Consider the following 42,692-nt stretch of genomic DNA (forward strand, 5'->3'; position numbering starts at 1 on the left):
GCAGCGCCTCGACGCCGGACAGGAACGTGTCGCCGATCAGGGCCGGGTCGAACAGGCAGCCCGACGCCATCGCGCCGTCGCGCAGCATGACGTAGTGGCGCGCCGCGGGCTCCGGGGGATCGGAGCCGATCCGGGCCAGCAGGCCGGTGATCGTGTCCAGGAACCACCGGCGGTGCTCGAGGACCGCGCGGTGCACGGGGTGGCCGGGGTCCGGGTACTCGGCCACGGCGTTCAGGAAGGCGCAGCCCCGGAACCCAGGGCCCTTGATGCCGTCCGCGATCGCCCGGCTGATCGCCCGCACGGCCTCGGCCGCGGGGCGCCCGTCCGCGAGGGCCTGCTCGGTCTGGTCGCGGATCGCCCGGTCGGCCGCGTGCAGGTAGGCCAGGATCAGGTCGTCCTTGCCCGGAAAGTGCCGATACAGCGTGGCCCGCGTCACCTGCGCCTCGGCGATGATCCGGTCGATGCCGACGGCGTGGATGCCCTCCGCGTAGAAGATCCGGCTCGCCGTGCCGAGCAGCCGCGAGCGCGCCTCGGACGGCCGGGCCCCGGCCTCGCTGCGACTCATGCCCCCATCGTACTAGATAGAACGTTCGGTCTTGACAAACCGTACCCCCAGCGGTCAGGTTAGAGAGACAGAACGTTCTACCCCTCGAAGGACAAGGGAACGCCGATGACGCTGCGCCAGCTCTACTTCACCCGCTTCGGATTCGCCGTCGTCTGGGCCGCCCTCGTGCTCGTCACCGGGGCGGACCGGCTCGGACCGGCGACCGTCGCGCTGCTCGTGCTCTACCCCGCGTTCGACGTGGCGGCCGCGATCGTCGACGCCCGCGGCGCCCTTCCGCAAAACCGCCGGCTCCTCTACGCCAACATCGCCATCAGCACGCTCGCCGCGATCGGCCTCGCCGTGGCCTGCGCGTCCGGCATCCCGGCCGTCCTGCGGGTCTGGGGCGCGTGGGCGATCGTCGCCGGCCTCGTCCAGCTGTTCGTGGCGCTCGGCCGGCGCGCGATGGGCGGCCAGTGGGCGATGATCCTCAGCGGCGGCCTGTCCGTCCTCGCCGGGGCGTCGTTCGTCCTGGCGGCCGGCGCCGACAACCCGGCGCTGACCAACGTCGCCGGCTACGCGACCGTGGGCGGAATCTTCTTCCTCGTCTCGGCCCTGCGGCTGCGAGCCGCGAACCGGCCCACCCAACCGGCCTGAAACCGGCCCCCGCGGGGAGCCGGACGGCGCCTAGGGTCGATAGCATGACGTTCCCGTACGGGTATGCCGTCCCCGTCCTCCTGGTCCTGGCCGGGCTCGCCGTCCTGTTCGCGCGCGGACTGCGCGCACGGGCGGCCGTCGGCCCGATCGTCGGCGACCGCCCGCGCCGACGGTGGCCGTGGGCGCGGATCATGACGGCCCCGTACTACCGCCGCCACCGCGGGATCGAGCACGTCCGGGACATCGCGTACGGGGCCGGCGGGGTGCGGTCATCGACGCGATCGAGGCGTCAGTGGATGCGACGGCCGAGCGCGTCCGGAACGCCTGACTTCCGGAAGAAGTACGTGTTGATCTGATCCCGCCACTCGACGGCCGACCGCTCCTGCTCGGCCAGCAGCTCCCCGACCCGCGCGTGCAGGCCCTCCCCGACGAGGGCGGGCGGCAGCGCATCCCACCGCCGGCGCATCTCGGTCACGGCCGCCGCGCCGGCGAAGTGGATGTCGTAGATGTGCTGGATCACGGTGGTGCCGGAGTGCAGCACGTGGCTGTACGGCACGTGGTGGAAGAACAGCAGCAGCTCGTCCGGGCAGGTCTCCAGCGACTCGTAGCGCGCGGACCACGGCGGCGGATACTGCCCGCAGAACCCGGTCCCGGTCGCGACGGTCCGATCGACGCCGACCCCGTCCCGGTCGGCGAAGTGGTAGGTCCCCCACGGGCTGTACTCGTACCCGTCGACGTCCGGTCCGTAGTGATGCCCCGGCTTGACCATGAACCCGACCCCGAGCGGCGCCGTGTACGACTCGTACACCGCCCATGACGAGTCCATGAGCGCGTGCAGCACGCCGGCCGCCGCGTCCGGGAAAGTGAGCCGAATCCACTCGTCCAGCAGCGCGATGGGGTCCAGCGCCGGATCCCAGGCGAGCCGCCCGGCCGCGTACAGGTTCGCCTGCGCGAGCGGGTGCCCGGTCCAGTAGGGGTCCTCGCCGACGTTGGACACGGTGACGACGGCATCGACGCGATCGGCCACGGCCGACAGCACCGCCGACCACATCGGCGGCAGGTAGCAGACGTGCCGCTGCTGCCCCGTGTACTCCTGGGTCGCCTGGAACTCGACCGCCAGCCGGGTCGCGGCCATCCCGAGCAGCACGGGCGAGACGGGCTCGCGGGGCTGGAAGTCGATCGGCCCGTGCTTGACCTGCAGGATCACGTTGTCGGCGAACTGCCCGTCGAGCGGGCTGAAGTGGTCGAACGCGGCCCGGGCCCGGTCCGTGGAGCGGTCCCGCCAGTCCTGCCGGTGGTTGTAGACGAACGCCCGCCAGTACACGTCCCCGCCGAACGGCGCCAGCGCGGCCGCGAGCGCGTTGGCCCCGTCGGCGTGCGTGCGCCCGTAGGCGAACGGCCCCGGCTGCCCCTCCGAGTCGGCCTTGACGACGAACCCGCCGAAGTCCGGGATGACGGCGTACACCCGCCGGGCCGCCGCCGCCCACCATTCGCGCACCGCAGGGTCGCACGGATCGGCGGTGCCGAGCCCGCCGAGCGTGACCGGCGAGGCGAAGGACACGGAGAGCAGGACCCGGATGTGGTACTGCCGGAAGCGCCCGGCCAGCGCCGCCACCTCCCCGAGCCGGTCGGTGAGCAGCCGCGCCTCCCCCGCGTGGACGTTGACGTTGTTGACCGACACCAGGTTGATCCCGGTCGCGGCCAGCAGCCGGGCGTAGTCCGAGACCCGGTCGAGGTCGGCGGTGAGCGCCCCGTCCTCCCAGAACACGGACCCGCCGGAGTACCCGCGCTCGACCTGCCCCATCACGGGGTGCACGAACACGTTGTCCCAGTGCTGCATCACCCGCCGGGCCTTGGCCGGCCGGTGCGTGGCGGCGGGACAGTCCTCGCGCAGCCGCAGCGCGTGGAACGCCCCGTACATGAGCCCGGGCTCACCGGCGGCGACGACGGTCGTGACCCCGCCGGCCCGCGCGATCGTGTAGCCCTCCTCCCCCAGCCCGCAGTCCGGATCGCGGGTCAGCACGATGCTGTCGTCGACGTCCCGCGGCAGCCACGCCGGGTGCACGCCCGTCACGACAGCTCCACCACGGCCACGGCGAGCGGCGCCAGCACCACGGCGTCGTCCGCTGTGGACCCGGTCAGCAGGTCGACGCCCGGGCCCGGCAGGGCGACCGTCGCGGCCCGGGTGCCGGAGTGGTTGAGCAGGAACAGGAACCGCTCACGCCGCGTCGCCTCCACGTGCGACGGGGCGCCCTCGACCACCGGCGCGACCCCCGCCGCCCGCACCGCACTGAGCACCGTGTCCCGCAGCGCGTCCGCCGGCAGCCGGGTGCCGATGTAGACGACCCGTCCCGCGCCGACGTCGTTGCGCAGCAGCGCCGCGCGCCCGGCCAGGTCGCCGGTCGTGTAGTGCCCCAGCACCGTCGCCGTCTCCGGGTGCAGGCTCTCCTGCCACCAGTCGGCGGTCGCGGTGGTCCCGTCCGCGAACTCGACCTCGAACGACTCCCCCTCCCGAGCCGGCCAGTATTCGTCTATGTAGGCCCCGATGAGCCGCCGGAACGCTCCCGGATAGGCGGGCTGCCGCACCTGGTTGTCCCGGTCGACGACACCGGAGAACAAGGAGATCACGACGGTCCCGCCGGCCGCCGCGAACTCCTCGACGCGCTCGGCGAACCCGTCAGGAACAAGATAGGCGTTGGGTATGACAAGAACCCGGTAGCGATCGAGCGCCGAGTCGAACGAGACGAGGTCGACGGCGTAGTGCGCCTCGAGCAGCGGCCGGTAGTGGTCCACCGCGATCCGCGCATAGTCGAAGTCGTTGCGGGGCAGCCCGTAGGTGTCCTCGAGGCCCCACCAGGCGTCCCAGTCGAACAACATCGCGACGGACGCGGAGGACCAGGAGCCGGCCACCGGACCGACGCGCCGCAGCTCGTTGCCGAGAGCCGAGACCTCCTGCCAGGTGCGGGAGGCGGGGCCGGAGTGCGGCAGCATGGCCGAGTGGAAGCGCTCGTGCCCGCCCCGCGACGCCCGCCACTGGAAGAACAGGACGCTGTCGGCGCCGTGCGCGATCGCCTGGTACGACCCCAGCCGCATCCGCCCCGGGCGCTTCACGTTGTTGACCCGCCACTGCGACACCCCGGACGCGGCCTGCTCCATGAGCAGCCAGGGCTCCCCGCGCAGGGACCGCATGAGGTCGAAGTGCAGTGCGGCCGACACGTGCGCGTCGGGCTGCCCGGGATCGGGGTAGATGTCGAGCGCGGCGCAGTCCTCCTCCCGCGCCCAGCGCCAGTAGTCCGCGTGGCGGTAGAACCGCATGAAGTTCGTGAGGATCGGCAGGTCGTCGCGGTACTGCCGGATCGCGTCCCGTTCGGCGACGAAGCACTCGAGCAGCGCGTCGGAGGTGAAGCGCTTGAAGTCGAGGCGGCGCGCGGGATTCGACCACGAACGCGGGACCTCGGGCGGCGCGACCTGCTCCCAGTCGGTGTACCGCTGCCCCCAGAACCGGGTGTACCAGGCGTCGTTGAGCGCGTCGAGATCCCGGTACCGCCGTTGCAGCCAGGCCCGGAACGCCTCGGCGGCGCTCGGGCCGTAGGAGGTCGGGCCGTACTCGTTGGACACGTGCCACATCGCGAGCGCGGGATGATGCGAGTAGCGCTCGGCGAGCTTCCCGGCGATGCACACGGCGTGCTCGCGGTACCGTGGCGAGGTCGGGTCGAAGTGCAGCCGGTTGCCGAAGCCGAAGGTCTCGCCGTCCTCCATGACCGGCAGCACCTCGGGGTGGCCGTGGGAGAGCCAGACGGGCGGGGCCATCGTCGGGGTGGCGAGGTCGACGCTGATGCCGCCGGCGTGCAGCAGGTCCAGCACCTCGTCGAGCCAGCCGAAGGTGAAGCGGCCCGGCTCCGGCTCGAGCGACGCCCATGCGAAGACGCCGACGGTGACCAGGTTGACGCCGGCCCGGCGCATGAGCTCGACGTCCTCCCGCCACACCGCCCGGTCCCACTGCTCCGGGTTGTAGTCCCCGCCGAACGCGAACCCGCCCAGCCTTTGCCGGAGGCCATCCATCCGCGCGTTCATGCTGCTGCTCATGCCAAGAACCGCTCCTCGATCTCCGCGCACATCGGCCGGCTCACCAGCACCAGGCCGGCGATGAGCAGCGAGGCCGGCAGCAGCGCGACGGCCTCGGAGGCGAGCACGGTGATCGCGCCCGCGGTCAGCAGGATCCCGGCGGTGCCGAGCGCGACACCCGGACGACGAGCCAGGAAGTAGGCCGCGAGCTTCGCGATGTCGGCGGTGCGGAAGACGAACAGGGAGGCGATGACCACCGCGTTGACGCTCCACAGCACCACCGCGGCCCCCAGCGCGACCAGCAGCGCCGACCACCACGCCGGAATGCCCGCGGCGCCGCGATGCGTCAGCGAGACGCCGAGGACCGCGAGAAGCCCGAGCGCGGGCAGCCAGATCCGAAGCACCGCGACGACGTTGAGCCGATAGCCGCGCATGAAGTCCAGCAACGGACGCAGGTCGGCGAGGTCGGACTTGCGGCGCCGGAACGCGTACACGGCGGCGGACGCCGCCGGGGCCAGGGGCACGGCGCACAGGGCGAACAGCGGCACGTTGCTCGCGGAGCGATCCAGCAGGAGCAGCAGCGCCAGCCCGGGGGCGGCCGTGAGCAGGAACAGCAGCTCGACGGCGAGGAGCGTGTAGATCAGGGCGGCGCAGCGGAAGAGGGTGCTCATCCGAACAACCGGGAGTCGTCGAACCAGGGCGGTGTCTCGTCGGTCACCGGGCTCACCTCGACCAGGGTCACCTCGTGGCGGCCGAGGGTCAGGTCGAGCTCGGCCCGGCCGTCGTGCACCGGCACGCGGCGGTGGGTGCGCACCGGCTCGGCGGCCTCGCGCAGCGCGTCGAGCTGGCGCGGCTTCGGCGAGGCCGGGCGGCCCATCGCGGCCCAGGCGGCCCGGGCGTTCCCGGCGTCCTCGCCGGCCGAGGACCGGGCGGCGAACGCGTGCCCGGCCCGCCCGACGGGCACCGACAGCCGCACCCGGTGGCCGTCCACGGTGGACTGTCCGGTGTGGTCGGCGGGCGCCCACGCGAGCACGGTGACGTGCCCGGCCGCGTCCCGGGTGACGAGGTGGTCCTCGCCTCGGGCGAGCACGTCGGGGCCCATGCGGGCGAGGAAGGCGTACAGGTGGAAGGTCGGCTTCTTGATCTGGCGGTGGGTCAGCAGCCCGAAGCCGCCGTGGAACATGGTCGCCGGCACGCCGGCCTCCTCGAACATGTCGCAGAACGTCCAGTACGAGAACGAGTCCACGAGATCGCCGGCCGCGGCCACCACGGGCGCGAGGTAGGCGGCGTGGAACGCGGTGTCGTGGATCGGGTTGTCCGGGCGGTAGGAGGAGCTGAACTCGGTGATGTGCACCGGCAGCCCGGCCAGCGCGGTGCCGGCGAGGGTGCGGCGGGGCGCCGCGAACTGCTCCAGCAGCGCCGCGGCCGGGCGCAGGGTCTGGTACGACCCGAACGGCACCGGCTGCGCGGGCCCCGACGTGTACGCGTGCCGGCTGACGAAGTCGATCGGCACCGAACGCTCGGTGACGAAGGCGGCGAAGCGGGCCAGCCAGTCGTCGTCGGCCCCCGGCGACAGGGCCGGGCCGCCGACCTGCAGCGACGCGTCGACCTCCTTCACCGCGTGCGCGGTCATCTCGTAGAGCCGGTGGTAGGCGTCCTGGTCGGCGCCGGGCCAGAAGACGCTCAGGTCCGGCTCGTTCCACACCTCGATCGGCCAGCCGCGCACCTCGTCGAGGCCGTAGCGGTCGACGAGGTGCGCCACCGTGGAGCGCACGAGCGACGCCCACTCCTTCGGCGACTCCGGCGGCGTCACGTTGCCCTGCCACCAGAACACCGTCTGGTCGCCCGAGGCCAGGGCGGCGGGGGTGAAGCCGAGCTCGACGAACGGGCGCACCCCCAGCGCCAGGTAGGCGTCGACGATCTGGTCGACGTAGGTGTACGTGTGCGCGACCCGCCGCGAGCCGGCGAACTCGTAGGGGCGGTGGACGCCGACGCCGTCGCTGAGCAGGCCGTGCTGGCGGATGTGCCGGAACCCGATCTCCCGTTGCACGAGCGCGAGGGAGTCCTGGTAGTCGCGGCGCAGCGCCAGCTCGAACCGCCCGGCGCCGACACAGTGGCGCCAGGCGTCGGTGAGGCGGCCCGAGGGCCGGTCCGGGACGAGCATCGGGGCGGTCACTCAGCCGTGCGCCTTCTTGTAGCGCTGGTAGGCGCCGTTGACCAGCTCGACGTACTTCTCCATGTTCTTGCCCTTGAGCTCGCCGACGTAGGCGCTCCACTCCGACATCGGCCGGGTGCCGAGGACGAACTTGAGGGTCTGCTGGTAGACGGTGTCCTTCAGCGCGGTCTCCCACAGCGTGGCCTGCTCGCGCTCCTCGGCGTTGAGCGGCCGCGGGGGCGGCTGGGGCCGGTTGGTGCGCTTGTTCATGACCTCCTGGAAGGCCAGCTCCTCCTTGGGGAACTGGGAGTTGAGCAGCTTCGTGGACCCGCCGTAGGCGAAGACGCCGTTGAAGAAGCCGTACTCGACCTGGAGGTTCTTGGTGCCCGACGGGTTGAGCCCGCCCCAGTTGACGTCGCTGGCGAGCTTGAAGGTGCCGTCGTCGACGCTGCCCGTGTAGGTGGTGCCGTCGATGCCCCACTTGGCGAACATCTTGCCCTGCGGGGAGTAGAACAGCCAGTCCATGAACTGCATGAGCGCGACGAAGTTCTTGCTCTGCCGCGCCTTGGCCGAGATCATCACCCCGGACTCGAGGCGGGAGACGAAGATGGTCTCGCCCATCGGGCCGGTCGGCACCGGGATCTTCAGCACCGTGGCGCCGGGGATGTTCTTGATACTGGGCCGGATCTCGTTGACGAGCGTCTGCGCGTTGCAGCTCATCACGAACGACTTGCCGCTGGCGAACTTCTGCTTGGCCTGGTCGTCGGGCTGGGTGAAGCTCTCCGGGTCGATGAGCTTCTCCGCCACCAGGGTGTTCAGATACTGGATCATCGCCTTGTACTGGTCGGTGGCGCCCGAGTACACGAACTTCTTGGCCCCGTCGTCCCAGGTGGTGTGCTGGAAGCCCCAGCCGGCCAGGGCCCCGTAGGACATGCCGACGAGGTTCAGCAGGTTGTTGCCGCCGGGCTGGGGCGGGGTGCTCCAGCGGTCCGACAGCGGGTACGAGTCCGGGTAGGCCTGTTTCATGGCCTTGAGCACGGTGTGCAGGTCGTCCCACGTCTTGGGGCTCTGCAGCCCGAGCTGCTGCAGGATGTCGGTGCGAATGGCCAGCGAATAGTCCTGCCAGGCGTCCTCGTGCAGGCCGGGCAGCAGGTAGAACTTGCCGTCCTCCTGCCGGAAGCCGTCGAGGTCCGGCTCCAGCTTCCACTTCGCGACCTGCTCCTTGAAGTTCGGCATCAGGTCGAGGTGGTCGCTGACGGGCAGGATCGCCCCGCTGGCGATGTACGCCTCCTCGTCGGGGTGGTACGTCTTCGGGATGATCGTGGGCGCGTCCCCGGAGGCGACCACGACGCTGCGCTTCTGGTTGTAGTCGCTGCCCGGCACGACCGTCGACTGCAGCGTCACCCCGGTGCGCTTGGCGAGCTCCTGGAAGAACGTCCAGTTTTCCTTGTACGGGTAGGCGGCATTGCTGAGCATCATGATGGAGAAGGTCAGCGGGGACTTCGCGGTGAACTGGGTGCCGGCGGCGTAGCCGTCCATCGCCCCCTCGCGGTTGGCGCTGTAGTCCTGGGCCTTGCCGTCGCCGGTGTCGTCGCCGTCGTCGCCCGAGCAGCCGGCGAGGGTGGCGAACGCGGCGGCACCGGCGGCACCGAGCACGGCCCGTCTGGAAACCTTCATGTGGACTCCTCGGTCCTTCTCGAACGGGGCGGCGCGTCAGCCCTTGACCGCGCCGAGGGTGACCCCGGTGACGAAGTAGCGCTGGATGAACGGGTAGACCATGACGATCGGCAGCGCGGTGAGGACGATCGTCACGGCCTGGATGTTGGCCGCGATCTGCAGCGTCATCTCGCTGGGCGCGCTGATGTCCGTGCCGCCGGTCGCCCCGGCGATGAGGTTGCGCAGGTAGATCGTGACGGGGAACAGGTCGGCGTCGTCGAGGTACAGGAACGCCGAGAACCACGAGTTCCAGAACGACACCGCGTAGAACAGCGTCATCGTGGCGACCACGGCCTTCGACAGCGGCAGCACGATGTGCCAGAGGGTGCCGTAGGTGCCGAGCCCGTCGACGGCACCGGCCTCCTCCAGCTCGGCCGGCATGCTCTCGAAGAACGCCTTCATCACCAGGAGGTTGAACACGCTGATGGCGTTGGGCAGCACGATCGCCCACAGGGAGTTGCGCAGGCCGAGCGAGCTGACCAGCACGTAGTTGGGGATGAGCCCGCCGTTGAAGAACATCGTGAAGACCGCGACGCCGACGAGCACCGGGCGGCCCTTGAGGTGCCGCTTCGACAGCACGTACGCGTAGGTGGTGGTCAGCACCATCGAGATCGCGGTGGCCACGACGGTGTAGAGCACGGTGTTGCCGTAGCCGGTCCAGAACACCGGGTCGCCGAGGACCCGCCGGTAGGTGGTCGTGTTGAACCCGCGGGGCCACAGGTTGACCTGGCCGGCCTGGATGTACTGCTCGCCGCTGAAGGAGCGGGCGACGACGTTGACGAAGGGGTACAACGTGACCACCACGACCACGGTGAGCACGATCGCGTTGACGACCCCGAAGAGGCGGCTCCTCACCACAGGCTCGCCCCGACCGTGCGCCGGGAGATGAAGTTGGTCGTGAGCACCAGGGCCAGCCCGATCACCGACTCGAAGAGCCCGATGGCGGCGGCGTAGCTGAAGCTGCCCGAGACGACGCCGACGCGGTACAGGTACGTGGAGATGACGTCGGCGGTCGGGAACGTCAGCGGGTTGTAGAGCAGCAGGATCTTCTCGAACCCGACGGCCATGAACGTGCCCACGTTGAGGATGAGCAGCGTCATCATCGTGGGCCGGATGCCGGGCAGGGTCACGTGCCAGGTCTGGCGCCACCGGCCGGCCCCGTCGATGCGGGCGGCCTCGTACAGCTCCTGGTCGATGGTGGTGAGCGCGGCGAGGTACAAAATCGTGCCCCAGCCGACCGTCTGCCAGATCTCCGAGGAGACGTAGATGCCCCGGAACCAGCCCGGCTCCTGCAGGAACGCGATCGGGGACCCGCCGAGCGCCTTGATGCCCGCGTTCACCGCGCCGTTGAGCGCCAGCAGCTGGAAGACGAGGCCGGCCACGACCACGATGGACATGAAGTGCGGCAGGTAGGAGACGGTCTGCACCAGGCGCTTGAGCCAGCGGGTGCGGACCTCGTTGAGCAGCAGCGCGAGCACGATCGGCAGCGGGAACGTGAACGCCAGCGTCAGCGCGCCGATGACGAGCGTGTTCGTGAAGACGTGCCAGAACGTGGGGTCGTCCCAGAACATCTCGAAGTAGTGCAGGCCCACCCACCGCTCGCCGAAGAGGTCGCCGCCGGGCTTGTAGCGGCGGAAGGCGATCACGTTGCCGGCCATGGGCAGGTACCGGAAGATCACGAAGAAGGCGAGCGGGACGACGGCGAGGGAGTACAGCTGCCAGTCCCGGCGCAGGGCTCGGATCACGCTTCCTCCCGAAAGTTTCGGAAACCATCGCCAGGCAACGCGTAATGTAGATTTTTCAATGGATGGTGTCAAGGGACCCGCTGGTGACGCCGTGAGCTGCAAACACTTGCAAACGCCGATCTGTTGCGGAGGGCCTGGTAGCGCTACCATGACGCGCGGCGCCGACCGTCCGGCGATCGGAAACTTTCGGAGGTCCCGTCATGCCAGCGTTCGATCTGCCGCTGCCGGAGCTGGAGCGGTATGCGCCCGACGTCCCCGAGCCGCCCGACTTCGACGGCTTCTGGGCCCTGGACGATGCCCCGGTCGCGGTGGAGGCGCGGCCCGAGCCGACCGGGCTGACCCTCGTCGACACCTGGGACGTCACGTTCGCCGGGTTCGGCGGGGCACCGATCAGGGCCTGGTACACCCGGCCCGCGGGAGCCACCGAAGACCTGCCGGCGGTCGTGGAGTTCCCCGGCTACGGCCGCGGCCGGGGCCTGCCCGGCGAGCGGCTCACCTGGCCCGCGGCCGGCTACGCGCACCTGCTCATGGACGTGCGCGGGCAGGGCGACCAGTGGGGCAACGGCGGCGACACCCCCGACCCGCACCGCGGCGCCGCGGGCGGGCACCGGCCCACCACGCGGGGCATCCTCGACCCGGCGGAGTACTACTACCGCCGGCTCATCGTCGACGCCGTCCGCGCCGTCGGCGCCGTGCGCGCGCTGCCCGGGGTCGACCCCGCCCGGGTCGCGGCGGCCGGCAACAGCCAGGGCGGCGGGCTCGCCATCGCGGTCGCCGGGCTGGTGCCGGACCTGCACGCCGTGCTCGCCTCGGCGCCGTTCCTGTGCCACATCGAGCGGGCCCTGGCGCTCACCGACGCCGCCCCGTACGGCGAGATCACGCAGTACCTCGCCGTCCACCGCGAGGCCCACGAGCGGGTGCGCCGCACACTGTCCTACATGGACGGCGTGCACTTCGCGCGCCGGGCCACCGCCCCGGCCCACTTCGGCGTCGGCCTGCGCGACACCGTGTGCCCGCCCAGCACCGCGTTCGCGGCCTACAACCGCTACGGCGGCGCGGACCGGACCATGCACGTGTACGAGTTCAACGGCCACGAGGGCGGCGAGGCTCTGCACACGGCGCGCCAGGTGCGATGGCTCGCGAAAGTTTCGACGTAGACTCTGCGGGCCGTACACGTGAAGGGACACCGGATGCCGCAGCACCAACGGGCCACGATGGCGGAGATCGCCGCCGAGGCGGGCGTCTCCGTGCCCACGGTCTCGAAGGTCCTGAACGGGCGGCGGGATGTCGCCCCGGCGACCCGGGACCGGGTGGAGGACCTGCTGCGCCGGCACAGCTACAAGCCCCGGCGCGCCCAGCCGCCCACCCCGGCCGGGCTCATCGACGTCGTCTTCGTCGACCTGGGCAACTCGTGGTCGATGCAGATCCTCGCCGGCGTCGAGGAGACCGCGCACCGGGCCGGCACTGGCGTCGTCGTCTCCGCCGTGCACGGGCGGGTGCGCACCGAGCCGGACCGCCGCTGGCTCGACAGCCTCGCCGCGCGCCGCTCCGACGGGGTGCTCCTGGTCCTGTCGGAGCTGTCCGCGCAGCAGCTCGAGCAGCTGTCCGGGCTCGGCATCCCGGTCGTCGTCATCGACCCCGTGGGGCAGCCCGATCCGGCGGTACCGTCCGTCGGCGCCACGAACTGGACCGGCGCCCTGACCGCGACCGAGCACCTGATCGGCCTCGGACACCGCCGCATCGCCGTCATCGGCGGCCCCGAGGACGTGCTGTGCTCCCAGGCCCGCATCGACGGCTACCGGGCCGCGATGCACGCGGCCGGCCTGCAGATCCCGCCCGGCTTCATCCGCATCGGCGACTTCACCAGCCCTACCGGGCACCGCGAGACCCTCGCCCTGCTCGACCTGCCGAACCCGCCGACGGCCCTCTTCGCGTGCTCGGACGAGATGGCCCGCGGCGCCTACGAGGCCCTCTACGAGCGCGGCCGGCGGGTCCCCGACGACCTGTCCGTCGTCGGCTTCGACGACCTCGAGCAGGCCCGCTGGGCGATCCCGCCGCTGACCACCGTCCGGCAGCCGCTGACGGAGATGGCCGCCCTGGCGACCCGGATGCTGCTCACCCTCGCCGCCGGGGAGCGCCTCGACGCGTCCCGGCTGGAGCTCGCCACCCCGCTCGTGATCCGCGGCAGCACGGCCCCGCTCGCATGAGCGCGCGCCGCCGGGGCGAGGTGACGGTCGCCGCCATCGCGCAGCTTGCCGGGGTTTCCGTGCCCACGGTGTCCAAGGTGCTCAACGGGCGGGCCGGCATCGCGCCCGAGACCCGCGACCGGGTCGAGGCGCTGCTGCGCGAGCACGGGTACCGCCGCGCCGACGCCGCCACCACCACCCCGAACATCGAGGTCGCCTTCTTCGGCCTCGAGAGCCACCTGGCGATGGAGATCCTGCGCGGCGTCGAGCAGACCGTCCGCGAGCGCGGCCTGGCCGTCGGCTTCACCGACCTGCAGGGCCCGGCGCCCGGCGGCCGCCGACCCGCCGACCGGCTCCTCGCGCGCCGGCCCACCGGGGTCATCGCCGTGAACTCCGCGTACCGGGCGCGCCAGTACGAGCAGCTCATCGCCAGCGGGGTGCCGATGGTGGTGCTCGACCCGACCGGCGAGCCGACGCACACGATCCCGTCGGTGGGCGCGACGAACTGGAGCGGCGGGGTGGCCGCGACCCGGCACCTGCTCGACCTCGGGCACCGGCGGATCGCGGTCGTCACGGGGCCGATGGAGTACCTGTGCGCGCGGGCCAGGCTCGAGGCGTCCCGCGGCGCGCTCGAGACCGCCGGGAGCCCCCTGGACCCCGAGCTGGTGCGGCACGGGCGGTTCACCTTCGAGGACGGCATCGAGCTGGGCCACGATCTGCTCGCCCGGGCCGACCGGCCGACGGCGATCGTGTGCGGCGACGACCTGCAGGCCCTCGGGGTCTACGAGGCCGCGCGCCGGCTCGGGCTGCGCATCCCCGCGGACCTGAGCGTCGTGGGCTTCGACGACATCGAGGTGACCCGCTGGTGCGGCCCGCCGATGACCACGGTCCGGCAGCCGTTCGCGGAGATGGGCGCCACCGCGGCCCGGATGGTGCTGCGGCTCGCCGTCGGCGAGAGCGTCGAGCCGGCCCGGGTCGAGCTGGCCACGGAGCTCGTCGTGCGCGGCAGCACCGCCCCGCCAACCATCTGACCCGCCCGCGGCGTCTGGTCGATATGCGTCGTAGCCTGCCGCTCCTTCTCGTCCCGCTCCTGCTCGCCCCGGCCGCCTGCGCGAAGGCGACCAACGGGTCGCACCCGGGCGGGCCGGTCACTCCCACGTCGATCCCGATCGACATCGGCCCCAGCGCCAAGGTCGCCGGCAACACGATGCCGACGGGCATCGCCGTCAACGGCAAAGAGCTGGTGCTGTACATCCTGGTGTTCGGCAATCACCCCCAGCTCGACGCGGCCGTGCGCGACACCGCGACCGGCAAGGTCGACCCGAACGGCGAGGGCCTGTGCACGGCCGGCACCGGCTCGGACGACCAGAACCCGTTCTTCGGCCTGCACCAGTGCGTCGCGACCGACGGCTCGCTGATCGAGTACGGCGCCTACAAGGGTGCCGTGTCCCGGATCACCAGCCAGGCCGACGGCACCAGTACCGATGCCACCTTCGCGCGCTGGACGGACACGCCCGTCGGGTCCGCGCCGGCCCAGGGGCCCGTCGTCGTCTTCTGGCTCCAGCGGCGCGGCAAGCCGGCCCCCTCCAGCGTCGTCTTCGAGGGCAAGACCTCGCCGTTGCCCGCGGCGCAGTACCCGCGGATCACCGTCTACAGCCCCAACGGCAAGGCGGTCGCGTCGGCCAACCTCCGGCCCGGCATGACCGAGCAGCAGCCCGTGTGACGTCCGGCAACCCCTCGACTTAATCCTATCGGAGAAGTATGCTTTTGGCATGAGACAACAGGCCATGACGCTCGTGGTGAACCGGGTCGTGCGGCTCGCCCATCAGCTCGTCGGCTTCGGGGTCGACACCCCGCCCGAGGCGCCCGTGTGGGCCGAGCTGTCCCCGGACCGCGCCCTGCACCGCATCACGCATCAGGCGGAGGCGGACTTCCGGTATCGCGGCGCCGCGACCGGCTGAGCGCCCGCTCGACCGCCACCAGCTGCCACCCGATCGCCAGCCCGGCGAGCACCCAGAACCCGAGTTCGTGGTGCAGGCCGAGCGCGACCAGGGCGCCGGCGAAGAGCAGGGCCGCGACCGCCATCACGACCCCGCAATCAGTCGACGTCTCCTATCGAATTTATAGCATATGGGCACGACGAAACCGGCTCTGGACCGCGCCCGAGACCTCCTCGAGCAGCGGACCCGGCAGCCCGCCGCGGTCGAGCGCGCCCAGCGCCAGGTCGACCAGCGGCGCGACGGCCGCGGCGATCCCGGCGTCGGTCAGCCCGTAGCGGGCGGCCTCGACCCAGCGCCCGGCGACCGGCGCGGCCAGCCCGCGGGCGGCGTCGACCGTGGCCGGGTCGCCCAGCAGCGCCGAGAGCACCGCGACCGGCGCGAACCAGTCCCCGCCCGGCTGCGCGTCGAGATAGCGCACCTCGAGGTGCCCGCGCGGGCGCACCGGCGGATAGAGCGTGCCGAGGTGCTCGTCGAGGTCGCCGTAGGTCGGCCGGCGGGGCAGCGCGCCGCCGATCCAGTCCGCGAACGTGATCCCCTCGGGCACGCTCCAGCTGGCGCCGGGGCCGCGCGCGTAGAGCAGCGGGGCCCGCAGCGCGTAGTCGGCCCAGGCCGCGGCCGGGTCGGTTCCGGTCGGGCGGGCGCCGGCGCGGGCGAGGCCCTGCCAGGCGCGCATGCGGGTGGACGCCCAGCCGGTGTCACGGCCGGCGTGGACCGGGGAGTTGGCGAACAGCGCGAGCAGCGCGGGCCCGAGCTCGTGCACGGCGGCCCAGCGCGCCTCGAGCTCGCCGGGTGGTCCGGCCGGGAGCAGGGGGCGCAGGCCGGCGGTGCTGTACATCAGGATGCGCCCGTCGCCGCCGCGCCGGGCGAAGGCGGCGGCCATGGCCCGCTGCCGCCGCGAGGCGAACACCCGCCGGGGTGCCCGGTGCGGATCGATGCCCAGCCCGGCAAGGCGCAGGCCGCCCCGCGTGATGAGCAGATCGAGCCGGTCGACCTCGGCGTGGACGGTCTCGTGCAGCCGCTCGAGGCCGGCCTGCGGCCACGCCGCGAGGGTCACCTGCCCGCCCGGCCCGAGCGACACCCGCCCGCCGTCGCCGGGCTCGTGACCGCCGACGACCGCGGTGAGCGCCGCGGCGGTGAGCGGCCGGTGCGGATGATCGGCGTCGTGCACGAGCTGCTCGATCTCGACGCCGACGGAGAAGGGCGGACCCGTCTTGAAGCAGATCGACGCGATGTAGCCCTCCGCGTCCTCGATCTGCGCAATCTCGCCGGAGTTGTTCATGGCCGAATGCTACGCCCGGCCGAACCTTCTGTATATCGACGACCACGCACAGTGCACGGGCACACGACGGAGCCCGTCTGTAGGCAGCTGACGGGCTCCTGTCGTCGAATGACCGCCGCGGCGCACGACAGCGCCACGCCGATCGCTAGCGAGGCCGGCGTTCCGTGCCCGGACGGTCCGCGTCGGACACGGTGCGATCCACGCCGGGCTGGTCGAAGCCGGGCCGCTGCTCCGTGCCGAGCCGGTCGTAGCCGGGCCGGTCGTTGGTGGCACGGTCGTAGCCGGGCCGGTCGTACCCGGGCCGGTCACTGGTGGGCCGGTCGCTGGTGGGCCGGTCGCTGGTGGGCCGGTCACCGGTGCGGTCGTAGCCGCCGCGCTCGTAGCCGCCACGGTCGTAGCCACGCTCGTAGCCGCCACGCTCCTGGCCGCGCCGTCCCCTGCCCCGGTTGAATCCGGTCTGGCGGTGGGCCGACATCAGCATGCCGACGGCGCCAAGGCCCAGCAACACGGTCACGGCTCCGGCCACCACGTTCGAGATGATGGTGCCGATGGTCGTTCCGGTGACCCCTCGCTGCACGATCCACGGCGAAATGATGACCCACACGCCGATCGCCGTCATAGCCCAGCTCAGCCGATACATCCGGGCCGGCGCCATCGTCAGCCCCAGGGCGATCACGCCGATCGCGATCCCGAGAATCAGGTCGTTGATGGCCAGGCTCGGCGCGCTGGCGCTGAAGCCCACCACCCACGGCGAGATCGCCAGCCAGGCACCGGCCAGCAACACCAGGCCATCGATGACGACCGCCTGCCCGCTGGAGCCGAGCCGCTCATAGCGCTGTTGCATCTCGGCGATGTCCGGGTGTCCGGCGAGGTCCTGATATTGCGAAGTCTGGACCACGACACACCTCCTTGGTTCGTCGCTACCTTCCTCTGTTCGTTCGCCTACCCGCTCCGCCTACCCACTGCCGGCCCGATCGACCACTTTCCCGCGGCCGGATGCCGCGCGGAAACGGCAGGTCTCAGGCGTGCCGGCGACGCATTGCACATCGCCCGCTGCCGGCCCGATCGACCACTTTCCCGCGGCCGGATGCCGGGCGGAAACGGCAGGTCTCAGGCGTGCCGGCGACGCATCGCACATCGCCCGGTGCCGGTCGTCGCCGCGCGCCGTCCCGGATCAGCGCAGGCCGCGGCGGCGCAGCACCCAGTCGAGCGTCACGACGATCAGCAGCAGGCCCGCGCCGGCCGCCAGCCAGATGGTGGCGACGTTGTTCTCCTGGTCGCTGCCGAACACCAAGGCGACCAGGAGCGCCGCGATGACGGCCGCGCCGAGCCGGGCGGCGCGTGGATGTCCCGGCTTGCGCTGGTCCGGCGAGGTCACCGGATCATGGACAGCCATGGCACCTCCTTGTGCCGCGGTGTCGGTACGGTTCAAGTCTGGCACGCGATCCGCGGCGCGGCCCCGCCCGTCGCGGGAGCGCGACCGCCGGCCGGTTCGAGGCGGCCGGAACCCGGTAGGAACGCGTCGAGCGGGTAGTCGGGGGCCTTAGCGGCAGGCAGTCCACTCCCCCGGAGGATGTCATGCGAGCACGATTCGCCATCAGCGTCGTCGCGGCCGCGTGCGTGACGGCGACGTCCTTGCCCGTCGCGGCATCCGGCGCGGCCACCCCGGCGCCGACCGGCACCGCGGTCAGCGCGCAGGACCGGGCGTTCCTGAACCAGGCCGCGCAGGGAGCCCAGTTCGAGGTGGCCACCGGGCGGCTCGCCGCCAACCGGGCCGCGAGCGCGGCGGTGCAGTCGTTCGGCCGCCGGATGGTCACCGACCACGGCAAGGAGCTGCAGCAGCTGCAGTCGCTCGACCAGACACTCGGCGTCACCTTGTCGTCCACGCCCGGCACCGATCAGCGCAATCTCACCGCCATCTGGACGAGCGTGCGCGGGGGCGCGTTCGACTGCTCGTACGCCCCGGCCATCTACGCCGCGCACGGGATGGACGTGCACGTGTTCGAGCAGGAGGCGGAGCACGCCGACAACGCCCAGGTCCGCCAGTTCGCCGCCGCCCAGCTGCCGGTCCTGCGCCAGCATCTGCAGCTGGCGAGCAAGAACCTCGGCAACCTCAACTGCGCGGCACCGGCGCCCGCGGCCACGCCGTCGTGACCCCGCCGACCGGCCGCGCTTCGGCCCGGGCTCATCGCGGCGGGGGCCGGGCGTCACGCTCGCGCCCGGCCGAGACCGCATCGGAATGTTCCGGCGCGCAGGTTTCGGGCCGCCACAGCGCGGTAGCGAAGCGGTATGCCCTGGTGGATCTGGCTGGTGATCGCGGTCATCGTGGTGGTGATCGTCGCGTCGGTGCTGCTGTGGAGCCGGCGACGGCAGCGGCGCGGCGGAGTGATCCGGGGCGGCATGCACACTTCCGGCGGATCTCGGGGCGGTCCGACATGACGCGACTCGTACGAGCCACAGACGTCATCGGCATGCCGGTCGTCACGCTGGACGGCGACGACATCGCCGACATCAAGGACGTGGTCTTCGACGGCGACACCGGCCGCGTGCGGGGCTTCACGCTCAACGGGCGGGGCCTGCTCGCGGGGCCGCTGGACCAGGGCCTGCCGGCCGGCGCGGTCAGCAGCGTGGGCCGCGACGCGGTGATGACCGCCGGCCCCACGACGACCGTGAGCCTGCGGGACATGGCCGCCCGCGCCGGCAACGGCGACGTGCTCGGCAACCATGTGCTCACCGAGGGCGGGACCGACCTCGGCGCCGTGGCCGACGTGATCCTGCAGGTCGCGCCCGGCGGAGTCGTCGACGTGGTCGGCTACGACATCGTCGCCGGCCCGGCCCTGTACGGCGACGGCCGCCGGGTGCTGCTGCCACTGCCGCACACCATCGCGGCGTCGGGCGAGGTGGTCATCGTGCCCACCGAGTCCGTCGAGCTCGTCCGGCCGAACCTGGCCGAGTTCGGCGATGCCGTCGCCACGTTGCGCCACGAGACGGGAGACGGTACCGATGCTGTTCAGTGAGGCGGCCGGACGCCCGGTCGTGGCCATGGACGAGGCCCGCACGGTGGGCTCGGTCGCCGATCTCGTCGTCGATCCGCACGAACAACGGATCGTGGCACTCCGCCTGCGCCACAAGGTCCACGGGGCCGACACCCTGCTGTGGTCGGACCTGACGGCATTCGGCGCGGACGCGGTCACGATCGCGTCGGCGGCCCGGATCGCGCCCCCGCCGGCCTCCCTCGATCGCCTCACCGGCGCCGGCGGGCACCTGCTGCGCAAGCAACTGCTGACGGCGGACGGCGACAGCCTCGGTACCGTCGACAACGCCGAATTCGACATCCAGACCGGCGAGCTCACGTCGCTCATGGTCGGCAACGCCACCGTCGACGGCGAACGGCTACGGGGCTGCGGCAAGTTCGCCGTCGTCGTCGCGGCCTGAGACGGTGATGGGCCGCTCCGGCGGCCAGTCGTACTCGACCAGCTCGAAGCGCCCGTCGTCGCGGAGGTCACGCACCTCGACGGTGAGCTGGCTCTCGTCCGCGAACCGCAGCTCGAACACCGGGTCCATCTCGCACAGGAACGCGAAGCCCTCCCGATCCTCGGCGGTCGTCGTGACCAGCCGCCCGCGCGCGTCCCACCCGTCCCCGGCCGTAACGACGAGGTCGATCTCGGCGACGCCGAGCACGGTGGACGGGTTGGCCCACCATTCCAGCCAGGCACGTCCTTCGAAGCGATCCACGGATACCATCCTCGGCGACGCGTGACGATTCCGCCGCCGAGAATCCGCCGAGGAGCCGCCCGCCCGTGATCGATCTCGACACCCGGGGCGGTCCGCAGGAGGCCGAGCCCGAGCGGCCCTGGCGGTTCCACCGTAGAGGCTGGGCGGCGGCCCTGGCCGCCGCGCTGGCGCTCACGCTCGTCTCCGGCGCCGGGCCGCCCGTGTCGCTCGACCCGGTGCTGACGCTGCCCGGCGGCGAGGTGCTCGACGTCCGCGTCGACGGCGGCACGGTCTTCGTGCTCGCGCGCGACTCGCTCACGGCGTACCGGTGGCCGGACGGCGCCCGCCGCTGGACGACCGCGACCGGCACCACCACCCGGATGGTCGGCGTCGAGGACGGCCGGGTCGTGCTGGCCGAGCAGCAGCCGGCGGCGCTCATCGGCCTCGACGCGGCCACCGGGGCCCGGCTGTGGCGGCGGGCCGGCCTCACCCCGGCGGTCTACGGCGCCGGCGGCGCCCCCGGCGTCGTGGTCGCCACCACGGACGCGGCCACGGTCGAGGCCGACACCGGCGTCGACATCCGCACCGGGGCCGTGCGCTGGTCCCTGCCCCGATCGCCGGACATCGCCCGGTCGCTCGTGCCCACCGGGCGGGGCTCCGGGATCGCGATCGCGGACCTCGACCCCGACGGCACCCTGCTGGTGCACAGCGCCGAGTCGGCGGCGGTGGTCCGCACGGTCCGGCTGGACCACCCCGGCGCGTTCAACTGGTTCGGGGTCCGGGGCGACCGGCTGACGATCGCCCAGACGACCGAGCGCAACGAGATGCTCTCCAGCGCGGTCTACGACCTGACCACGGGCCGGATGCTCTGGCAGCGCAACGACGGGCCCGGCGGCGCGCCGCTGTGGTGGTGCGGCTCGATGATGTGCACCGGCACCCGGGACGAGATCGCCGTGCTCGACCCCGACACCGGCCGCGAGCGCTGGCGCCACAACCGGCTGGGCAGCCTCGGCTCCCCCGACGACCGCTACCTGCTGGCCGCCCCGCTCGTCCACACCGGCCCCGAGATCGAGCCGGGCATCGTCGTCCTCGACCCCGCGACCGGCCACGTGCTGCGGCGCGTCCCCGACTGGTACGTCACCGGCGCCCTCGGCCGCCACGGCGTCCTGGTCGCCACCCGGCTGGCCGACGGCGCCGCGCTGCTCGGCGCCTTCGACCCCGCGACGGGCGCGGTGCGGGTGCTGGCCCGGGCCGAGCACTGGACGACCGTGCCGTGCACCGTCTCCGGCTCCCGGCTCGCCTGCTTCCAGGACCCCGTGGCGATCTGGCCGGTGCCCTCCAACCTGTCGCCGTGATCGACGAGGACCCTGTTGCCGTGATCGACGAGGTGCTGCCGGTCGTGGCGGTCACCCATCCGCAACGTGTGGCAGCGGCCGCCCGTGCCAGGGCCGTGGGACCCGGCCGGCGGGCGCCCCTGATGGGGCCGGTCCGGGTCCCGGCCGTGGACGGACCGTGGCAGACTGCCGGTGTGGATCACGAGCTGACCCCGGCCGCGCGGGCGCTGCTGGAGCATGTGCGCGCCCGGTTCCCCGGCCGCGACGTCGCCGTCCTGCCACCCGCGCCCGGGCCGGTCCACCACCTGGTCCCGGACCTGCACATCCTGAGCGTGGCGCCGGAGGAAGGCGGCCGGCTCTACGTCACCAGCGGCCTCTGGGACGCCACCCAGCACAACGGTCACGGGCTCGAGTTCCTGCTGTACGCCCCCGCCGCCGACGACGAGCTGCACGCCGAGACGCTGACCATGGTCGCGTACTACCACGCGAGCGGCGGCGACTACGCCCTCGACCACGGCCACACCGTCTCGATCGGGCGGCCCTGGGCCGGCGATTCCGCGTGCGACCACCTGCTCGTCAGCCTGCCCTACCCGTGGGGGCCGGCGCTGGAGACGTGCCAACTGCCGGGCGGCCACGCGCGCCTGCTGTGGCTGCTGCCCATCACCGCGGACGAGAAGACGTTCCGGCACTCCCGCGGCCTGGAGGCGCTCGAGCAGCGCCTGGAGTCGGCCGCGATCAACCCGGTCGACCCGCACCGCCCCGCCGTCGTCGACGTCACCATCGACGCGATCGGGCGCACCGACGTGCAGGTCCTGGAGGACGAGCTCACCGAGGTGCCGGCCGGCGGCGCGGGGGCCGTCGAGCGCCGCGCCTCCGGCGAGTTCGTCGGCCCTCAGGGCGAGCTGGCGTCCTACGCGTTCGGCTGGGCCACCGACGCGGACCCGCGCGTGGGCCGCCTGAGCATCGGCATCGGCGCCGGCAACCCGGGCGGCGCCACCTTCCACGCCAACGTGATCGAGCACGACGGCGGCACCGGCTTCTCGCTGACCGACGAGCCGTTCGCGGACGTGCCCCAGGGCGGCCCGGACCTGACCGCCGAGCAGGCGCGCGCCCACGAGGACCTGCCGTTCGTGTGGTGGGTCGCCGACCAGGTGATGGAGCGCGACCGCCGGGCCTGGTGGATGCGGCACTGGCTGCTGGGCACGGCGTGCGTCAAGGCCGGCCCGGACCCGGTGCTCTCCGTCAGCCACGACGCCGACGACACGTGGCAGCTGCACGGCGCCGATGCTTCGAACCCCCGGCTGCTGCACCTGCACCACGTCGTGGACGAGGATCCGACGCTGCTCGACGTGCTGCACCTGGAGGCGGGCCGGTCCGCGCGGCGCGAGGCCCACGGCGCCCCGTGGAGGGCCTGACGATGGACCTCCGGCCCCCGCTCGCGGCGCCCGCCGTGCCCGAGTCCCGCGTCGAGCGGCTGTGCGCGGCCATCTCGCACATCGAGGACCTGCTGGAGGAGGGCGACGCGGCCGAGGCGATCGCCGCCTTCAACGCCGACACCGGCCACGCCTACGAGCCCTACGACTTCCGTAACTACTACGCCTCGCGCGACATCGAGGACCTCGCGCTGGAGGCGGCCCGCCCGGCCCGGCCGAAGGTGCCGGACATCAGCCGGGCGGAGCTGGTCGAGATCGTGCGCCGCATGCGGGTGGTGGGCCGCGACCAGGACTACTACATGCTCGTGCTGGAGACGAACACCGTCCGTCCCGGCGCCGCCGCGCTCGCCCTGGGCGACGAGCCGGCCGAGGCGGTCGTGGACGAGATCCTGCGGTACCGGCCGATCGCGCTCTGACATGACGATCACGCTGCGCGCGGCCGAGGCCGCCGACATCCCCGCCGTCCTCGTGTTCTGGAAGCTCGCCGCCGAGGACACCAACCGCGTCGGCGACGACGGCGCCGCGGTCGCCGCGCTCATCGCCCGCGACCCCGAGGCCCTGCGGCTCGCGGTGGACGGCGACGCGATCGTCGGCTCGCTCATCGCCGGCTTCGACGGCTGGCGCTGCCACCTGTACCGCTTCGCCGTCCACCCCGGCCGGCGCCGCCAGGGCATCGGGCGCCTGCTGCTCGACGCCGCCGAGGAGCGCTTCCGGGCCTTCGGCGGGCACCGGGCCGACGCGATGGTGCTGCAGGACAACGCGCTCGCCCACCACGCCTGGGCGGCCGCGGGCTACGCATCCGAGCCGGAGTGGCGGCGCTGGGTCAAGCGGCTGGATTCCCGGTGAGCGCAACCGTGGTGACAGTGCTGGTGCTGCTGAACACCCCGGCCGCGCGCGAGTACTTCGGCCGCTGCCGGGGTGCGCGTCAGCCGGCGGTCTGGAACGAGCGCTTGGAGAAGCCGAACATGAAGCCGTCGACGGTCGTGGTCACCGGGGCCGCCGGGTCGGCCGCGGCGCCCAGCGTCACGAACAGCGGGATGAAGTGGTCCGGCGTCGGGTGCGCGAACGGCATGCCCGGCGCGCGGCCGAACTGCGCGAGCGTGTCGACGTCGCCGCGGGCGAGTGCGTCGGCGATCCAGGCGTCGAAGTCGGACGACCAGGCGGGCACCTCGCCGCGGAACATCGCCGGGGTGATGAACGGCAGCCCGTGGGTCATGAAGCCGGAGCCGATGACGAGCACGCCCTCGCCGCGCAGCTCCCGCAGCCGGGCGCCGATGGCCAGGAGCCGGGCCGGGTCGTGGCTGGGCAGGCTGACCTGGAGCACCGGGACGTCGGCGAGCGGATACATGGCCATGAGCGGCACCCAGGCGCCGTGGTCGAGGCCGCGGCGCGGGTGGCGGAACACCGGCTCGGAGTCCGGCATGGAAGCCGCGACCCGATCGGCCAGCGCGGCCGCGTCGGGGGTGGGGTAGGTCAGCTCGTAGTACCGCGGATGGAAACCCCCGAAGTCGTAGACGAGCGGCGTGGCGGCCCCGGTCGCGGACAGCGCGAGCGGCGCGGTCTCCCAGTGCGCGGAAACGATCACGATGCCGCGCGGCTTGGGCAGCGCCCGCGCCCAGCCGAACAGCTGCCGCAGCCACTCGGCGTCGTCGAACAGCGGCGGGGCGCCGTGGCTGAGGTAGAGCGCGGGCAGCGGCCCGTCGGCGGGCTCCCATCCGCGATGGGCGCGGGACTGCTCCAGCGCGTCGACGAGGAACTGGTCGTAGGCACCGGCCGGGATCATGACGGGGACCTTTCGCTGAAGATGCTGCCGGGACACGGGGCGCCGGGGTCGGCGGCGCGGGCGATGCGCTCGCCGGCCGCGCGCAGCTGGCGGAGCTGGGCCTTGGTGAGCGGGTCGAAGACGAGCCGGCGGACCTCGGCGACGTGGCCGGGCGCGGTCGCCACGACGATCGCCCAGCCCTCGTCGGTGAGGGTGGCCAGGGTGTACCGCCCGTCGTCCGGGTCGGGCCGGCGGGTGACCAGGCCCCGCTTCTCGAGCCGGGCCACGACCTGCGAGAGCCGCGGCAGCGTGCCCTCGGCGAACTGGGCGAGCACGCTCATGCGCAGCGTCCGCCCGGGCGCCATCGACAGGCCGGCCAGCACCTGCGCCGGAGCCCAGCCCGAGCTCGCCGACCTGCCCACCCCGGCCGTCACCGACGGCCAGGTGCTGATCAAGGTCAAGGCCGCGGGGCTGAACGCGGTCGACAACATCATCGCCGCCGGCTACATGGCCGGGATGTTCCCGCACGAGTACCCGCTGGTGCTCGGCCGCGACGCCGCCGGCGTGGTCGAGGCGGTCGGCGCCGGGGTCGAGCACGTCCAGCCCGGCGACGAGGTCATCGGCCACGTCCTGCTCGCCCCGCCGGTCCGGCACGGCACGCTGGCCGAGTACGCGCTGCTGCCCGCGGCCGCCGTCACCCCGAAGCCGGCCGGCCTCGACTTCGTCACCGCCGCCGCCCTCCCGCTGGCCGGCGCCGCCGCGGTCGCGGCCGTCGACGCGATCGACCCCCAGCCCGGCCAGGTCGTGCTCGTCAGCGGCGCCACCGGCGGCGTCGGCAACTACGCGGTGCAGCTCCTCGCGGCGCGCGGGGCCACCGTGGTGGCGACCGGCACGCCCGCCGACGCCGGCAAGCTCACCGGCCTCGGCGCGGCCACCGTGGTCGACTACTCCGCCGGCTCCGTCGCCGAGCAGGTGCTGGCCGCGTACCCAGACGGCGTCGACGCCCTCGTCGAGCTCGCCGCGCAGACCCCGGATGCGGCCGCATTCGCCGCCGTGCGCAAGGGCGGCAAGGTCGCCGCGCTGACCCAGGCCGCGACCGAGGACGCCCTCGCCGCGGCCGGCCTGACCGGCGGCGGCGTCTTCGCGGGCCCGGTCCGCGAGGTCACCGCCCCGCTGGCCGAGCAGGCCGCGGCCGGCACCCTGGCCGTCGACGTGGCCACCGTGCTGCCGCTGCACCGCGCCGCGGAGGGCCTCGCCACCATCGCGTCGGGCCAGGCCCGCGGCAAGATCGTCGTCACCGTCGAGGACTGACCCCGGCCTCGGCCGGCGGCGGCACGAGCGGGTTGCGGAGCAGGTACAGGCCGTAGACCAGCAACGCCGTGTCGCCGCCGACCATGACGGTCCAGTGTGCCCAGGCCGGCAGCGCGTCGACGCGCAGGAACAGGTCGGTCAGGAAGTGCAGGAGCATCAGCGGCCACAGCGCGCCGGTGCGCAGGCGCAGGGCGGCATAGCCGACGCCGAAGCAGAAGGTGCCCACGGCCTGGGCGAGGGTGATGGCCGGCGCCTGGCCGAAGAGCATGTTCGGCAGGTGGGCGGCGGCGAAGAGCAATGAGGACAGCAGGACCGACGGCCAGACGCCGGTCGGCCGCAGTACACCCGGAATCAGCCCGCGGAAGAGGGCCTCCTCGACGAAGCCGGTCGCGGCGTATCCGGCGACGAGCACCGCCAGCAGCCCGGCGCCCGGGAGACGGACCCCGCCCACGAGCGGGAGCACGGCGAGCAGCGCGGGCAGCCACAGCAGGCGCGGCTCGCGCAGGCCGGTCGTGCGCCAGACCCTGGTCGTCGCGAGCAGGACGGCGACGCCGGCGGCGAGCACCAGGACCACGATCAGGCGGGCGGTCCACGCCGAGGCGGACGGGAACAGGGCGGCCACCGCGAGCGCGCCCAGGGTGGTGACGGCGATGTCGGCCAGGCCGAGGCCGATCGCGGCCGTGCGGGGCGAGGTCATGCCGCCCGCCGGGCCCGCAGCGCCAGCGCGGCCGAGGCGGCGACGCGCACGACGACCATCACGAGGGCCATCAGCACGGACGCGGCCGTCCAGGCCGCGGCGCCGGAGATCTCGTGGGTCATCGAGAAGCGGCCGATCGCGGCCGGGAACCAGTGCTCGGCGCCGTACGCGAACAGCACCCGGCCGCCGATGACCGCGATCCACAGCGCCGCGTACGCGGCCCCGGCCCGCATCACCAGGCGCCCCTCCGCGTCCCGGCCGACCCGGATCAGCGCGGCCGCGGCCAGGCCGAGCACCGCGCCCGCCCCGGCCCCGGCGAGCTCGAGCCGCAGGTCGTTGCCGAGGGTCGGCAGGTCATGCAGGAAGAACCAGGCCGCCACCGCGACCAGCAGCAGCGGCAGCGCGATCCGGGCCCGGGTCACGGCCCGGGTGCCGAGGTTCGACCACAGCACGAACGCCAGCAGGCCGGCGTTGAGCAGATATTGGGTGGTGCTCATCGGGACGCCTCCAAGGGGATCGGATGCCCCGGAACGCTATGAGCGCGGCGGCCGCGAGCCATCGCCGCTGGAGTGGATCCCGGCCCGCGCCGATCTCCACCCGTGGGTTGAGCCTCGGGCCCGAGCCGGATGTTTAGCCTGGTGGGCATGAATCCGACGGCGGCGGCCACGCGACTGCACAGGCTGGTGCTCCTCGGCGGCTGGGCGACGGCCGCCGCGGTCGCGATCGCCACCGTGGCCGCGGGGCTTCCGGACGGTACCGCCGCATCCGCCGCCGTCATCGCGCTCACCGTGACCGGGCTGGCCCTCTGGGGCCTGTGCCTGTCCCGCCGCGTCGCCGCGGTCCCGGTGCTGGTCGCCGCGCTCGTCGGCACCGGGCTGGCCGGGGCGGCCCTCGACGCGCTGCACCCGTCCGGCCCGGGGGTCGTGCTCGCCTACATGGCGATGACCGGCCTCGGCTTCGGCATCCCCCGCCGCCCCTCCCTCGCCGCGGCCGCGATCGTCGTCGCCGCGGCCGGCTGGGCCGAGGCGCGCACCGCCGCCAACGGGGTCGCCGCGGTGCTGAGCCTCGCCGCCGGGGCCGGGTTCCTCTACCTCGCGGCCGCCTTCGCGGGCGTCTCCCGCGAGGCGCACGACCACTCCCGGGCCCTGCTCGAACAGGAGGCGGCCACCCGCGAGGCCCGCGAGGAGGCCGCCGTGCTCGCCGAACGCGGCCGGCTCGCCCGGGAGCTGCACGACGTGCTCGCCCACACCCTGTCCGGGCTCGCGGTGCAGCTGGAAGGGGCGCGGCTGCTGGCCGAGCGCACCGGCGCCGACCCGCGCCTCGCCGACCAGGTCACCAACGCCCAGCGCCTGGCCCGTGACGGCATGGTCAACGCGCGGCGCGCGGTCGCGACCCTGCGCGGGGAGGCGCTGCCCGGCCCGGCCCAGGTGCCGGCGCTGGTCGAGCAGGCGCGGCTGGGCGGGCTGCCGGTGACGCTGCGGGTGCACGGCGAGCCGCGGCCCCTGCCGAGCGAGGCCGGGCTGGCGGTGTACCGCACCGTGCAGGAGGCCCTCACCAACGCGGGCAAGCACGCCGGGGACAACGCGACCGCCATTGTCGCCCTCACCTGGGCCGAGACCGAGGTGACCGCGGAGGTCACCGACGCCGGCGGGGACCGGGTCGCGGCCGGGCTGCCGTCCGGTGGCTACGGCCTCGCCGGCCTCGCCGAACGGGCGGCCCTCGGCGGCGGCCGCCTCGACGCCGGCCCGACCGATGACGGCTGGCGGGTAACCCTCGTGCTGCCCATAGCTCTGGAGGACCGCACATGACCGGCGCCGTCCGCGTGCTCATCGCCGACGACCAGAAGGTGGTCCGCGACGGGCTGGCGATGCTGCTCGGCCTGCTCGACGGGATCGAGGTCGTCGGCACCGCGGTCGACGGGGCCGACGCCGTGCGGCAGGCCCTCGCCGGCGACCCCGACGTGGTGCTGATGGACCTGAGCATGCCGGGCACCGACGGCGTGGAGGCGACGCGGCGGCTGGCCGAGCACGGCTCCCGGGCCCGGGTCGTGGTGCTGACCACGTACTCCGACGACGACTGGGTGTTCCGCGCCCTGCAGGCCGGCGCGCGCGGCTTCCTCACCAAGGACGCCGGGGCCGAGGAGATCCAGCAGGCGATCACCACGGTGGCGGGCGGCCAGGCGCAGCTGGACCCGTCGGTGCAGCTGCGGCTGCTGCAGGCGCTGGCCGCGGGCGCGCCGCTGGGGGTCGCCGAGGAGCCGGCCGCCCCGGACGACCGCCTGACCGCGCGGGAGGCCGAGGTGCTGGTCGAGATCGCCGGCGGGCACTCGAACGCGGAGATCGCGGCGCGGCTGTACGTCTCCGAGGCCACGGTGAAGACGCACGTGAACCACCTGCTGGCCAAGACCGGGTGCCGGGACCGGGCGGCGCTGGTCGGGTACGCCTACCGCACCGGGCGCGTCACGCCGTAGCCCGGGTCAGCTCAGCCAGACCACCATCGCGTCACCGGTGGCCGTGGCGGCGGCGAAGTACCGCACCAGGTCGTCGTAGTACTTGCGCAGGTGGTCGAGGGCGTCCGGCTCGCTCCACGCCTTCGGGTAGACGTCGGCCGCGTCCAGGGCGGCGCCGGTCACGCCGTCGATGAGCCGGTCGTACGGCAGGGCGGACAGGAACGCCGAGGCCTCCGCGACGCGGTCCGGGGTGAGCAGGAAGGCCGGGCCGTAGCCCCAGTCGTCCTCGGTGAACTCGTCCTCGCCATGCACAACGTCGATCGGGCAGGCGGCGCGCTCGAGGAGCCACCGCAGCGCGTCCCACGACTTGTCGGTGCGGTGCAGGCGGTCCTTGGCGAGCTGCCCGGCGGGGCTGTCCGGCTCGTCGATCTCGGCGTCCTCGAGCTCGTCGGCGTACTCCATCGCCCAGTCGGGATCCAGGCGCGCGCGATCGAGCTCCGGCGGCGTGATGCGCAGGTAGTTGCCGATCATGCTCATCCAGTCAGATTATCGGGTCCGTATGATAGGACGCCGTGACCGTCAGGCCCGCGGCCGAGACCGACGCCGAAGCGCTCGGCGCGCTGCACGTGCACGCCTGGCAGGAGGCGTACCGCGGCCAGATCCCCCAGGCCCGCCTCGACGCCCTCGACCCGGCCGAACGCGCCCGGGAATGGCACAACCGGCTGAGCAACCTCCCGCCGGCCGCCGCCGTCTACGTGGTGGACGACGAGGCCGGCGTGCTGGCCGGCTTCGTCTCCACCCTCGTGCACCCCGACCCGGCGACGGGCCGGATCACGGCCATCTACGTGCGCCCGGACGCCTGGGGCCGGGGCACCGGCCGCACCCTGATGGCCGCGGGGCTGGAGCACCTGCGCGCGGCGGGCTGCACCGAGGCGGTGCTGTGGGTCCTGGCCACGAACGAGCGCGCGCGCCGCTTCTACGAGGCCGCCGGCTGGCACCCGGACGGCGCGACCCAGACCGAGGACTTCGACGGCGTACCGCTGGAGGAGCTGCGCTACCGCCGCCCCCTGTGACCGCCGGCCCACCGTCACTGGCCGAACGTCCGGTGAGCCTTTCGCCGTGAGCGCGGTCACCGCACGATCCGTCGGCCGTACGGTGACCGCGTTCGCCATCGGTCAGGGCAGCAGGTCCGGCGGGAGGTCCTGGTAGGCGACCGGGCGCAGGAAGCGCTCGATCGCCATCGTGCCCACCGACGTCGAGCGGCCGTCCGACGTCGCCGGGAAGGGGCCGCCGTGGACCATCGCGGCGTTGACCTCCACGCCCGTCGGCCAGCCGTTGTAGATGATGCGGCCCGCCCGGCGCTCCAGCACCGGCAGCAGCCGCCGGGCCAGCGGGTGGTCGGCCGGCTCCGCGTGCAGGGTCGCGGTCAGCTGGCCCTCCAGCGACTCGGCCAGGGCGACCAGCTCGTCGGCGTCGGCGCACGTCACGAGGAGGGACGCGGCGCCGAAGACCTCCTCGCGCAGCAGGGGGTCGCGGCCGAAGCGCGCGGCCGTCGCGGCGAACACGGCCGGCGTGCAGGCGTCCGCGGCGCCGGCGATCAGGTGCTCGGCGCGGGCCCGCAGCGCGGACTGGTAGGCCGTGCCGATGGCCGGGGTGAGCATCGTCGCCGGTGGCTTGTCCTCGAGCAGCGCGGCCAGCGCGGCGCGGAACTCGGCCAGGCCGGGTCCGTCGACGGCGAGCAGCAGGCCCGGGTTCGTGCAGAACTGGCCCGCGCCGGCGGTCAGCGAGGCGACGAACGCCTCGGCGAGCTGGGCCGGGGCGGCGGCCAGGCGCCCGGGCAGCAGGAACACCGGGTTGACGCTGGACATCTCGGCGTACACCGGAATCGGCACCGGCCGCGCCTGCGCCACGGCCATGAGGGCGAGGCCGCCCGACCGGGAGCCGGTGAAGCCCACGGCGGCGATGGGCGGGGCGGCGACGAGCCGCGTGCCGATCTCGTTGCCGGCGCCGTAGACGAGCGAGAAGGTGCCGTCGGGCATGCCCGTCTCGGCGGCGGCCTCGGCCACGCAGGCGGCGGCGAGCTCACCGGTCTGCAGGTGCGCCGGGTGGGCCTTCACCACGACCGGGCACCCGGCCGCGAGCGCGGACGCCGTGTCGCCGCCGGCGACGGAGAACGCCAGCGGGAAGTTCGACGCGCCGAAGACCGCGACCGGGCCGAGCGGGATGCGCCGGGCGTGCAGGTCCGGCGAGCCGGGGACGTGCCGGCGGTCCTCCCAGCCCGGCTCGTCCAGCAGCGCGGCGAAGAGGCGCAGCTGGCCGGTGGTGCGGGCGAGCTCGCCGCGGGCCCTGGCCTCGGGCAGCGCCGTCTCGGCCACGACCAGCTCGGCGAACGCGTCTTCCTGCTCGGCCAGCCGGTCGGCGATGGCGCGCAGGAACGCGGCGCGGTCGGCGGCGGGCCGGGACCGGTACGCGTCGAACGCGTCCGCGGCGAGCCGGGTGGCCGCGTCCGTGGCGCTGCCGTCGTCCATCCCGTAGGCGGGCCCGATCGGCGCGCCCGTGGACGCGTCGCGGGAGTGCTCGCTGCCGGCGGTACCGTGGACGCGTTTGAAGCCGATGAACATCGCTCCGGTCAGCTCCGTCATCGGGCACCCGCCTCGGCGAGCGCGGCGAGGAACAGCGCCATGCCGGTCGCTCCCGCGTCGGGCGTGCCCAGCGCGCGGTCGCCGACGTAGCTCGCGCGGCCGGCCCGGGCCCGCAGGTCCTTTGTGGACTCCGCGGCGCGCTCGGCCGCCGCGGCGGCGCCGGCCACGTCGTCCGGGTGGGCGGCGAGGTGGTCGCGGGCGGGGATGAGGCTGTCGAGCATCGTGCGGTCGCCCAGCTTCGCCTCCCCCACCCGCTGGATCGCCGCGATCCCGTCGGTCAGGCCCTGTGCGAGGGTCGGCGCGGCCGCCATCTCCTGCAGCAGCAGGCCGATCAGCGGTCCGCTGGTGCCGCCGACCTCGTCCAGGAAGCAGGTGGCGGCGACGGCCAGCTCGGTGCGCGGCTCCGCCCCGGCGGGCACCCGCGCGACCACGAGCCGCAGGGCGCCGCACAGGTTGTCGCCGAAGTCGCCGTCGCCGGCGGTCTGGTCCATCGCGGTCAGGGCCGCGTGCTCGCGCTCGGCCAGGCGCAGAAAGGTATCCATCAACATCGGGGCAGTCACTTCCGTAGCGTTGCGGTCCAGACCGGCGCGTCCCACAGGGACTGCCAGTCGTCCTCGAGCATCGTCAGGGTCAGCGAGAACCCCTTCATGTCCAGCGCGGGCGTCCAGGTGCCGACGAGGCTGCCGCCGAGGCCGACCCCGCGCTCGGCGAGGACGTCGGCCGCGATGGCGAAGACGTTGTGCAGCTCGATCGCGGTCGTCGCGCCGAGGCCGTTGACGAGCAGCAGCGCCCGGTCGCCGGCCGGGGTCTTGGTGAGCAGGTCCTCGACCATGCGCCCGACGAGCTCCTCCAGCGGCGGGCGGGGGACGCTGCAGGCGGCGCGCTCGCCGTGGATGCCGACGCCGTACTCGACCTCCGCCTCGTCCAGCTCGAACGCGAGCCGGCCGGTGGCGGGCGAGGTGTGCGCCTGGGCGGCGACGGCGATGCTGCGCGAGCGGGCCACGACCCGGGTGCCGAGCGCGGCAAGCTCGGACAGGCCCAGCCCGGTGTCCGCGGCCGCCCCGAGGAGCTTCTCGACCAGGATGGTGGCGCCGGTACCGCGCCGCCCGGTCGCCGTGTCGGCGCTGTCGGTCGCGATGTCGTCGTCCACGAGCACCCGCTCCACGCGGATGCCGTCGTGGCGCAGCCGCTCGGCCGCGATGCCGAAGTTGATCCGGTCGCCGGTGTAGTTCTTGACGATGTGCAGGACGCCCTCGGGCCCGGCGACGGCACGGCTGGCCTGGTACACCTGCCGGTTGTGCGGGGAGGCGAAGACCTTGCCCGGCACCGCGGCGTCGAGCATGCCGCGGCCGACGAGCCCGGCGTGCATGGGCTCGTGGCCGGAGCCGCCACCGGAGACGAGCCCGGTGCGGCGGCCCGGGTCGGGCGCGACGGCCCGGACGTAGACGGGATCGGTGTGCAGGGCGACGACGTCGGCGTTGGCGCGCGCGAAGCCGCCCAGCGCCCGGTCGACGTAGTCGCTCGCGGACGCGAGGAACGGTGCTGCCATGTGAGGGTCGGCTTTCCTAGCTCAGGGGCGGGCCCAGCGACTCGCGGGTGACGAGCGTCGCGGGCAGGACGATGTCGGCGAGGTCCGTCTCGCCGGCGATCCGCCGCAGCAGCAGGTCCGCGGCGGCCCGGCCCATCTCGTAGGCGGGCTGGGCGATCGCCGTGATCGGCGGCTCGACGAGCGGGAAGAGGCTCATGTCGTCGAAGGCGAGCAGGCTCAGGTCGGTCGGGATCTTCAGCCCGGCCGCCCGGATGGCCTTGAGCGCGCCGACGGTGACGAGGTTGTTGAAGCAGAACACCGCGGTCGGCGGCTCGGGCATCGCGAGGAGCTCGTTCATGGCCCGGTAGCCGCCCTCCTCGCCGAGGTGGCCGTGGCTGATGTAGTCCTCACGCACGGCCAGCCCGGCGTCGCGGTAGGCCAGCCGGAAGCCCGAGAGCCGCTGGCAGGCGGTGTCGAAGTCGCGCGGGCCGGAGATCATCGAGACCTTGCGGTGGCCGAGCCGGAAGAACTGGCCGACCGCATCGCGGGTGACCTTCCGGTTGTCGGTGCGCACCAGCGGGGCGTGCAGCCCGCGCGGGCGGCGGTCGACGAGCACCAGCGGGCCACGCTGCGCGGTGAGCGCCGACGTGAAGCTCTCGTCGGTGCCCACCGTGGTGGCGGCGAGGCCCGCGAAGGTGCCGTCGTGCAGCGACGTCACCATCTGCCGCTCGCGCTCCGGGTTGAGGTGGGACCCGGCGATCACGAGCTGGTAGCGGGCATCCGCGGCGCGGTCGGCCATGCCCTGCGCGACCAAGGCGTAGAACGGGTTCACGACGTCCGGCACGAACAGGCCGAGCACGTTGGAGCGGCCCTGGGACAGCGCCCGGGCCGCCGCGCTCGGCACGTAGTCGAGCCGGGCCGCGGCGGCCAGGACTTTCGCCTTGGTCTCCGCGGTCACCGACGGCTCGTCGCGCAGCGCGCGCGTCACAGTTGCGGTCGACACCCCGGCCAGTCTGGCCACGTCGCGAATGCCTGCCACACGTACTCCTCAACTCGCCGGGGAGAGCGCTTCCATCAAACCGGAAGAACGCCCGCCTCCACCAGAGCCGCGCGGATGGTCGCCCGTTCGGCGTCGCTGACCGGCGTCAGCGGGTGCGCCCCGAGGCCACCGTTGCGGCCCTGCAGGGCGAGCGCGGCCTTGATCCGGACCGTCATGTTCGAGCCGTCGATCGAGCGCCACACCGGCAGGAGCTTGTTGTGGATGTCCAGGGCGGTCTTGTGGTCGCCGGCCTGGACCGCGTCCCACTGGGCCACGCACAGCTCGGGCACCACGGTGAGCGTGGCGCTGACCGCGCCCTGGGCGCCGAGCAGGTAGGCGGGGTAGAGCAGGTCGTCGACGGCGGTAAGGACCGCACCCTCCGTCGGCGCGGCCTTGAGCAGGTCGGCCAGCTGGTGGATGTTGCCGCCCGACTGCTTGACGCCGACGACGAGCTCGACCTCCTGCAGGATGCGGTAGACGGTCGTGGCGGGGATCAGCGCGTACGGGATGACGTTGTACACGATGACGGGCGTGCCGGTCGCCTCGGTGATGCGCCGGTAGTACTCGATGGTGGTGTCCTCGTCCGGCTGGAAGAGGTAGTGCACCGGCGTCACCTGCAGCGCGTCGACGCCCGTCTCGGCGATCGCCTTGCCGTAGCGGATCACCTCGGCGGTGGAGTCGCGGATGATGCCCGCGATGACCGGGATCGCCCCGGCCACCTCTTCGACGGCGACCTTCGCGATGGTCACGGACTGCTCGAGGGAGAGCATCTGCCCGTCACCAGTCGAACCGGTGACGCAGATGCCCTGCACGCCGGCGGCGAGGTGGTATCGGACCTCCGCGCGCAGCGCCTCGACGTCGATGTTCTCGTCGGCGTCGAACGGGGTCACGAGCGGCGGGATGACGCCCTTGAAGGTGGTCTTCGTTGCCAGGGTCATGTGATGGCGGCCTTTCCGTGCCTCGACGATCATGTCACCGGTTACATCTGCGAACACTGTTGCCCATCGGAACCGTCGTGTCAACGGCAGATTTCGAAGTCGTGAGCAGCAGTGTTTCGGTTCGAGGCCTTGACATGAGGATGACCGGACGTCACGGTGTAACCGATAACACGGGGTGGCAATCAACCGGCAACAGCGAGGACATGACATGTTTCGACGCCCTCCGAGAGCGCGGCACACCCTGACGGCCGCCGCCGTCGCCGGCGCTCTCGCACTGACCTCTGCCTGTTCTCCACCGTCCGCAAAGAGCCCGGGCGGTTCGGCGGCCGACAACGGCGGTCCGATCAAGCTCACGTTCTGGACCAACCTGACCGTCAAGGCGCAGGCGGACGTCATCAAGCAGCAGGCGGACCAGTGCGTCGCCAAGCAGCAGGACGTCTCCGTCGCGTTCGAGGCGGTGCCGTTCGACAGCATGTACCCGAAGATGGTCACGGCGTTCCGGGCCGGCAACGGGCCGGACGTCATGAACACCATCGAGGGCGGCGTGGCCGCGGCCCAGGCCGGTGACTACATCGTCCCGGTCGACGACGTGGTCGACGAGCACGGCCGCAGCGACTTCGTCGGCTCGTTCCTGCATGCGGTGAGCAAGGACGGCAAGACCTGGGCGGTGCCGGACTGGGCGCTGCACCAGGAGGTGTACTACCGCAAGGACCTCTTCGCCGCCAAGGGCATCGCGGTGCCCAAGAGCTGGCCCGAGCTGCTCGCCGCCGCGAAGCAGCTCGACAACCCGGCCGGCGGCGTGCGGGGCTTCACGGTGCCGATGGCCGCCGCGCTCGTGGCGCCGCAGACGTACTACCAGTTCCTCTACGCCAACGGCGTGCACACGTTCGACCCCAAGACCGGCGAGTACGCGCTGGACCGCGACAAGCCCAAGGCCGTCGCCGCCACCCAGTTCATGCTCGACCTCTACAAGGCCGCGTCCCCGCCGGAGTCGCGGACCTGGACCTGGACCGACTTCCGCACCGCGTTCGTGCAGGGCAAGTCCGCGATGACGCTCGACTTCGGCGCCGTCGTGGGCATGGCCAACGAGCAGAACCCGGGGATGCTCGACAACATCGGGGTGTTCCAGCTGCCCGGCCCGGCGGCCGACGTCAAGCCCCAGGGCTCGATCGGCGGCGGCTACTTCTACATGGTCGGCAAGAGCAACGAGCGCCGCCAGAAGGCCGCCAAGACCCTGGTCACCTGCATGATGGCGGCCGACCTGCAGGCCGCCCGGGTCAACACCCGGCCCGTGTTCGCCCTGCCGGCGACCACCAGCGCCGCGGCCTCGCCGGTCTTCACCGGCAACCCGACGGTGCAGAAGCTGTCGTCGCAGATCCAGACGATCCGTGACGACTCGCTGCCGGAGTGGTACCGCTACGGCATGGAGGCCGGCCTGAACCCGCTGGCCGGCCAGATCGAGGCGACCACGTTCGTCGGCGACAACCTGCAGGCCGCGGCGGCCGGGAGCCTGACCGCCGAGCAGGCCTTCGACAAGATCAACACCGAGATGAAGCGTCTCGCCAAAGTGAACTGAACGGCGGAACCATGGCCTCCACTCCCGCGATCCTCACGCGCGGGCTGACCGGACGGCAGCAGCGGGCAGGCATCGCCTTCGCCCTGCCCGCTGCTCTGCTGTTCGCGGTCATCCTGGCGTACCCCATCTTCGAGAGCTTCCGCACCTCGCTGTTCTCGATCGATCTGCTCACCGGCGACGCGTCGTTCGTGGGCCTGGGCAACTTCGGCGACGTGTTCGCCGACCGGACCCTCTGGTCGACCATCGGCCACACCCTGGTGTGGACGGTGCTGTCGCTCGCCGGCCAGCTCGGGCTCGGGCTCGCCGCCGCACTGCTCATCGACGCCGACTGGCCCGGCATGCGCTGGATTCGCCAGCTGCTGCTCATCCCGTACGTGGTGCCGGTCATCGCCAGCGCCCTGGTGTGGCAGTGGATGCTCGACGGGCACTACGGCATCATCAGCACCAGCCTGCAGACCTGGGGCGCGCTCGACCCGGGCGCCAACCCGCTGGGGCAGGAGAGCACCTCGCTCGCCACCGTCGTGCTGGTCAACATCTGGCGCGGCTTCCCGTTCGCGATGCTCGTGTTCTGGGCGCGCATGCAGAGCATCGACAAGGCGCAGTACGAGGCGGCGCGAGTCGACGGCGCCGGTCCGTGGCGCGAGTTCGTGCACGTGACCCTGCCCAACCTGCGCTCCGCCGCGCTGTCGCTGCTGGCACTGCGCGGCATCTGGACCCTCATGTACTTCGAGCTGGTGTGGCTGCTGACCCGCGGCGGCCCGGCCGGGTCCTCCGAAGTCCTGTCGACATACATCTACAAGGTGGTCATGGGTGAGTTCCGCGTCGGTTACGCAGCAGCGATCGCATCCCTTGCCGGGCTCTTCCTCGGCTTCGTCGGGCTCGTCGGCTGGATCCTCCACCGGGTCCGGGTCCGTCGCGCGGCCTGAGCGGCGGCGGACGAAGGCGGCCGTGGCCGGGATCGCCGGCCGGGTCGTCGCGCTCGCCCTCATCGTCTTCTTCGCCGTCGGGCCGATCCTCTGGATGGTCGTGAGCTCGGTACGCCCGGCCGACCAGCTCTTCCAGAGCCACCCGTCGGTCGTACCGACCGCGGTCACCGGCGCCTGGTACGACGAGGTGTTCGGCTCCGGCGCGCTGCGCTGGTTCGCCAACAGCTTCGTGGTCGCGGTCGTGACGACCCTCGTCTCGCTCGCCCTCGGCACGGCGGCCGGATACTCGGTCACCCGCTTCACCTTCCCGGGGCGGCGGGTGCTGCTGGCCTGCCTGGGCATCTCGTACCTCTTCCCGGCGATCCTGCTGCTCGTCCCGCTCTACCTGGTGCTCGCCTCGCTCGGCCTGGCCGGCTCGCTGCTCGGCATCGTCATCGCGCACCTGACGATCACGCTGCCGCTCACGACCTGGCTCATGAAGAGCTTCGTGGAGGCGGTACCGCGCGAGCTCGAGGAGGCCGCGTGGGTCGACGGCCTGGGCTACTTCGGCGCCTTCGTGCGCGTCACGCTGCCGCTGCTGCGCACCGGCCTGGCCACGACCGCCATGTTCGCCTTCATCCTGTCCTGGGACGAGTTCCTGCTCGCCAGCGTCATCGCCCAGGGCGACACCGTCACCGCGCCGGTCGGCATGGCCGGGCTCGTGACCTCCTTCGACATCCGCTGGGGCGCCATCATGGCGCTGAGCACCCTCGTGACCATCCCCGTCGTCGTCCTCTTCTTCGTACTGCAGCGCTACTACGAGAAGGGCCTGACGGCCGGCAGCGTGAAAGGCTGAGCCTCCCGTGAGCCCCACCTCCACCGACCTCACTCCCGAACCGGCGGTCACCCCGCAGGTGCTCGTCGTCGGCGCCGGATCGGCCGGCGTCGCCGCGGCGGTCGCGGCCGCCGAGTCGGGCGCCGACACCCTGCTCGTCGAGGCGACCGGCCACGTCGGCGGGACGCTCGCGTGGCAGCTGCTCGAGCACAGCGCCGGCTTCCACGACGCCGCCGGCAACCAGGTCACCGGCGGCGTCGGGCAGCGGATCGTCGCGCTGCTGCAGCGCTACGGCGGCTCGCCCGGGCACATCCCGGACGACGTCGGCTACACCGCGACCCGCACCCCGGTCAACCACGCCGAGCTGGCGATGGCCGAGGCGGTGCTGCTGCACGAGTCCGGCGCGCGCCTGATGCTCAACACGGCCGTCACCGGGGTGTCCACGGAGGGCTCGGCGGTGACCGAGGTCCGCGTCGAGACGGCCGGCGTCGGCGGCAGCGTCATCCGCCCGGCCCTCGTCGTGGACTGCTCCGGCGACGCCGTCGTCTTCGCGCTCGCCGGCGCCGCGATGCAGACCGACCGCCCGGGCCGCACCCAGCCGGTCTCGCTGATGCTGAAGCTCGGCGGCGTCGACTTCGGCCCGCTGCTGGACTACGCCCGGACCCACCCGGACGACTTCCGCCCCGGCGGCCACGTCGGGGCGGCCGACGACGACCACGTGAACCTGTGGGGCCTCGGCGCGCTGCTCGCCGCCGGCCACGCCGACGGCCGGCTGTCGTGGCGGCGCACCGAGCTGCACCTGGCCGGCTGGCCGACCCGGGGCGAGGCCGTGCTCAACGTGACCCGCACGGTGTCGGGGTACACCGTCCTGGCCCGGCAGGTCCTGGAGACCGTGGACTGGTTCCGCCGCTACGTGCCCGGGGGCGCGAACGCGTACCTCGCCGCCGTCGCCGACCGCGTCGGAGTCCGCGAGTCCCGGCGCGTGCTCGGCCGGCGCACGCTCACCCAGGACGACGTGCTCGGCGCCCGCCGCGACGACACCGCCGTCGGCATTGCCGCGTTCCCGATCGACGTGCACGACGCCGACGCGCCCGGGCTCTCGCACACCGACGGGCTGCCGGCCGCGTACGACATTCCGTTCGGCACCCTCGTCGCCCAGAACCTGACCAACCTCCTGGCCGGCGGCCGCTGCATCTCGACCACCCACGAGGCCAACGGATCGGCCCGCATCACCGCCACCTGCTTCACGACGGGCGAGGCGGCCGGGACGGCGGCGGCCCTGGCCGCCCTCGGCGGCTTCGACGCGCACGCGGTGGACGTGGGCAAGCTCCAGGCGGCCCTGCGCGCGCGGGGTGTGATCGGCGCGCGCGGCCGCTGAGGCCGCGGGCTACTGGAACAGGGCAGCGAGGCGGGGCAGGCGCCGCTCGTTCTCGGCCTCGTCCTCGACATCCCAGCGCTCGCCCCGGGCCGGCCCCGCCGGCCCGGTCGGCCGCCCGGCGGCGAGCGCGGCGTCGAACGCGTCCACGTCGCCGGTGCGGGCGCGGTAGGCGTTGCGGGCGGCGTAGTGCAGCGCCTCGTAGCCGAGCCAGCCGGAGCCGGCCGCCATCTCCCGCACGATCGGCAGGTCGGCCAGCGAGTCGGGATCGGCGCACGCGGCCTCGAAGGCGGCCCGGCCCTGCAGCATCAGCCCGGCCCGGAAGTCCCGGAAGCCGTCGTCGCCGCACCCGCCCTCGATGAGGTACGCGGCGGCCCAGAGCGGCCCGAGGTAGGCGGCGTCGAGCACCTGCGAGTATCGCCGCGCGAAGGCCACAATCTCGTCGGGCGGCAGCTCGGAAAGGTCCGCCCCGCCCTCGATCAGCTCCCAGAACCTCTGGATCTCCACAGCGGCAACGGTAGCCCGTTCGCATACCTGGTGGAGGAGCGGCTCTCCTAGACTGGGCGGGTGAGCGCCGCACACGATCCCAACGCCCTGCTCGACGAACACGGTGGACTGCCCGAGGCGCGCCCGCCGTGGCCGGCCCGCGACCGGCTGCGCATCACCGCCGTCCGGCCGATCGTCACCGCGCCCGAGGGGCTGCCGCTCGTGGTGGTGAAGGTGGAGACCAGCGAGCCCGGGCTCTACGGGCTCGGCTGCGCCACCTTCACCCAGCGCTACGCCGCCGTCGCCGCGGCCGTAGCCGAGCACGTGGGGCCGCTCGCGATCGGGCGGCACCCGGCCGACATCGAGGACATCACGCGGACGGTGCACTTCTCGTCGTACTGGCGCAACGGCCCGGTGCTGAACAACGCCCTCTCGGGGCTGGACCAGGCGTTGTGGGACATCGCCGGCAAGCGCGCCGGGGTGCCCGTCTACGAGCTGCTCGGCGGCCGGGTCCGCGGCGGCGTGGAGGTCTACACGCACGCGTCGGGCGACACGACCGGGGAGGTCCTGGACGAGGCCGAGCGGCTCATCGCCCAGGGCTACCGCTGCATCCGCATCCAGCGCGCCGAGCCCGGGCTGGGCAGCTACGGGGCGCCCGGCACCGGCGGGCACTATCCGGGCTCGCCGAACCCGGACGGCTGGGACCCGGAGCGGTATCTGCGCGGGACCCCGTCGCTGTTCGCGGCCGCCCGCGAGCGCCTCGGCTTCCAGATCAACCTCATGCACGACGTGCACAGCCGGCTCACCCCGAAGCAGGCGGTCGTGCTGGCGCGGGCGCTGGAGCCCTTCGGGCTGTCGTTCCTGGAGGACGTGATCCCGCCGGAGCACTACGACCGGCTGCCGGAGGTGCGGGCGGCGTCCCCGGTGCCGCTGGCCGTCGGCGAGCAGGTCGGCTCGGTGCCGGACGCGGCGCGGCTGATCCGCGACGGCGGCGTCGACCTGATCCGCCTGCACACGTCGGCGATCGGCGGCCTGACCCCGACCCGCAAGCTCGCCGCCCTCGCCGAGCTGTGCGGCGTGCGGACCGCGTTCCACTCCCCCGCCGACGTCTCGCCGGTCGGGGTCGCGGCCAACCTCGCGGTCGACGTCTCCAGCCCGGCGTTCGGGTTCCAGGAGTCGCACGAGTACAACGAGGCCACCCACGAGGTCTTCCCCGGCTGCCCGGACGTCGTGAGCGGCTACATGCAGCCGTCGGACGAGCCGGGCTGGGGCGTCGACCTCGACGAGCGCAAGGCGGCGCAGTTCCCGCCGACCAAGTTCCTGTTCGACCGCTGGGCGGCCGTGGTGCGCCGCCCCGACGGCGCGCTGGAGGCCCCGTGAGGGTTCTGGTGACCGGCGCGGGCGGCAACATCGGCCGCGCCGTCTGCGCCCGGCTCGCGGCCGAGCAGGTGCAGACCCATGCCTTGGTACTGGCCGAGCCCGCACCGTCCACAGTGGAGCACTCGGTCACGGGCGACGCCGGCGACCCCGCCACGGTCCGTGCGGCCATCGGCGCCGGCGTCGACGCGGTGGTCCACCTGGCCGCCATTCCGAGCCCGCTGAACGACCCCCCGCTCGACGTCTTCGCCGGCAACACCCGCGCCACGTTCAACGTCCTGGAGGAGTGCGCCCGGGCGGGCGTGCGCCGCGCGGTGATCGCGTCCAGCTACTCGATCCTGGGCCTGCGCTTCGCCGAGCGCGAGCTGCACCCGGCCTACTACCCGATCGACGAGCGGACCCCGTTGCAGATCGAGGACGCATACTCACTGTCGAAGCACGCCGACGAGGCGACGGCCGCGATGATGCACCGCCGCCACGGCCTGGACATCGTGGCCCTGCGCTTCCCGTTCACGGCCGACTGGGACCGGCTGCGCACCACCGCCTCGACGTGCGATCGCGACCCGTCGACGATGGCCGCGGACTCCTGGTCGTACCTGCACGTGGACGACGCCGCCGAGGCGGTGTGGCTGGCCCTGACGCGCCCGGTGACCGGCTTCCACCCACTGCTACTGGCCGCACCTCGCACCATGTCGGATCTGTCCACAATGGACCTCATCGCGCGCTACCATCCACAGACCGAGCTGCGCGCCTCGATACCCGGCACCGCGACTCCGATCTCCACCGGGGCCATCGAGCGGCTCCTGGGCTTTCGCGCGACGCGCTCGCTGTGACGCGACCGCCGCCGCCACACGACCGCCGCCGCCACACGACCGCCGCCGCCACACGACCGCCGCCGCCACACGACCGCCGCCGCCACACGACCGCCGCCGCCACACGACCGCCGC

General features: G+C 73.2%; 48 protein-coding genes (1 of these 48 cut by a window edge). 25 read left to right on the forward strand and 23 right to left on the reverse strand.

Annotation, left to right across the window (positions count from 1 at the left end; all coding sequences use genetic code 11):
* On the reverse strand, positions 1-565 hold the 5' portion of the coding sequence (locus ABT369_RS48120) for a TetR/AcrR family transcriptional regulator (protein WP_350623637.1). It extends 29 nt beyond the left edge of the window; the window shows 565 of its 594 coding nt (coding positions 1-565); the start codon lies at positions 563-565; its stop codon lies off the left edge, out of view.
* A 105-nt stretch (positions 566-670) separates the two neighbouring features.
* Here ABT369_RS48120 and ABT369_RS48125 point away from each other — a divergent pair, with 105 nt between their 5' ends.
* Positions 671-1,198, forward strand: coding sequence for a hypothetical protein (locus ABT369_RS48125; protein ID WP_350623639.1), 528 nt, complete (start codon positions 671-673; stop codon positions 1,196-1,198).
* 44 nt (positions 1,199-1,242) lie between these two features.
* Positions 1,243-1,554: a hypothetical protein gene (locus ABT369_RS48130; protein ID WP_350623641.1), complete on the forward strand. Its 312-nt coding sequence runs from the start codon at positions 1,243-1,245 to the stop codon at positions 1,552-1,554.
* On the opposite strand, the gene ABT369_RS48135 is transcribed toward ABT369_RS48130, so the two are convergent.
* The 7 genes from ABT369_RS48135 to ABT369_RS48165 are packed head-to-tail and all read right to left on the reverse strand — an operon-like array spanning position 1,488 to position 10,879.
* The gene (locus ABT369_RS48135) at positions 1,488-3,272 is read right to left on the reverse strand and encodes an alpha-glucuronidase (protein ID WP_350623643.1); all 1,785 of its coding nucleotides are present in this window, start codon (positions 3,270-3,272) and stop codon (positions 1,488-1,490) included. The two genes, ABT369_RS48130 and ABT369_RS48135, sit on opposite strands and share 67 nt — an antisense overlap.
* Entirely contained in the window at positions 3,269-5,284 is a 2,016-nt protein-coding gene (locus tag ABT369_RS48140) for a beta-galactosidase (protein WP_350623645.1), read from the reverse strand. Before ABT369_RS48140 ends, ABT369_RS48135 begins: the two co-directional genes overlap by 4 nt.
* Positions 5,281-5,934, reverse strand: coding sequence for a hypothetical protein (locus ABT369_RS48145; RefSeq protein ID WP_350623647.1), 654 nt, complete (start codon positions 5,932-5,934; stop codon positions 5,281-5,283). The genes ABT369_RS48140 and ABT369_RS48145 overlap by 4 nt, the downstream gene beginning before the upstream one ends.
* On the reverse strand, positions 5,931-7,439 hold the full coding sequence (locus tag ABT369_RS48150; RefSeq protein WP_350623649.1) for a GH39 family glycosyl hydrolase: 1,509 nt from the start codon (positions 7,437-7,439) through the stop codon (positions 5,931-5,933). Before ABT369_RS48150 ends, ABT369_RS48145 begins: the two co-directional genes overlap by 4 nt.
* Entirely contained in the window at positions 7,440-9,095 is a 1,656-nt protein-coding gene (locus tag ABT369_RS48155) for an ABC transporter substrate-binding protein (protein ID WP_350623651.1), read from the reverse strand. It lies immediately after the preceding gene.
* Positions 9,096-9,131: 36 nt separating this feature from the next.
* Complete coding sequence (locus ABT369_RS48160) at positions 9,132-9,989, reverse strand: carbohydrate ABC transporter permease (protein WP_350623653.1); 858 nt, start codon at positions 9,987-9,989, stop codon at positions 9,132-9,134.
* The gene (locus ABT369_RS48165; RefSeq protein WP_350623655.1) at positions 9,986-10,879 is read right to left on the reverse strand and encodes an ABC transporter permease; all 894 of its coding nucleotides are present in this window, start codon (positions 10,877-10,879) and stop codon (positions 9,986-9,988) included. The genes ABT369_RS48160 and ABT369_RS48165 overlap by 4 nt, the downstream gene beginning before the upstream one ends.
* Positions 10,880-11,079: 200 nt before the next feature.
* On the opposite strand from ABT369_RS48165, the gene ABT369_RS48170 reads away from it, so the two are divergent.
* Genes ABT369_RS48170 through ABT369_RS48190 form a run of 5 tightly spaced genes read left to right on the forward strand, consistent with a single transcriptional unit; the run spans position 11,080 to position 15,026 of the window.
* Positions 11,080-12,036 (forward strand): acetylxylan esterase, encoded by a 957-nt coding sequence (locus ABT369_RS48170; protein ID WP_350623657.1) that lies wholly within the window; start codon positions 11,080-11,082, stop codon positions 12,034-12,036.
* 33 nt (positions 12,037-12,069) lie between these two features.
* Positions 12,070-13,086 (forward strand): LacI family DNA-binding transcriptional regulator, encoded by a 1,017-nt coding sequence (locus ABT369_RS48175; RefSeq protein WP_350623659.1) that lies wholly within the window; start codon positions 12,070-12,072, stop codon positions 13,084-13,086.
* Positions 13,083-14,096 (forward strand): LacI family DNA-binding transcriptional regulator, encoded by a 1,014-nt coding sequence (locus ABT369_RS48180; protein ID WP_350623661.1) that lies wholly within the window; start codon positions 13,083-13,085, stop codon positions 14,094-14,096. The genes ABT369_RS48175 and ABT369_RS48180 overlap by 4 nt, the downstream gene beginning before the upstream one ends.
* A gap of 23 nt (positions 14,097-14,119) precedes the next feature.
* On the forward strand, positions 14,120-14,788 hold the full coding sequence (locus ABT369_RS48185) for a hypothetical protein (protein WP_350623663.1): 669 nt from the start codon (positions 14,120-14,122) through the stop codon (positions 14,786-14,788).
* Between the two features lie 49 nt (positions 14,789-14,837).
* Positions 14,838-15,026: a hypothetical protein gene (locus tag ABT369_RS48190; protein ID WP_350623665.1), complete on the forward strand. Its 189-nt coding sequence runs from the start codon at positions 14,838-14,840 to the stop codon at positions 15,024-15,026.
* Positions 15,027-15,186: 160 nt separating this feature from the next.
* Here ABT369_RS48190 and ABT369_RS48195 read toward each other — a convergent pair whose 3' ends face one another.
* The 3 genes from ABT369_RS48195 to ABT369_RS48205 form a co-directional block, all read right to left on the reverse strand.
* Complete coding sequence (locus ABT369_RS48195) at positions 15,187-16,344, reverse strand: glutamate-cysteine ligase family protein (RefSeq protein ID WP_350623667.1); 1,158 nt, start codon at positions 16,342-16,344, stop codon at positions 15,187-15,189.
* 145 nt (positions 16,345-16,489) lie between these two features.
* Positions 16,490-17,242: an SPW repeat protein gene (locus ABT369_RS48200; RefSeq protein WP_350623669.1), complete on the reverse strand. Its 753-nt coding sequence runs from the start codon at positions 17,240-17,242 to the stop codon at positions 16,490-16,492.
* Positions 17,243-17,518: 276 nt separating this feature from the next.
* Positions 17,519-17,740, reverse strand: coding sequence for a hypothetical protein (locus tag ABT369_RS48205; RefSeq protein WP_350623670.1), 222 nt, complete (start codon positions 17,738-17,740; stop codon positions 17,519-17,521).
* Positions 17,741-17,922: 182 nt separating this feature from the next.
* Between ABT369_RS48205 and ABT369_RS48210 the strand changes: the two genes are divergently transcribed.
* From ABT369_RS48210 to ABT369_RS48225, 4 genes are all read left to right on the forward strand, one after another.
* Positions 17,923-18,498 (forward strand): DUF4142 domain-containing protein, encoded by a 576-nt coding sequence (locus ABT369_RS48210; RefSeq protein ID WP_350623672.1) that lies wholly within the window; start codon positions 17,923-17,925, stop codon positions 18,496-18,498.
* A gap of 135 nt (positions 18,499-18,633) precedes the next feature.
* The gene (locus tag ABT369_RS48215; RefSeq protein WP_350623674.1) at positions 18,634-18,783 is read left to right on the forward strand and encodes a hypothetical protein; all 150 of its coding nucleotides are present in this window, start codon (positions 18,634-18,636) and stop codon (positions 18,781-18,783) included.
* Entirely contained in the window at positions 18,780-19,361 is a 582-nt protein-coding gene (locus tag ABT369_RS48220) for a PRC-barrel domain-containing protein (RefSeq protein ID WP_350623676.1), read from the forward strand. The genes ABT369_RS48215 and ABT369_RS48220 overlap by 4 nt, the downstream gene beginning before the upstream one ends.
* Complete coding sequence (locus ABT369_RS48225) at positions 19,348-19,779, forward strand: PRC-barrel domain-containing protein (RefSeq protein WP_350623678.1); 432 nt, start codon at positions 19,348-19,350, stop codon at positions 19,777-19,779. The genes ABT369_RS48220 and ABT369_RS48225 overlap by 14 nt, the downstream gene beginning before the upstream one ends.
* Here ABT369_RS48225 and ABT369_RS48230 read toward each other — a convergent pair.
* Positions 19,738-20,079, reverse strand: coding sequence for a hypothetical protein (locus tag ABT369_RS48230; RefSeq protein WP_350623680.1), 342 nt, complete (start codon positions 20,077-20,079; stop codon positions 19,738-19,740). The two genes, ABT369_RS48225 and ABT369_RS48230, sit on opposite strands and share 42 nt — an antisense overlap.
* Positions 20,080-20,144: 65 nt before the next feature.
* Here ABT369_RS48230 and ABT369_RS48235 point away from each other — a divergent pair, with 65 nt between their 5' ends.
* Genes ABT369_RS48235 through ABT369_RS48250 form a run of 4 tightly spaced genes read left to right on the forward strand, consistent with a single transcriptional unit; the run spans position 20,145 to position 23,671 of the window.
* Positions 20,145-21,413: an outer membrane protein assembly factor BamB family protein gene (locus tag ABT369_RS48235; RefSeq protein ID WP_350623682.1), complete on the forward strand. Its 1,269-nt coding sequence runs from the start codon at positions 20,145-20,147 to the stop codon at positions 21,411-21,413.
* The gene (locus ABT369_RS48240) at positions 21,410-22,807 is read left to right on the forward strand and encodes a suppressor of fused domain protein (protein WP_350623684.1); all 1,398 of its coding nucleotides are present in this window, start codon (positions 21,410-21,412) and stop codon (positions 22,805-22,807) included. The genes ABT369_RS48235 and ABT369_RS48240 overlap by 4 nt, the downstream gene beginning before the upstream one ends.
* 2 nt (positions 22,808-22,809) lie before the next feature.
* Positions 22,810-23,241 (forward strand): hypothetical protein, encoded by a 432-nt coding sequence (locus ABT369_RS48245; protein WP_350623686.1) that lies wholly within the window; start codon positions 22,810-22,812, stop codon positions 23,239-23,241.
* Between the two features lies 1 nt (position 23,242).
* Positions 23,243-23,671, forward strand: a complete 429-nt coding sequence (locus tag ABT369_RS48250; RefSeq protein WP_350623687.1) for a GNAT family N-acetyltransferase — start codon at positions 23,243-23,245, stop codon at positions 23,669-23,671.
* Between the two features lie 79 nt (positions 23,672-23,750).
* Here the strand turns inward: ABT369_RS48250 and ABT369_RS48255 are convergent, their stop codons facing one another.
* Together ABT369_RS48255 and ABT369_RS48260 are read right to left on the reverse strand one after the other, a co-directional pair.
* Complete coding sequence (locus ABT369_RS48255) at positions 23,751-24,608, reverse strand: dioxygenase family protein (protein ID WP_350623689.1); 858 nt, start codon at positions 24,606-24,608, stop codon at positions 23,751-23,753.
* Positions 24,605-24,928, reverse strand: coding sequence for a MarR family winged helix-turn-helix transcriptional regulator (locus tag ABT369_RS48260; protein ID WP_502891921.1), 324 nt, complete (start codon positions 24,926-24,928; stop codon positions 24,605-24,607). Before ABT369_RS48260 ends, ABT369_RS48255 begins: the two co-directional genes overlap by 4 nt.
* Between ABT369_RS48260 and ABT369_RS48265 the strand changes: the two genes are divergently transcribed.
* Entirely contained in the window at positions 24,927-25,898 is a 972-nt protein-coding gene (locus ABT369_RS48265; RefSeq protein ID WP_350623693.1) for an NADP-dependent oxidoreductase, read from the forward strand. The genes ABT369_RS48260 and ABT369_RS48265 overlap by 2 nt on opposite strands.
* Here the strand turns inward: ABT369_RS48265 and ABT369_RS48270 are convergent.
* Positions 25,882-26,595, reverse strand: a complete 714-nt coding sequence (locus ABT369_RS48270; RefSeq protein WP_350623695.1) for a CPBP family intramembrane glutamic endopeptidase — start codon at positions 26,593-26,595, stop codon at positions 25,882-25,884. The two genes, ABT369_RS48265 and ABT369_RS48270, sit on opposite strands and share 17 nt — an antisense overlap.
* On the reverse strand, positions 26,592-27,092 hold the full coding sequence (locus ABT369_RS48275; protein WP_350623697.1) for a hypothetical protein: 501 nt from the start codon (positions 27,090-27,092) through the stop codon (positions 26,592-26,594). Before ABT369_RS48275 ends, ABT369_RS48270 begins: the two co-directional genes overlap by 4 nt.
* Positions 27,093-27,239: 147 nt before the next feature.
* Here ABT369_RS48275 and ABT369_RS48280 point away from each other — a divergent pair, with 147 nt between their 5' ends.
* Positions 27,240-28,403, forward strand: coding sequence for a sensor histidine kinase (locus ABT369_RS48280; RefSeq protein ID WP_350623699.1), 1,164 nt, complete (start codon positions 27,240-27,242; stop codon positions 28,401-28,403).
* Positions 28,400-29,065 carry a response regulator gene (locus tag ABT369_RS48285; RefSeq protein WP_350623702.1) on the forward strand — a complete coding sequence of 222 codons (666 nt, stop codon included), beginning with the start codon at positions 28,400-28,402 and terminating at the stop codon, positions 29,063-29,065. Before ABT369_RS48280 ends, ABT369_RS48285 begins: the two co-directional genes overlap by 4 nt.
* Before the next feature lie 6 nt (positions 29,066-29,071).
* Here the strand turns inward: ABT369_RS48285 and ABT369_RS48290 are convergent, their stop codons facing one another.
* Positions 29,072-29,581, reverse strand: coding sequence for a YfbM family protein (locus tag ABT369_RS48290; RefSeq protein ID WP_350623705.1), 510 nt, complete (start codon positions 29,579-29,581; stop codon positions 29,072-29,074).
* 35 nt (positions 29,582-29,616) lie between these two features.
* Here ABT369_RS48290 and ABT369_RS48295 point away from each other — a divergent pair, with 35 nt between their 5' ends.
* Positions 29,617-30,117, forward strand: coding sequence for a GNAT family N-acetyltransferase (locus ABT369_RS48295; RefSeq protein WP_350623707.1), 501 nt, complete (start codon positions 29,617-29,619; stop codon positions 30,115-30,117).
* 102 nt (positions 30,118-30,219) lie between these two features.
* Here the strand turns inward: ABT369_RS48295 and ABT369_RS48300 are convergent, their stop codons facing one another.
* Genes ABT369_RS48300 through ABT369_RS48320 form a run of 5 tightly spaced genes read right to left on the reverse strand, consistent with a single transcriptional unit; the run spans position 30,220 to position 35,191 of the window.
* Positions 30,220-31,686, reverse strand: coding sequence for an aldehyde dehydrogenase (NADP(+)) (locus ABT369_RS48300; protein WP_350623710.1), 1,467 nt, complete (start codon positions 31,684-31,686; stop codon positions 30,220-30,222).
* Complete coding sequence (locus ABT369_RS48305; RefSeq protein WP_350623712.1) at positions 31,683-32,228, reverse strand: DAK2 domain-containing protein; 546 nt, start codon at positions 32,226-32,228, stop codon at positions 31,683-31,685. Before ABT369_RS48305 ends, ABT369_RS48300 begins: the two co-directional genes overlap by 4 nt.
* A 14-nt stretch (positions 32,229-32,242) precedes the next feature.
* On the reverse strand, positions 32,243-33,235 hold the full coding sequence (locus ABT369_RS48310) for a dihydroxyacetone kinase subunit DhaK (protein ID WP_350623714.1): 993 nt from the start codon (positions 33,233-33,235) through the stop codon (positions 32,243-32,245).
* 16 nt (positions 33,236-33,251) lie between these two features.
* Complete coding sequence (locus ABT369_RS48315; RefSeq protein ID WP_350623717.1) at positions 33,252-34,253, reverse strand: LacI family DNA-binding transcriptional regulator; 1,002 nt, start codon at positions 34,251-34,253, stop codon at positions 33,252-33,254.
* Positions 34,254-34,288: 35 nt separating this feature from the next.
* Entirely contained in the window at positions 34,289-35,191 is a 903-nt protein-coding gene (locus ABT369_RS48320) for a dihydrodipicolinate synthase family protein (protein WP_350623721.1), read from the reverse strand.
* A 208-nt stretch (positions 35,192-35,399) separates the two neighbouring features.
* On the opposite strand from ABT369_RS48320, the gene ABT369_RS48325 reads away from it, so the two are divergent.
* From ABT369_RS48325 to ABT369_RS48340, 4 genes are read left to right on the forward strand one after another with little or no spacing between them, the layout of a single operon-like run.
* A complete protein-coding gene (locus ABT369_RS48325) occupies positions 35,400-36,767 on the forward strand; it encodes an ABC transporter substrate-binding protein (RefSeq protein WP_350623724.1) in 1,368 nt (455 codons plus the stop codon).
* A gap of 11 nt (positions 36,768-36,778) precedes the next feature.
* Positions 36,779-37,693 carry a carbohydrate ABC transporter permease gene (locus tag ABT369_RS48330; protein WP_350623727.1) on the forward strand — a complete coding sequence of 305 codons (915 nt, stop codon included), beginning with the start codon at positions 36,779-36,781 and terminating at the stop codon, positions 37,691-37,693.
* A 22-nt stretch (positions 37,694-37,715) separates the two neighbouring features.
* Positions 37,716-38,528: a carbohydrate ABC transporter permease gene (locus tag ABT369_RS48335; RefSeq protein WP_350623729.1), complete on the forward strand. Its 813-nt coding sequence runs from the start codon at positions 37,716-37,718 to the stop codon at positions 38,526-38,528.
* A 7-nt stretch (positions 38,529-38,535) separates the two neighbouring features.
* Complete coding sequence (locus tag ABT369_RS48340) at positions 38,536-39,885, forward strand: FAD-dependent oxidoreductase (protein WP_350623732.1); 1,350 nt, start codon at positions 38,536-38,538, stop codon at positions 39,883-39,885.
* A gap of 9 nt (positions 39,886-39,894) precedes the next feature.
* Here ABT369_RS48340 and ABT369_RS48345 read toward each other — a convergent pair whose 3' ends face one another.
* Positions 39,895-40,389: a DUF4240 domain-containing protein gene (locus tag ABT369_RS48345; RefSeq protein WP_350623734.1), complete on the reverse strand. Its 495-nt coding sequence runs from the start codon at positions 40,387-40,389 to the stop codon at positions 39,895-39,897.
* Positions 40,390-40,449: 60 nt separating this feature from the next.
* Between ABT369_RS48345 and ABT369_RS48350 the strand changes: the two genes are divergently transcribed.
* A complete protein-coding gene (locus ABT369_RS48350) occupies positions 40,450-41,748 on the forward strand; it encodes an enolase C-terminal domain-like protein (protein WP_350623736.1) in 1,299 nt (432 codons plus the stop codon).
* Positions 41,745-42,578 carry an NAD-dependent epimerase/dehydratase family protein gene (locus ABT369_RS48355; RefSeq protein ID WP_350623738.1) on the forward strand — a complete coding sequence of 278 codons (834 nt, stop codon included), beginning with the start codon at positions 41,745-41,747 and terminating at the stop codon, positions 42,576-42,578. Before ABT369_RS48350 ends, ABT369_RS48355 begins: the two co-directional genes overlap by 4 nt.
* Positions 42,579-42,692: the final 114 nt, after the last annotated feature.

It is taken from the genome of Dactylosporangium sp. NPDC000244, from assembly GCF_040300725.1.
Taxonomy (GTDB): Bacteria; Actinomycetota; Actinomycetes; order Mycobacteriales; family Micromonosporaceae; genus Dactylosporangium.

Coding starts and splice junctions, on each gene's coding strand:
- ABT369_RS48170 (WP_350623657.1), top strand. CDS start 11,080: ATGCCAGCGTTCGATCTGCCGCTGCCGGAGCTGGAGCGGTATGCGCCC.
- ABT369_RS48140 (WP_350623645.1), bottom strand. CDS start 5,284: ATGAGCAGCAGCATGAACGCGCGGATGGATGGCCTCCGGCAAAGGCTG.
- ABT369_RS48325 (WP_350623724.1), top strand. CDS start 35,400: ATGTTTCGACGCCCTCCGAGAGCGCGGCACACCCTGACGGCCGCCGCC.
- ABT369_RS48205 (WP_350623670.1), bottom strand. CDS start 17,740: ATGGCTGTCCATGATCCGGTGACCTCGCCGGACCAGCGCAAGCCGGGA.
- ABT369_RS48125 (WP_350623639.1), top strand. CDS start 671: ATGACGCTGCGCCAGCTCTACTTCACCCGCTTCGGATTCGCCGTCGTC.
- ABT369_RS48180 (WP_350623661.1), top strand. CDS start 13,083: ATGAGCGCGCGCCGCCGGGGCGAGGTGACGGTCGCCGCCATCGCGCAG.
- ABT369_RS48300 (WP_350623710.1), bottom strand. CDS start 31,686: ATGACGGAGCTGACCGGAGCGATGTTCATCGGCTTCAAACGCGTCCAC.
- ABT369_RS48225 (WP_350623678.1), top strand. CDS start 19,348: ATGCTGTTCAGTGAGGCGGCCGGACGCCCGGTCGTGGCCATGGACGAG.
- ABT369_RS48145 (WP_350623647.1), bottom strand. CDS start 5,934: ATGAGCACCCTCTTCCGCTGCGCCGCCCTGATCTACACGCTCCTCGCC.
- ABT369_RS48185 (WP_350623663.1), top strand. CDS start 14,120: ATGCGTCGTAGCCTGCCGCTCCTTCTCGTCCCGCTCCTGCTCGCCCCG.
- ABT369_RS48320 (WP_350623721.1), bottom strand. CDS start 35,191: ATGACCCTGGCAACGAAGACCACCTTCAAGGGCGTCATCCCGCCGCTC.
- ABT369_RS48260 (WP_502891921.1), bottom strand. CDS start 24,928: ATGAGCGTGCTCGCCCAGTTCGCCGAGGGCACGCTGCCGCGGCTCTCG.
- ABT369_RS48255 (WP_350623689.1), bottom strand. CDS start 24,608: ATGATCCCGGCCGGTGCCTACGACCAGTTCCTCGTCGACGCGCTGGAG.
- ABT369_RS48190 (WP_350623665.1), top strand. CDS start 14,838: ATGAGACAACAGGCCATGACGCTCGTGGTGAACCGGGTCGTGCGGCTC.
- ABT369_RS48280 (WP_350623699.1), top strand. CDS start 27,240: ATGAATCCGACGGCGGCGGCCACGCGACTGCACAGGCTGGTGCTCCTC.
- ABT369_RS48155 (WP_350623651.1), bottom strand. CDS start 9,095: ATGAAGGTTTCCAGACGGGCCGTGCTCGGTGCCGCCGGTGCCGCCGCG.
- ABT369_RS48195 (WP_350623667.1), bottom strand. CDS start 16,344: ATGAACAACTCCGGCGAGATTGCGCAGATCGAGGACGCGGAGGGCTAC.
- ABT369_RS48215 (WP_350623674.1), top strand. CDS start 18,634: ATGCCCTGGTGGATCTGGCTGGTGATCGCGGTCATCGTGGTGGTGATC.
- ABT369_RS48130 (WP_350623641.1), top strand. CDS start 1,243: ATGACGTTCCCGTACGGGTATGCCGTCCCCGTCCTCCTGGTCCTGGCC.
- ABT369_RS48275 (WP_350623697.1), bottom strand. CDS start 27,092: ATGAGCACCACCCAATATCTGCTCAACGCCGGCCTGCTGGCGTTCGTG.
- ABT369_RS48220 (WP_350623676.1), top strand. CDS start 18,780: ATGACGCGACTCGTACGAGCCACAGACGTCATCGGCATGCCGGTCGTC.
- ABT369_RS48305 (WP_350623712.1), bottom strand. CDS start 32,228: ATGGATACCTTTCTGCGCCTGGCCGAGCGCGAGCACGCGGCCCTGACC.
- ABT369_RS48175 (WP_350623659.1), top strand. CDS start 12,070: ATGCCGCAGCACCAACGGGCCACGATGGCGGAGATCGCCGCCGAGGCG.
- ABT369_RS48270 (WP_350623695.1), bottom strand. CDS start 26,595: ATGACCTCGCCCCGCACGGCCGCGATCGGCCTCGGCCTGGCCGACATC.
- ABT369_RS48290 (WP_350623705.1), bottom strand. CDS start 29,581: ATGAGCATGATCGGCAACTACCTGCGCATCACGCCGCCGGAGCTCGAT.
- ABT369_RS48330 (WP_350623727.1), top strand. CDS start 36,779: ATGGCCTCCACTCCCGCGATCCTCACGCGCGGGCTGACCGGACGGCAG.
- ABT369_RS48210 (WP_350623672.1), top strand. CDS start 17,923: ATGCGAGCACGATTCGCCATCAGCGTCGTCGCGGCCGCGTGCGTGACG.
- ABT369_RS48310 (WP_350623714.1), bottom strand. CDS start 33,235: ATGGCAGCACCGTTCCTCGCGTCCGCGAGCGACTACGTCGACCGGGCG.
- ABT369_RS48245 (WP_350623686.1), top strand. CDS start 22,810: ATGGACCTCCGGCCCCCGCTCGCGGCGCCCGCCGTGCCCGAGTCCCGC.
- ABT369_RS48285 (WP_350623702.1), top strand. CDS start 28,400: ATGACCGGCGCCGTCCGCGTGCTCATCGCCGACGACCAGAAGGTGGTC.
- ABT369_RS48265 (WP_350623693.1), top strand. CDS start 24,927: ATGCGCAGCGTCCGCCCGGGCGCCATCGACAGGCCGGCCAGCACCTGC.
- ABT369_RS48250 (WP_350623687.1), top strand. CDS start 23,243: ATGACGATCACGCTGCGCGCGGCCGAGGCCGCCGACATCCCCGCCGTC.